The sequence below is a fragment of the Stenotrophomonas sp. GD03777 genome, assembly GCF_029842485.1.
Classification (GTDB): domain Bacteria; phylum Pseudomonadota; class Gammaproteobacteria; order Xanthomonadales; family Xanthomonadaceae; genus Stenotrophomonas; species Stenotrophomonas sepilia.
Genome location: NZ_JAOCGL010000007.1, coordinates 1 through 56637, shown reverse-complemented (window position 1 = coordinate 56637; position 56637 = coordinate 1). Strand labels below are relative to the sequence as shown.

Annotated in this window: 50 protein-coding genes and 1 riboswitch (1 of these 51 only partly in view); of the genes, 24 read left to right on the top strand and 26 right to left on the bottom strand. The window is 66.9% G+C overall.

Going from position 1 to position 56637, the window contains the following annotated elements:
- The 4 genes in view from rsmA to N5E02_RS03390 are tightly spaced (at most 15 nt apart) and all read left to right on the top strand, a layout consistent with a single transcriptional unit that may run on beyond the window.
- Positions 1–393, top strand: partial view of a 16S rRNA (adenine(1518)-N(6)/adenine(1519)-N(6))-dimethyltransferase RsmA gene (gene rsmA, locus N5E02_RS03405; protein ID WP_061478350.1) — the end only. The gene continues 411 nt to the left of window position 1, outside the view; 393 of the gene's 804 nt are visible here — the last part of the coding sequence; the start codon falls outside the window, past its left edge; it ends in the stop codon at positions 391–393.
- Between the two features lie 13 nt (positions 394–406).
- Positions 407–790: a Co2+/Mg2+ efflux protein ApaG gene (gene apaG / locus N5E02_RS03400; RefSeq protein ID WP_008268668.1), complete on the top strand. Its 384-nt coding sequence runs from the start codon at positions 407–409 to the stop codon at positions 788–790.
- 15 nt (positions 791–805) lie between these two features.
- Entirely contained in the window at positions 806–1828 is a 1023-nt protein-coding gene (locus tag N5E02_RS03395; RefSeq protein WP_164093591.1) for a symmetrical bis(5'-nucleosyl)-tetraphosphatase, read from the top strand.
- On the top strand, positions 1825–2472 hold the full coding sequence (locus N5E02_RS03390; RefSeq protein WP_032953945.1) for a DUF1287 domain-containing protein: 648 nt from the start codon (positions 1825–1827) through the stop codon (positions 2470–2472). The genes N5E02_RS03395 and N5E02_RS03390 overlap by 4 nt, the downstream gene beginning before the upstream one ends.
- Before the next feature lie 86 nt (positions 2473–2558).
- Here the strand turns inward: N5E02_RS03390 and N5E02_RS03385 are convergent, their stop codons facing one another.
- The 7 genes from N5E02_RS03385 to N5E02_RS03355 form a co-directional block, all read right to left on the bottom strand.
- Entirely contained in the window at positions 2559–3050 is a 492-nt protein-coding gene (locus N5E02_RS03385; protein WP_053500480.1) for a dihydrofolate reductase, read from the bottom strand.
- Entirely contained in the window at positions 3047–3334 is a 288-nt protein-coding gene (locus N5E02_RS03380) for a hypothetical protein (RefSeq protein WP_065428238.1), read from the bottom strand. Before N5E02_RS03380 ends, N5E02_RS03385 begins: the two co-directional genes overlap by 4 nt.
- A gap of 81 nt (positions 3335–3415) precedes the next feature.
- Complete coding sequence (locus tag N5E02_RS03375; protein ID WP_005415342.1) at positions 3416–4210, bottom strand: thymidylate synthase; 795 nt, start codon at positions 4208–4210, stop codon at positions 3416–3418.
- The gene (gene lgt / locus N5E02_RS03370; RefSeq protein WP_262220275.1) at positions 4207–5094 is read right to left on the bottom strand and encodes a prolipoprotein diacylglyceryl transferase; all 888 of its coding nucleotides are present in this window, start codon (positions 5092–5094) and stop codon (positions 4207–4209) included. The genes N5E02_RS03375 and lgt overlap by 4 nt, the downstream gene beginning before the upstream one ends.
- A 51-nt stretch (positions 5095–5145) precedes the next feature.
- Entirely contained in the window at positions 5146–5640 is a 495-nt protein-coding gene (locus tag N5E02_RS03365; RefSeq protein WP_065186338.1) for a TPM domain-containing protein, read from the bottom strand.
- Positions 5640–6527, bottom strand: coding sequence for a TPM domain-containing protein (locus N5E02_RS03360; protein ID WP_069139523.1), 888 nt, complete (start codon positions 6525–6527; stop codon positions 5640–5642). The genes N5E02_RS03365 and N5E02_RS03360 overlap by 1 nt, the downstream gene beginning before the upstream one ends.
- 3 nt (positions 6528–6530) lie before the next feature.
- Positions 6531–7151: a LemA family protein gene (locus N5E02_RS03355; protein ID WP_069139522.1), complete on the bottom strand. Its 621-nt coding sequence runs from the start codon at positions 7149–7151 to the stop codon at positions 6531–6533.
- A gap of 366 nt (positions 7152–7517) precedes the next feature.
- Between N5E02_RS03355 and N5E02_RS03350 the strand changes: the two genes are divergently transcribed.
- Entirely contained in the window at positions 7518–9494 is a 1977-nt protein-coding gene (locus N5E02_RS03350; protein ID WP_279945828.1) for a hypothetical protein, read from the top strand.
- 107 nt (positions 9495–9601) lie between these two features.
- Here the strand turns inward: N5E02_RS03350 and N5E02_RS03345 are convergent, their stop codons facing one another.
- The 3 genes from N5E02_RS03345 to N5E02_RS03335 form a co-directional block, all read right to left on the bottom strand.
- Complete coding sequence (locus N5E02_RS03345; RefSeq protein WP_279945827.1) at positions 9602–10762, bottom strand: MFS transporter; 1161 nt, start codon at positions 10760–10762, stop codon at positions 9602–9604.
- A 228-nt stretch (positions 10763–10990) separates the two neighbouring features.
- On the bottom strand, positions 10991–11740 hold the full coding sequence (locus N5E02_RS03340; protein WP_005415336.1) for a TerC family protein: 750 nt from the start codon (positions 11738–11740) through the stop codon (positions 10991–10993).
- A 33-nt stretch (positions 11741–11773) separates the two neighbouring features.
- Positions 11774–12169 (bottom strand): diacylglycerol kinase, encoded by a 396-nt coding sequence (locus N5E02_RS03335; protein WP_279945826.1) that lies wholly within the window; start codon positions 12167–12169, stop codon positions 11774–11776.
- A 211-nt stretch (positions 12170–12380) separates the two neighbouring features.
- Between N5E02_RS03335 and N5E02_RS03330 the strand changes: the two genes are divergently transcribed.
- Positions 12381–13082: an SGNH/GDSL hydrolase family protein gene (locus N5E02_RS03330; RefSeq protein ID WP_279945825.1), complete on the top strand. Its 702-nt coding sequence runs from the start codon at positions 12381–12383 to the stop codon at positions 13080–13082.
- 231 nt (positions 13083–13313) lie between these two features.
- On the opposite strand, the gene N5E02_RS03325 is transcribed toward N5E02_RS03330, so the two are convergent.
- The 3 genes from N5E02_RS03325 to N5E02_RS03315 all read right to left on the bottom strand — a co-directional run bounded on the left by N5E02_RS03325 (position 13314) and on the right by N5E02_RS03315 (position 16184).
- Positions 13314–14585 (bottom strand): HAMP domain-containing sensor histidine kinase, encoded by a 1272-nt coding sequence (locus tag N5E02_RS03325; RefSeq protein WP_065178739.1) that lies wholly within the window; start codon positions 14583–14585, stop codon positions 13314–13316.
- Positions 14586–14738: 153 nt separating this feature from the next.
- The gene (locus tag N5E02_RS03320; protein ID WP_002811889.1) at positions 14739–15452 is read right to left on the bottom strand and encodes a response regulator transcription factor; all 714 of its coding nucleotides are present in this window, start codon (positions 15450–15452) and stop codon (positions 14739–14741) included.
- Between the two features lie 87 nt (positions 15453–15539).
- Positions 15540–16184, bottom strand: coding sequence for an arylesterase (locus N5E02_RS03315; RefSeq protein WP_053500077.1), 645 nt, complete (start codon positions 16182–16184; stop codon positions 15540–15542).
- Positions 16185–16259: 75 nt separating this feature from the next.
- On the opposite strand from N5E02_RS03315, the gene N5E02_RS03310 reads away from it, so the two are divergent.
- Together N5E02_RS03310 and N5E02_RS03305 are read left to right on the top strand one after the other, a co-directional pair.
- Positions 16260–16907 (top strand): ATP-binding cassette domain-containing protein, encoded by a 648-nt coding sequence (locus N5E02_RS03310; protein WP_005415330.1) that lies wholly within the window; start codon positions 16260–16262, stop codon positions 16905–16907.
- On the top strand, positions 16904–19420 hold the full coding sequence (locus N5E02_RS03305; RefSeq protein ID WP_171956442.1) for an FtsX-like permease family protein: 2517 nt from the start codon (positions 16904–16906) through the stop codon (positions 19418–19420). The genes N5E02_RS03310 and N5E02_RS03305 overlap by 4 nt, the downstream gene beginning before the upstream one ends.
- A 169-nt stretch (positions 19421–19589) precedes the next feature.
- Here N5E02_RS03305 and N5E02_RS03300 read toward each other — a convergent pair whose 3' ends face one another.
- From N5E02_RS03300 to N5E02_RS03280, 5 genes are all read right to left on the bottom strand, one after another.
- Positions 19590–20516, bottom strand: a complete 927-nt coding sequence (locus tag N5E02_RS03300) for a DUF6607 family protein (protein ID WP_065186809.1) — start codon at positions 20514–20516, stop codon at positions 19590–19592.
- A 72-nt stretch (positions 20517–20588) separates the two neighbouring features.
- Positions 20589–21188 carry a Hemin transport protein gene (locus N5E02_RS03295; RefSeq protein WP_164092979.1) on the bottom strand — a complete coding sequence of 200 codons (600 nt, stop codon included), beginning with the start codon at positions 21186–21188 and terminating at the stop codon, positions 20589–20591.
- Positions 21189–21192: 4 nt separating this feature from the next.
- Positions 21193–23385, bottom strand: a complete 2193-nt coding sequence (locus N5E02_RS03290) for a TonB-dependent hemoglobin/transferrin/lactoferrin family receptor (RefSeq protein WP_279945823.1) — start codon at positions 23383–23385, stop codon at positions 21193–21195.
- Positions 23386–23538: 153 nt separating this feature from the next.
- Positions 23539–23733 carry a hemin uptake protein HemP gene (locus N5E02_RS03285; RefSeq protein ID WP_005412278.1) on the bottom strand — a complete coding sequence of 65 codons (195 nt, stop codon included), beginning with the start codon at positions 23731–23733 and terminating at the stop codon, positions 23539–23541.
- Between the two features lie 267 nt (positions 23734–24000).
- Entirely contained in the window at positions 24001–24972 is a 972-nt protein-coding gene (locus N5E02_RS03280) for an aldo/keto reductase (protein WP_005415323.1), read from the bottom strand.
- A 193-nt stretch (positions 24973–25165) separates the two neighbouring features.
- Here N5E02_RS03280 and N5E02_RS03275 point away from each other — a divergent pair, with 193 nt between their 5' ends.
- The 6 genes from N5E02_RS03275 (at position 25166) to N5E02_RS03250 (ending at position 32038) form a co-directional block, all read left to right on the top strand.
- The gene (locus N5E02_RS03275; RefSeq protein WP_065178743.1) at positions 25166–26464 is read left to right on the top strand and encodes a nucleoside transporter C-terminal domain-containing protein; all 1299 of its coding nucleotides are present in this window, start codon (positions 25166–25168) and stop codon (positions 26462–26464) included.
- 25 nt (positions 26465–26489) lie between these two features.
- Positions 26490–27455 (top strand): ribokinase, encoded by a 966-nt coding sequence (locus N5E02_RS03270; protein WP_065186811.1) that lies wholly within the window; start codon positions 26490–26492, stop codon positions 27453–27455.
- A gap of 149 nt (positions 27456–27604) precedes the next feature.
- The gene (locus N5E02_RS03265; RefSeq protein WP_065178745.1) at positions 27605–28036 is read left to right on the top strand and encodes a hypothetical protein; all 432 of its coding nucleotides are present in this window, start codon (positions 27605–27607) and stop codon (positions 28034–28036) included.
- Positions 28037–28183: 147 nt separating this feature from the next.
- Entirely contained in the window at positions 28184–29179 is a 996-nt protein-coding gene (dusB, locus tag N5E02_RS03260; RefSeq protein ID WP_065186814.1) for a tRNA dihydrouridine synthase DusB, read from the top strand.
- A 63-nt stretch (positions 29180–29242) separates the two neighbouring features.
- Positions 29243–30070 carry a class I SAM-dependent methyltransferase gene (locus tag N5E02_RS03255; protein WP_005415318.1) on the top strand — a complete coding sequence of 276 codons (828 nt, stop codon included), beginning with the start codon at positions 29243–29245 and terminating at the stop codon, positions 30068–30070.
- Positions 30071–30205: 135 nt separating this feature from the next.
- On the top strand, positions 30206–32038 hold the full coding sequence (locus N5E02_RS03250; protein ID WP_279945821.1) for a hypothetical protein: 1833 nt from the start codon (positions 30206–30208) through the stop codon (positions 32036–32038).
- A gap of 118 nt (positions 32039–32156) precedes the next feature.
- On the opposite strand, the gene N5E02_RS03245 is transcribed toward N5E02_RS03250, so the two are convergent.
- From N5E02_RS03245 to N5E02_RS03235, 3 genes are all read right to left on the bottom strand, one after another.
- Positions 32157–33224 (bottom strand): metal-dependent hydrolase, encoded by a 1068-nt coding sequence (locus tag N5E02_RS03245; RefSeq protein WP_065178747.1) that lies wholly within the window; start codon positions 33222–33224, stop codon positions 32157–32159.
- Between the two features lie 119 nt (positions 33225–33343).
- Positions 33344–34144: a UDP-2,3-diacylglucosamine diphosphatase gene (locus tag N5E02_RS03240; RefSeq protein WP_279945820.1), complete on the bottom strand. Its 801-nt coding sequence runs from the start codon at positions 34142–34144 to the stop codon at positions 33344–33346.
- Complete coding sequence (locus N5E02_RS03235) at positions 34141–35856, bottom strand: lysophospholipid acyltransferase family protein (RefSeq protein WP_065178748.1); 1716 nt, start codon at positions 35854–35856, stop codon at positions 34141–34143. Before N5E02_RS03235 ends, N5E02_RS03240 begins: the two co-directional genes overlap by 4 nt.
- A gap of 337 nt (positions 35857–36193) precedes the next feature.
- Between N5E02_RS03235 and metK the strand changes: the two genes are divergently transcribed.
- Together metK and N5E02_RS03225 are read left to right on the top strand one after the other, a co-directional pair.
- The gene (gene metK / locus N5E02_RS03230; protein ID WP_005408103.1) at positions 36194–37405 is read left to right on the top strand and encodes a methionine adenosyltransferase; all 1212 of its coding nucleotides are present in this window, start codon (positions 36194–36196) and stop codon (positions 37403–37405) included.
- A gap of 138 nt (positions 37406–37543) precedes the next feature.
- Entirely contained in the window at positions 37544–38050 is a 507-nt protein-coding gene (locus tag N5E02_RS03225) for an acyl-CoA thioesterase (protein ID WP_005415314.1), read from the top strand.
- Positions 38051–38138: 88 nt separating this feature from the next.
- Here the strand turns inward: N5E02_RS03225 and ppc are convergent, their stop codons facing one another.
- Together ppc and N5E02_RS03215 are read right to left on the bottom strand one after the other, a co-directional pair.
- Positions 38139–40850: a phosphoenolpyruvate carboxylase gene (gene ppc / locus N5E02_RS03220; protein WP_139726741.1), complete on the bottom strand. Its 2712-nt coding sequence runs from the start codon at positions 40848–40850 to the stop codon at positions 38139–38141.
- Between the two features lie 237 nt (positions 40851–41087).
- Complete coding sequence (locus tag N5E02_RS03215) at positions 41088–43604, bottom strand: prolyl oligopeptidase family serine peptidase (protein ID WP_032953936.1); 2517 nt, start codon at positions 43602–43604, stop codon at positions 41088–41090.
- A 120-nt stretch (positions 43605–43724) separates the two neighbouring features.
- Positions 43725–43808: riboswitch (S-adenosyl-L-homocysteine riboswitch) on the top strand.
- A gap of 36 nt (positions 43809–43844) precedes the next feature.
- On the opposite strand from N5E02_RS03215, the gene ahcY reads away from it, so the two are divergent.
- The 5 genes from ahcY to N5E02_RS03190 all read left to right on the top strand — a co-directional run bounded on the left by ahcY (position 43845) and on the right by N5E02_RS03190 (position 48797).
- On the top strand, positions 43845–45290 hold the full coding sequence (ahcY, locus tag N5E02_RS03210) for an adenosylhomocysteinase (RefSeq protein ID WP_005415311.1): 1446 nt from the start codon (positions 43845–43847) through the stop codon (positions 45288–45290).
- Positions 45291–45582: 292 nt separating this feature from the next.
- Entirely contained in the window at positions 45583–46338 is a 756-nt protein-coding gene (locus N5E02_RS03205) for a hypothetical protein (protein WP_235646206.1), read from the top strand.
- Positions 46339–46387: 49 nt separating this feature from the next.
- Complete coding sequence (locus N5E02_RS03200) at positions 46388–47728, top strand: peptidoglycan-binding domain-containing protein (RefSeq protein ID WP_279945819.1); 1341 nt, start codon at positions 46388–46390, stop codon at positions 47726–47728.
- A 110-nt stretch (positions 47729–47838) separates the two neighbouring features.
- Positions 47839–48312 carry a Cys-tRNA(Pro) deacylase gene (gene ybaK, locus N5E02_RS03195; protein ID WP_005415308.1) on the top strand — a complete coding sequence of 158 codons (474 nt, stop codon included), beginning with the start codon at positions 47839–47841 and terminating at the stop codon, positions 48310–48312.
- Positions 48312–48797, top strand: coding sequence for a hypothetical protein (locus tag N5E02_RS03190; RefSeq protein ID WP_279945818.1), 486 nt, complete (start codon positions 48312–48314; stop codon positions 48795–48797). Before ybaK ends, N5E02_RS03190 begins: the two co-directional genes overlap by 1 nt.
- Positions 48798–48872: 75 nt before the next feature.
- On the opposite strand, the gene N5E02_RS03185 is transcribed toward N5E02_RS03190, so the two are convergent.
- Positions 48873–49430: a DUF3228 family protein gene (locus tag N5E02_RS03185; protein WP_053498826.1), complete on the bottom strand. Its 558-nt coding sequence runs from the start codon at positions 49428–49430 to the stop codon at positions 48873–48875.
- A 212-nt stretch (positions 49431–49642) separates the two neighbouring features.
- Here N5E02_RS03185 and N5E02_RS03180 point away from each other — a divergent pair, with 212 nt between their 5' ends.
- The 3 genes from N5E02_RS03180 to N5E02_RS03170 all read left to right on the top strand — a co-directional run bounded on the left by N5E02_RS03180 (position 49643) and on the right by N5E02_RS03170 (position 52635).
- The gene (locus N5E02_RS03180) at positions 49643–51073 is read left to right on the top strand and encodes an amidohydrolase family protein (protein ID WP_271162915.1); all 1431 of its coding nucleotides are present in this window, start codon (positions 49643–49645) and stop codon (positions 51071–51073) included.
- Between the two features lie 109 nt (positions 51074–51182).
- Entirely contained in the window at positions 51183–52010 is an 828-nt protein-coding gene (gene metF, locus N5E02_RS03175; protein WP_005415304.1) for a methylenetetrahydrofolate reductase [NAD(P)H], read from the top strand.
- 40 nt (positions 52011–52050) lie between these two features.
- On the top strand, positions 52051–52635 hold the full coding sequence (locus tag N5E02_RS03170; protein WP_171956445.1) for a DUF4124 domain-containing protein: 585 nt from the start codon (positions 52051–52053) through the stop codon (positions 52633–52635).
- An 85-nt stretch (positions 52636–52720) separates the two neighbouring features.
- Here N5E02_RS03170 and N5E02_RS03165 read toward each other — a convergent pair whose 3' ends face one another.
- Together N5E02_RS03165 and secA are read right to left on the bottom strand one after the other, a co-directional pair.
- A complete protein-coding gene (locus N5E02_RS03165; RefSeq protein WP_171956446.1) occupies positions 52721–53674 on the bottom strand; it encodes a Nudix family hydrolase in 954 nt (317 codons plus the stop codon).
- 101 nt (positions 53675–53775) lie between these two features.
- Positions 53776–56508 carry a preprotein translocase subunit SecA gene (secA, locus tag N5E02_RS03160; protein WP_171956447.1) on the bottom strand — a complete coding sequence of 911 codons (2733 nt, stop codon included), beginning with the start codon at positions 56506–56508 and terminating at the stop codon, positions 53776–53778.
- Positions 56509–56637: the final 129 nt, after the last annotated feature.

Genomic DNA, 56637 nt, shown 5'->3' with positions numbered 1-56637 from the left:
GACATGCACTTCATGCTGCAGAAGGAGGTGGTCGACCGCATGGCCGCCGGCCCCGGCAGCAAGGTGTATGGCCGCCTCAGCGTGATGCTGCAGGCCTACTGCCAGGTGACCTCCCTGTTCGTGGTGCCGCCGGGCGCGTTCCGGCCGCCGCCGAAGGTCGATTCGGCCGTGGTGCGGCTGGTGCCGCGTGACCCGGCCTCGATCAGCATCAACGACCACACGCGCTTCGCCGAGGTGGTCAAGGCCGCCTTCGGGCAGCGCCGCAAGACCCTGCGCAACGCCCTGAACAACGTGGTGTCCGCCGAGCAGTTCATCGCTGCCGGCGTGCGTCCCGATGCCCGCGCCGAACAGCTGGACGTGGCCGAATTCATCGCTTTGGCCAATGCCTCCTGATTACACTGCCGGTATGGAAGACGCTGACGTATATGCCATCTCCGTCGAAGTCGCGCCGCGCTTCCTCGACGATCAATCCGCGCCGGAAGACGGTCGCTTTGCGTTCGCCTACACGATCCGCATCCACAACCAGGGGCGGGTCGCCGCACGCCTGGTCGCACGCCACTGGCGCATCACCGATGCCAATGGCCGTGTCGAGCATGTCGATGGCGACGGGGTGATCGGCGAGCAGCCGCGGCTGCGCCCCGGTGAAGACTTCCGTTACACGTCCGGTGTCATGCTGGGGACCGATCACGGGACCATGCAGGGGCACTACGACATGGTCGCCGACGATGGCACCGAATTTGCCGCGCCGGTCGCACCGTTCGTGCTGGCCGTCCCGCGTACCCTGCACTGACACGGAGGCCGAACGATGAGTGTGTGGGCGATCGGCGACCTGCAGGGCTGCTACGACGTGACCCAGCGGTTGCTGGAGAAGATCCGCTTCGACCCGGCCCAGGACACCCTGTGGTTCTGCGGCGACCTGGTCAACCGTGGCGGCCAGTCGCTGGAAACGCTGCGGCTGGTGCATTCGCTGCGCGAGCACAGCGTGGTGGTGCTGGGCAACCATGATCTTTCGCTGCTGGCCGTCGGTGCACGCACCGAAGAGGAGCAGCGCAAGGTCAACCCGGACCTGCTGCGCATCGTGCAGGCCGAGGACCGCGACGAACTGCTGGACTGGCTGCGCCTGCAGAAGCTGGTGCATGTGGATCGCGAGCTGGGCTGGATGATGGTGCACGCCGGCCTGGCGCCGAAGTGGACCACGCAGATGGCAGAGAAGCACGCCGCCGAAGTCGAGGTGCAGCTGCACGGCGCCGGCTACCGCAAGCTGTTCCGCAACATGTACGGCGACAAGCCAAGCTGGGCGCCGAACCTGTCCGGCTACGACCGTTCGCGTGCGATCATCAACGTGCTCACCCGCATGCGCTACTGCACCCCGCGCGGGCGCATCGGCATCGAGGACAAGGGCACCCCTGGCACGCAGGAACAGGGACTCTACCCCTGGTTCGAAGTACCTGGACGGGTCGAGCGCGACCTCAAGATCGTCTGCGGCCACTGGTCGGCGCTGGGCCTGACCATCACCCAGGGCGTGCACGCCATCGACACCGGCGCAGTCTGGGGCGGCAAGCTGACCGCGATCCAGCTCGATACCGACGAGCTGCGCGTGGTGCAGGTACCGGGCCGTGATGTACCGGCACCCGTACCCCACGCCCGCCCGCCGGCGCGACCGGCGCACGAGCGCTCCGCCGCTGCGGTGCAGGGCAAGGAACAGGGCGGCGGCAACGCCACTGCTGCCAACCCGGGCAACCGTGGTCCGCGCCGTCGTCGCCGTCGAGGTGGTGGCGGTGGAGGCTCCGGTGGACCCCACAACAACGGCGCCGCGCCGCAGGCATGACGCGACGCGGCTGGGCACCATGGAGGGTGCTGCTGCTGACGCTGGCCCTGGCCAGCGGCTGCCAGCCTGCTTCGCCCCCGGCTCCCACCGGCGGCGGAAATGCCGCCCCCACGCCATCGCAGCCGCAGGCCCCTTCACCGCCACTGGTGGCCGCAGCGCGCGCACAGATCGGCGTCACCACCCGTTACGATCCCGCCTACCAGGTCCTGTCCTATCCCGGCGGCGACGTCCCGCTTGATCGCGGCGTGTGCACCGACGTGGTGGTGCGCGCCCTGCGCAGCCAGGGCCTGGACCTGCAGGCGCGCGTGCATGAAGACATGCGCGGCAACTTCAGCGCGTATCCCGCGATCTGGGGCCTGTCACGGCCGGACCGCAACATTGATCATCGACGTGTGCCGAACCTGATGCGCTGGTTCGAACGGCAGGGCTGGCAGCAACCGATCACCGCCCTCGCCACCGACTATGCGGCCGGTGACATCGTGGCCTGGAAGCTCAACGGCAACGGTCTGCTGCATGTCGGCATCGTCTCCGACCGGAGGCTGGCCAATGGCACACCGCTGGTGCTGCACAACATCGCGCGCGGCACGCGTGAAGAGAACCTGCTGTTCCAGCACGCGATCATCGGGCATTACCGGATGCCGTAGGCACCTGCAGAGCCGGGCCATGCTCAGCTACGGGAGGTATCAGGCAACAGCAGCCGAGCATGGCTCGGCTCTACAGAAAACCATCCTCAGCGGCGCACGTAATGCACGAAGCGGAACGCATAGGCGTGGCGGTCATCGGCCGGATGCGGCTCGCTGCTCACTTCCCGCCAGTCCTGCACGGCCACCTCGGGGAAATGGGTGTCGGCGGGGACTTCGGCATCGACCCAGGTCAGGTACAGGTCGCTGGCCTGGTCCAGCAGCTGGTGGAAGATCTCGCCGCCGCCGATGATGCACAGCTCGCTGGCGCCCTCGCCTTCGGCAATCGCCTTCGCCTCGTCCAGCGACGCCACCGCGCGCATGCCCGCGAACGGCACCTGGCCGCTGCGGGTCAGCACCAGGTTGGTGCGCCCCGGCAGTACGCGGCCGATCGACTCGGCCGTCTTGCGCCCCATCAGGATCGGCTTGCCCAGGGTGAGCGCCTTGAAGTGCTTGAAATCATCCGGCAGGTGCCAGGGCATGGCATTGCCCTGGCCGATGCCACGGTTGCGGTCCAGCGCCACGATCATCGAGAGCTTCATTTGTCCGGATACAACTCGTTGAAGATTTTCATCGCCGCGCTACGTCCACCGAGTACTGTCGCAACCGCTGAGCAATAGAGCAGGAACAGTATTGCCGCAGTAGTCGGTTTGAGGTCAGTAATCATGGCCCAAAGGTCCACATCCTTTCCCGCGACCGCCGCATTGGCGACTGCCAGGAGAGGAGTAATTAACACACCAACAGTCAATGCAACGGCCAGGGAGCCGGACATCGACATCAAGCCTTCCGCCAGCTTTTCCCGTGCCTTTCGTGAATGTTTGCTCATTGCTTCTCCACTTGGTGAATCCGAGAAACAATCTGCATCAGTCAGGTCTCACCAGCTGATACGCAGCATGCCAAACATCACTCACACCGCCACCGGCGCCTTGATCGCCGGGTGCGGGTCATAGCCGTCGATGCGGATGTCGTCGAACCGGAAGCCGAACAGGTCGCTCACCTCCGGGTTCAACCACAGCTTCGGCAGCGCGCGCGGTTCACGCGAAAGCTGCTCGCGCGCCTGCTCGAAGTGGTTCGAATACAGGTGCGCGTCGCCCAGCGTATGCACGAAGTCGCCCACGCCCAGGCCCGTGGCCTGCGCCACCATGTGGGTCAGCAGCGCATAGCTGGCGATGTTGAACGGCACGCCGAGGAAGATGTCGCCACTGCGCTGGTACAGCTGGCAGCTGAGCTTGCCGTCCACCACGTAGAACTGGAACAGGTTGTGGCACGGCATCAGCGCCATCTGCGAAAGCTCGCCCACGTTCCAGGCGCTGACCACCAGCCGGCGCGAATCGGGGTTGCGCTTGATCTCGTCCACCAGCCACTGCATCTGGTCGATCTCGCGGCCATCGGCGGTGGCCCAGCTGCGCCACTGCTTGCCGTAGACCGGGCCGAGATCGCCGTTCTCGTCGGCCCACTCGTCCCAGATGCGTACCTGGTTGTCCTTCAGGTAGCCGATGTTGGTATCGCCCTTCAGGAACCACAGCAGCTCGTGGATGATCGAGCGCAGGTGCAGCTTCTTGGTGGTGACCAGCGGGAAACCTTCATTGAGGTCGAAGCGCATCTGCCAGCCGAACACGCTGCGGGTGCCGGTGCCGGTGCGGTCACTCTTCTCCGCGCCATGTTCCAGCACATGCGCGAGCAGATCCAGGTAGGCCTTCATGCCTTGCCCTCCGCAGCCATCACCGGTTGCGGCTGCAGCACCGGCGCGCGGCGCGACATCACCAGCAGCACCAGGCCGAAGGCGATGAGCGGCAGGCTGAGGATCTGGCCACGGGTCAGCCAGTCGAAGGCCACATAGACGCCGTTGTCGGGCATGCGTACGAATTCGACGGCGAAGCGGAACAGGCCGTACATCAGCGCGAACAGGCCGCCGACCAAGTAACGGTGGCGCGGCTTGGCCGACACCGTCCACAGCACCACGAACATCACCAGGCCTTCCAGGAACGCTTCATACAGCTGCGAGGGATGGCGGGCGAACTGGTTCAGCGCGCCGGTGGCGAACTGCGCCTGCAGGGTCGCATGGTCCAACTGGTTCAGCGGCGCCGGCAGGCCCGACGGGAACACCACGCCCCACGTGCCGTCGGTGTACTTGCCCCACAGCTCGGCGCCGATGAAGTTGCCGATGCGACCAAAACCCAGGCCCAGCGGTACCAGCGGCGCCATGAAATCCATGGTGTCGAAGAAGTGCAGCGCGTGCTTGCGCGACCACCACCAGCAGGCACCCAGCACGCCCAGCAGGCCGCCATGGAAACTCATGCCGCCGTCCCACACCTTGAACAGCAGCAGCGGGTTGTGCAGGAAATCGCCCAGCGCGTAGAACAGCATGTAGCCGATGCGGCCGCCCAGCACCACGCCGAGCATGGCGTAGAACAACAGGTCGGAGAAGCCGTTGGCATCGACGCCCGGCAGGCGCCCGGCGGCGATGCGCGTGCGGCCCAGCAGCCAGGCCGCAGTGAAGCCGAGCAGGTACATGATGCCGTACCAGTGCACCTTGATCGGCCCCAGCGAGAGGGCGATGGGGTCGATGTCGTGGAAATAGATCATGGAAGGTGCCTTGCGGTTGAACGCCTATTCTCGGGCCAGTGCCGCCCCGGCTCAACCAAGGATCTGCGGCGAGTTCGGCAACGCGTCATCGTTCGACCGGGTCGAGGCCGGAAAGTGCCCTTCGATCAGGCTGGAGACCTCGTCGATGGCATCCTGCAGCGCTTCCACCGGATTGGAACCACGCAGGCCCTCGCGCAGATGGGTGCAGACCCGCTGCCACTGCGCCGGACTGACCCGGCCATGCAGGCCGCGGTCGGCGACGATCTCGATGGCATGGTCGGCCAGCAGCAGGTAGATCAGCACGCCGTTGTTGTGGGCGGTGTCCCAGGTGCGCAGGCGTGCGAAGGCATGCTCGGCGGCCTGCCTCGGGGTGACCTTGTGCCACAACGCGGCCAGCGGCAGATCGGCCTCCACCGCGAACATCACCTGACCGCCGTGGCGCTGCTCACCGGCCGCGATGGCCTCGGTGATCGCCTGCAGCGTGGCTGGCGGGAACGCGCGACGTACCGACGGCGAACATACATGGCGGAACAGACGTTGGATCATCACCAGCCTCCCGAAGCGCCACCGCCACCGGAACGGCCACCGCCGCCGCCCCAGCCGCCTCCGCCGCCGAATCCACCACCACCGCCGAAGCCGCCTCCCCCGCCCCAGCTGCCACCGCCCCAGCCACCACCGCCGGCAAAGCGCCCCGGATGGCCGGACAGCATCGCCACGATCAGGCCAACCACGCCGGCCAGGCCACTGGCCAGCAGGGTGGAGGTGAACAGGAACGCCGCCACGGCTGCGCCAGCGCCGCCGAGCAGGCCACGCAGCGGGCGCGGCACGCGCGCGAACACGCCGCGCAGGATGCTGCCGGCGAACACACCGATGAACAGCGCCAGAAACCAGGCATCGCCGCCGCCACCCGGCTCGCGCCCACGATGGCCACTGACCGGTGCCGGCAGCGTTTCGCCATCGATCAGCTTGACCAGCACGGCGGTGGCATCCGTGATGCCCCCGGCGTAGTCGCCGGCGCGGAAACGCGGCACCAGGTATTCCTGGATGACCCGGTTGGCGATGGCATCGGGAATCGCGCCTTCCAGGCCGTAACCCGGCTCGATCCGCACGCGCCGGTCGTCCTTGGCCACCACCAGCAGCACGCCGTCATCGACGCCCTTGCGGCCGATCTGCCACTGGTCGAAGACCCGCGTGGTGTACTGCGCGATGTCCTCCGGCTGGGTGGTGGGTACCACCAGCACCTGCAGCTGGCTGCCCTTGCGCTGCTGCAGGTCCAGCGCCTGCTGCACCAGCGCCTGCTTCTGCGCGGCATCCAGCGTGCCGGTGGTGTCGACCACCGGCGAATCCAGCGCCGGAATCGGCGCCAGCTGCTGGGCCTGCGCCGCCAGCGGCAGCCACAGCAGCAGGGCCAGCAGCGCAGTGGCCAGGCGCATCGGTCAGTGGCCCGGCTGCGGTGCCGGCTGCTGCTGCGGCGCGTTGCCGAAATCCACCGCCGGTGCGTTGGAGATCTGCGCCTCGTTCTCCACAGTGAAGTTCGGCTTGGTCTTGTAGCCGAAGATCTTGGCGGTGATCACCTGCGGGAACGAACGGATGTAGGTGTTGTAGTCCTGCACCTGCTGGATGTAACGACCACGCGCAACCGTGATCCGGTTTTCGGTGCCTTCCAGCTGGGCCTGCAGGTCGCGGAAGTTCTGGTCGGACTTCAGCACCGGATAGTTCTCGGTCACCACCAGCAGCCGCGACAGCGCGCTGCCGAGTTCACCCTGGGCCTGCTGGAACTGCTTGAGCGAGGCTTCGTCATCGGCGTTGACGTTGATCTGGCCGACACGCGAGCGGGCGTTGGTGACTTCGGTCAGCACGCGCTCTTCCTGGCTGGCGAAACCTTTGACGGTCTGCACCAGGTTGGGCACCAGGTCGGCGCGGCGCTTGTACTGGTTGAGCACTTCGGACCAGCTGGCCTTGACCGCCTCATCCTTCTGCTGGATGGCGTTGTAGCCGCAGCCGGACAACAGGGAGGCCAGCAGCATCAGGGGCAGGACACGGGTGAACAGGCGCATGGCGGAGGTTCCGGGTGGACTTGGCGCAGAGCATGCCACGACCAGTGTTAACGAGCGTGTGGAAATGAACAGGAATCCGGCAGGGCCAATGGGTCCAGGCCAGCAGGTACCGACGCTAAGGGTCTGGCGCATTACCTGGGCCGGGTCCGCGCGACCACGCAGAGCCTGCGAGCTGCTCTGCCCTTGGCTTCCGCCTTCCGCCGGCGAGCCGTCCCCCCCGGGTAGGGCAAGCGCGGGCCCATTTCGTACTTATTGCATGGCCCAACACAAATTCCGCATCAGATAGTGCGGGGATCTCGCACTCGAACCGCCCGCCCTGCTCAGAGGCAGCAGCCATCGGTCGGGAAATGGACATCGACCTCGATCATGCACAAAATTCTCTCAACAGCGGCGATCATCGCTCTGCTCATGCCAACGGCGTGCGCCCAGCCAACCCCGGATCCCACGCGGGGTGCTCCGACGCCCGCGCCTGTTCTCATCGCGCCAGACGATACCCAAGCCCGGGACATGCTGCTTCACGTCGGGCGTGACAGCTACATGGGCAAGGCCTCCATCGTGTCAGCGTCGACGCAGGCGGTCAGCACAGCGCTACGCGCGCGAAGCTACTTTTCCAGCGCATTCCGCCTGAGGGATGACACTCAACCCATCCTGGGAGACATGGAACGGGAGTGGATCAAGGTCTACGGACACTTCCACCCTGAGAAGAGTGCAATCGCGTTCGCACAGAACCTTGCTGCTATTGATGTGGCGGCATCGGCAGGGGTTATCGCCCCCGAAGAGAAATCGCGCTGGCGTACTCACGTGGAACAGCTGTCTCCATCCGATATTGACCCCACCGGCGCCGCGTTCACTGATCTGACTGTGGATCGGCGGACATTCTCCAGTTCCTACATTGACACCTCGCGACGCAGGTCGGGCGATAAGCACGTTGTTCTGATCGACCTGACGGGTCTGACAGGCGCTCCTTCGCAGACGCTGCTCTGGTATGCAGAACGGCGCCAGGAGCAACGCCGTGTCAAGTGGAAGGCCTTCGCATCCATTCCGGGGGTCGCCGGCGTGCCCTACCCGCATTGGGAGACCGAGATGATCACAGAGAACAGCGCCAGCCAGGAATTCTCAGACCAGGTGCAGGCGCTGGTATCTACGCTCCCAGCGGGCCCTGAAACATCATTGGATGTCATTTCAAATCTGTTCAACCCAAGCGATGAGACGTCGGTTCAGCGCATCGTCCCTCCTCTGCCCGTGGATGGCGCGACGACGATGCTGCGGTGGTTCCCAATCGAGGGGATTCAACCCGGCAACAACTCTGGCCAGATTCGTTCGCTGCCCAAGGATCAGTTCCATGTGACGTCAGGCGCCGACGATTCATACGGTTACGTCGTTGCGAAGAAGAATGAGCGCATCGCGGCTTGGCAGATGGGCGAAGGCCGGCGGGTCATCGAGACAAAGGTCGACCCAAAGGGTGGGTTATGGGCCCTGACCACAATCGAGCCAAGCCTGACTCAACAGATTCTTACGTCCTGTCCTGTGTGGATCAGCGTTGATGGGACCGGGGCGATCCGAAGCGACCGTTGCATGCAGAGCAGTATGGCCCCTCGTTGGCAACTCGATGCAGGTGGCAACTCCTATCTCTACTCGGAGCCTCACATGGCGACGGAGGAGCGCTTCCCCGAGCGGATCATGGACACAGGATCAGGAGACGCCATCGAGATGAAGGCGCTCTGGAAAGACAGAACCAACTTGAGGCGGCGCGTCTTTGGCTACATGCAATCCTGCTCCTCAGGTCCAGCACCGGATCTGGGTGACGGACTTCTCTGGTTCACAAGTTGCGGCCTGGTGGGTGTTGCACCTGCATCAGGCGATGTGGTCAAGAGCTTTCCAATGAGTTCCGGAGGCAGTGGTCGCTTGGTGTTGGGGAGCGCCGCAGGCGACTGGGTCGCCGAAGAGGCTCGTGATCCAACAGACCAGGAGGAAGTGCTTCGCATTCATCGTCTTTCCACCGGGGAAACTGCATTTCAGGTGGAACGAAAAGCCGGTACTCAGGCACTGGCACGCACAGCTCATGGCAGGCTGCTCGCGATGACGGTTACAGGGGCTTCACCGGGCCGTTACGTCGATGTCTGGCGCATGGATTCCGGCAAGCACGTCTCTCGCCTCGCCATTCCAGAAGAAATCGCATTGAATTCCCTTGCATTCAATCGAGCGGGGACGGAACTCTGGGTCCATGCACTTCAACTCGCCGGCAAGCACTCCGGCGTACTTATCTGGGCGGTGCCGGAATCATTGCAGGACGGTGCAGACGACAACTGGAACCCCGACGAGGTCGTGCTGAAAAAACACTAGTCAGTCGGGACTAGCCGCGCAGTCGTCTCTGCAAGGCCGGCAAAGTGAACAGGACCTCGGAGCTTGTGCCGGTGCCGGGACGGGTGCGCCCCGGCACCGCTTCGCTCTCAGCAGGCCTCAGCCACCGCAGTGCGCGGACGCCCCAGCCATGCCAGCAGCAGGCCCGACGCGGCCAGCAGGCCACCGGCCACCGGAATCGCGGCGTAGCCCAGTCCCGAGCTGATCACCGCCCCCCCCAGCGCAGCACCTACCGCATTGCCCAGGTTGAATGCACCCACGTTGATCGACGACGCCAGGCCCGGCGCCTCGCTGGCCACCTGCATCACCCGGATCTGCAGCGGCGGCACGAGGGCGAAGGTCGCCGCACCGAACAGCAGTACACCCAGCGCCGCGGTGGCGTGGCTCATGAAGGCCAGCGGCAGCACGAACATCAGCACCGCCAGGACGGCCAGCAGGATCCGTGTGGCGCCATCGAGCGACCAGTCAGCCATGCGTCCACCGATGCCGTTGCCGAAGGTGAAGCCGATGCCGATCAGGGCCAGCGACATCGCGATGAAGGCATTGGAGGCGCCGGTCAATTCGGTCAGCACCGGTGCGACGTAGGTATAGAGGGTGAACATCGCACCCGCACCAAGCACGGTGGTGGCCATCGCCAGCAGCACCTGCGGCTGCAGGATCGCCTTCAGTTCGCGGCGCATGTCCGGGCGCGGCCCCGGTGCAGATGCCGGCAGCGCGAAACCCAGCGCAGTGATCGCAACCAGGCCCAGCACTGCGGTACCGGCGAAGGACAGGCGCCAGCCCAGCTGCTGCCCCACCCAAGTCGCCAGCGGCACGCCGCCGATGTTGGCGATGGTCAGGCCCATGAACATGGTGGCCACGGCAGCGGCCTGCTTTTCCTTCGGCACCAGGCTCGCAGCGACCACCGCACCGATGCCGAAGAAGGCACCGTGGTTGAGGCTGGTGACCAGGCGCGACAGCAGCAGCATCCCGTAGTTCGGCGCCAGCGCAGACAACAGATTGCCGGCGACGAAGATCGACATCAGCAGCATCAGCGCGGTGCGCTTGCCAAAACGCCCCATCAGCAGGGTCATCACCGGCGCGCCCAGCATCACGCCCACGGCATAGGCGGTGATCAGCATGCCCGCAGTGGGGATGCCAACGCCGACGCCGTCGGCGATGACCGGCAACAGGCCCATCGGGGCAAACTCGGTGGTTCCGATGGCGAAGGCGCCAACGGCAAGCGCCAGCAAGGCGGCTCTGGAATTCATGGGGGGGGTCCTGGGGGCGGGAATCGGGAGTGCGTAGCCTGCGCGCTTTGCTGCGCCGGATTAAGCCTCGCCCCGGGAAAACACTGTTGATCCTGGTTCACAAGTGGAAGCCGGAACGCAGCCACAAGTGCAAAAACCACAATGCCGTTGAAGAACCGACCTCGCCCCCACAACGCAGAACCCCCGGAATGCCGGGGGTTCTGAGGGACTCACACGCCAGTGGCGCGCTTACCAGTTGCCGGCGCCCGGCACGTTGTGCTCGCGGGCGCGGCGGCGCATCAGCAGGTTCAGCCACTCCACCAGCACCGAGAAGCCCATCGCGGCGTAGATGTAGGGCTTGGGCACGTGCACGTCCAGGCCGTCCAGGATCAGCACCGCGCCGATCATCAGGATGAAGGCGAGCGCCAGCATCTTCACGGTCGGGTTGGCATCGATGAAGCGGCCCAGCGGGTTGGCGGCCAGCAGCATCACCATCACCGACAGCAGGATCGCGGCGACCATCACCGGAATGTGGTCGGCGATGCCGACGGCGGTGATCACCGAGTCCAGCGAAAACACGATGTCGATCACCGCGATCTGCGCGATCACGTAGCCGAACACGGCCGAGGCCTTGGTGGTGCTGGGATCTTCATCCTCGCCACCGCTGATCAGTTCCTTGATCTCCATGCAGCCCTTGATGATCAGGAACAGGCCGCCAACGATCAGCACCAGGTCGCGGATGGAGATGCCCATGCCGGCCACGGTGAACAGGTTTGCCGCCATGTGCGCCAGGTAGGCCAGCGATACCAGCAGGCCGATGCGGGTAATGCAGGCCACCGCGATGCCGAGCTTGCGGGCGAACGGGCGGCGCTCTTCCGGCAGCTTGCTGACAGCAATGGAAATGAACACCAGGTTGTCGATGCCGAGCACGATTTCCAGCGCGCTGAGCGTGAACAGGGTCACCCAGGCATTGGGGTCGGCGAGGAACTCAAAGGACATGGAAACTCTTCAAGGCAGTGGGGGAATGGGGTTTCAGCCGTAGTTGCCGGCCAGCGCGTGCGGAACCACGACCAGCGCCCAGCACAGCAACACGTTCATCATCAGCACGAACACCGCCGCCGAGCCCATGTCCTTGGCGCGGCCGGCCAGCTCGTGAATCTCACTGCCGTAGCGTTCGATCACCGCTTCGATGGCCGAGTTGGCCAGCTCCATCGCCAGCACCAGCAGCATCGAGCCGATCAGCAGCGCGCGTTCGAGCGGCGTCTGGCCCAGCCAGATCGCAATCGGCGTCAGCAGGATCAGCAGGTAGACCTCAAGCCGGAACGAGGACTCGTGCAGCCAGGCAGCGCGCAGGCCCTGCCAGGACCAGCGGGCGGCCTGGAAGATGCGGCGCGGGCCGCGCGGCAGGTGGCCGAACTGATCAGCCACGGGTGGAACATCCAGCAACGGGGGCGCGGCGCAGCGACCGCTCAGACGCACGGCAGGGAATCATGGGTGCACAGGAATAGGCAGATGGCGGCCATTTTGCCACAAGGCCGCCAACCGCAGCCCGCGCCGGCCCGCTGAACGGCCTGCCAGGGGCAAGCAACGGCCCGGGCATGCTCCTATGATGGATGCCCCTTGCCTGCTGGAGCGCCTGATGTCCCGTCGCCGTACCTGCCTGTTGATGCTGGGCCTGCTGACTGCCGCACCGCTGGCCCAGGCGCTGAGCCCGGCCGAGTCGCCCCGTGTGCCAGAACAGGTCTCCAACGTGGCCTGGGCCGGCGACATGGCCCGCTTCGCCAGCGCCGACCAGTCCACCCCGCCGCCGCGCGGTGGCATCGAGTTCATCGGCAGCTCCTCGATCCGCTTCTGGGAGAGCCTGGCCACCGACTTCCCTGGCCAGCCAGTGTTCAACCGCGGCTTCGGCGGCTCGGAAGTGCGCGACAGCACCTGGTACGCCGACCGCATCGTGGTGCCGTATGCGCCATGCAAAGTGTTCTTCTACGCGGGCGACAACGACCTCAACAGTGGCCGCAGCGCCGTGCAGGTGCGCGACGACGTGGTTGCCTTCGTGCAGCGCGTGCACCGCGACCTGCCGAAGACCAAGGTGGAGTACCTGTCGATCAAGCCGAGCCCGTCGCGCGCGCACCTGCTGCCGGCGATCAACGAGGCCAACACGCTGATCAAGGCCGCGCTGGCCAAGCTGCCCAACACCGGTTTCACCGACATCTACACGCCGATGCTCGGCGCCAACGGCCAGCCGGATGCGACGCTGTTCCGCGAGGACATGCTGCACATGACCCCGGCCGGCTATGACATCTGGACCAGGGCGCTGGCGCCGAAGGTCAACTGCAACTGAGCAACCCCATCCACGCATGGCGTGGATCTACTGCGGATCGCGGGAAACTGTCGAAGGCGGGGCGGTGTGGGTTTGCAGGACCGTTGGCGCCATGGATGGCGCCATCGAGCCCCCATGGACGGGTTTACGGCGTGTCCTGCAAACCCACACCGCCCCGCCATTCCACGGAATGCCCGCTTCTGATGTTGATGTTGCCTCGGCGGGTGCCGGGCGCAGCCCGGCAAAATCCCTCTACCGGAAGATCACCGTAGCCTCGGTGCCCTTGCCCGGCTCGCTGGCCAGGCTGACCTTCCAGCCGAAGCGGTCGCACAGCCGGCGCACGATCGACAGGCCCAGGCCGGTGCCCTGCGGACGGCTCGGCTCGGCGCGGTAGAACGGTTCAAACGCGCGCGACAGCGCCTCGGCGGACATGCCGATGCCGGTATCGCGCACCACCACCCGGTCATTGAGCACGTGCACGTCGATACGCCCTTCGTCGGTGTAGCTGCAGGCATTGCGCACCAGGTTGCTGACCACCACCTGCAGCACCCGCGGCGGTGCGTGCAGCTGTACCGGGCCGTCGCCGTGCAGGTGCACCGATACGGGCCGGTTGCCCAGCAGCTCGTTGGCGTTGTCCACCTCGTAGCGGACGATGTCGTTGACGTCGAACAGCTCGATCTGCGGTTCGACATCGGCCTCGCGGGCCAGGATCAGGAACGCATCGATCACCGCCTCCATGTCACGGCCTGCACGCTGGATGCGCTGCAGGCTGCGGCGCAGGCGCGGCTGCAGGGTTTCATCGCCAAGGGCCATGTCGCTGGCCACGCGGATGACGGTCAACGGCGTGCGCAGCTCATGGCTGGCATCACGGGTGAAGTTGCGCTCGCGCGCCACGTGCGCGCTGACCCGGTTGGCCAGCGAATGCAGTGCGGCCGCCAGCTGGCGGGTCTCGCCCTGCATGTCCGCCGGCAGCTTGTTCGGCTCCAGATCGGCCGCTTCGGGGTGGCCCGGGTCCCAGCGCGAGACGCGCCGCGCCAGCCAGTTCACCGGCGACACCAGTCGCTTGGAGGCACGGTAGGTGACCCAGCTGGCGCCATACACCGCCAACAGGGTCAGCAGCACCGGCACGATGCCGAACCAGAACGCCAGCATCTCCGCGCGCGAGCGCAGGAACACCAGGTACAGGCGACCGGCAGGGCGCACGTCGACCAGCACCAGCTGGTCGTCCTGGGGCAGCTCGTGGAAGCCAGGCTCCAGGGTGCGCAGGTTGGCCGGCAATGACAGTGCCGACTGCCCGCTTTCCAGCAGGTAGCCGCGGATGTTGTGGGTGTTGGGCGGCGGCTGCACCGGCGACGCCTCGTGCAGCGTCCAGTAATAGGCCGCTTCCTCGCGCAGGGCGGCGCCGACCAGGCTGTGCTTGATCACCAGCGAGACCAGCCAGGCACCGAGCAGGATGCCCAGGCTGGCCAGGACTGCCTGCAGGATGAAGGCGATACGGATCTTGCGCGGCAGGCCGTGCGGCATTGCGGGGTCCCGGTCAGAGCGCTGCGATTATAGGCAGCGCGCTGCGCCGTAGTCGTGCACGGACGCTGACCGGCGGCAGCGCCGGCCGGTCATCCGTGCCCGGTGCGGGGTCGTTGCCCGGCCGGGCCTGATGCTGCACAGGCCGGGCCCCGATCAGGCCATCGGCTGGGCAATATCGGCAATGCGATAGCCGGCGCTCTGCACAGTGTGCAGCAGCGGACGGTCGAACGGCTTGTCGATGATCTTGCGCAGGTTGTACAGATGGCTGCGCAGGGTGTCCGAATCCGGCAGGCCATTGCCCCAGATCTCGCGTTCGATCTCCTGGCGGGTGACCACGCGCGGCGATTCGCGCATCAGGATGGTCAGCAGGCGCAGGCCGATCGGCGACAGCTGCAGCTCGGTACCGGCACGGGTAGCCCGCATGCTGACCGGATCGAGCACCAGGTCGGCGACCTTCAGCACCTCCGAACCGACCTGGCGGCGTTCGCGACGGATCAGCGCGCGCAGGCGGGCTTCCAGCTCCTGGATCGCGAACGGCTTGGTCAGGTAGTCATCGGCACCGAACCCGAGGCCGGTGAGCTTGTCGTCCAGCGTGTCGCGTGCCGTGAGCATCAGCACCGGCGTGGACTTGCGCGCATCGTTGCGCAGGCGACGGCACACTTCGATGCCATCCAGGCGCGGCAACATGAGATCGAGCACCACGACGTCATAGCTGTTCTCCGCCGCGAGGCGGTAGCCATCCAGGCCGTCCTGTGCATAGTCGACTTCGAAGCCGCGACCTTCCAGGTATTCCCCGATCATCTCGGAGATGTTGCGGTTGTCTTCGACCACCAGCACCAAGCCGGAGGTCTCCTTCGTCTGACGCATGTGATTCCCTCTAACTTCAGCTTTGTGAAACATGCCGGATCGACGGTGGACGCGATGTGAAGTTCCGTCAAGAGGTACACAAACGGTTCAGAGCAGCGGCCTGAGCAGCGGCCAGACGTTGTCCAGCACCTTCGGCTGCGCCTGCGCCGTGGGGTGCAGGCCGTCGCCCTGCATCATGCCCGGCTGCAGGGCCACGCCCTCCAGCAGGAACGGCAGCAGCGGCACCTTGTACTGCGTGGCCAGCGCCTTGTAGGCCGCGGCCAGGCGCTGGCGGTAGGCCGGTCCGTAGTTGGGCGGCACGTCGATGCCCAGCAGCAGCACCTTGGCACCGGCCTTCTGGCTGGCCTGCACCATTTTTTCCAGGTTGCCCTGCACCTGCGCCGGGGTCAGCCCGCGCAGCGCGTCATTGCCGCCCAGCGCGATCACCACCACGGTCGGCTTCTCCCTGGCCAGCAGGCCCGGCAGGCGGGTCAGCGCGCCGGCGGTGGTTTCCCCGCTCATGCTGGCGTTGACGATGCGCGCCGGGGTTTTCGACTGCTGCCTGACCCGCTGTTGCAGCAAGCTGACCCAGCCGGCGTCGGCAGGGATATTGTGGGCGGCACTGAGGCTGTCGCCGAGCACCAGCACGGTGCCAGCCGGACCTTTGGCACAGGCCAGCCCCGGCAACAGCAGGAACCCTAGCAGCAGCACCATCATCGCGCCGGCTCGCCGGCTCCATCCCGTCTTGCGCATTGGAGTCTCCTCATCGACAGCCTGTCCCCCCGCAGCGCGCCCGTCGCCATCGCCGTCGACCAGGTCGGCAAATCCGTGCAGGGCCCGGAGGGTGAAGTCCACATACTGGACAACATCACCCTGACCGTCCATGAAGGCACCAGCGCGGCCATCGTCGGCGCCTCCGGTTCGGGCAAGACCACCCTGCTCGGCCTGCTGGCCGGGCTGGACCTGCCCAGTCGGGGCCGCATTGCGCTGTCGGGCCAGGACCTGGGCGACCTCGATGAAGAAGCGCGGGCCCAGCTGCGCGCGCGCGAGGTTGGCTTCGTGTTCCAGAGCTTCCACCTACTGCCGGCGCTGACCGCCGCCGAGAACGTCGCGTTGCCACTGGAACTCGCCGGGCGCGAGGATCGCACGCGGGTCGATGAAGTGCTGGCGCAGGTCGGCCTCTCCCATCGCGCCCGCCACTACCCGCGCCAGCTGTCCGGTGGCGAGCAGCAGCGCGTGGCACTGGCGCGTGCCTTCGTCACCCGGCCGCGCATCCTGTTCGCCGACGAACCGACGGGATCGCTGGACCATGCCACCGGCCAGCACGTCAGCGACCTGCTGTTCGAACTCAACGCCGGCAGCGGCACTACCCTGGTACTGGTCACCCACGACATGCGCCTGGCGCAGCGTTGCCAGTACATCCATCGTATCGACGACGGTCGCCTGCTGCCGGTTGAGCGCGGAGCCCAGGCATGAACGTGCTGCGGCACGCGTGGCGCGCGCTGCGTCGCGAGGCGCTGGCCGGCGACCTGCTCACCGTGTTCGCCGCACTGGTGCTGGGCGTGGCGGTGATGACCGCGGTGGGCACGCTGGTGAACCGGGTCAACCTGGCGCTGACCGGCAGCGCGGCGGAAATGCTCGGTGGCGATCTCGGCATCGCCGGGCGTGATGACCCGCCGCAGGCATTCGCCGACGAGGCACAACGGCGTGGACTGGCCTACACCCGCATCGCCAGCTTCGGCAGCGTGCTGTTCCATGGCGAGGCCAGCCAGATGGCGAGCATCAAGGCGGTGCAGGCGGGCTATCCACTGCGCGGCACGCTGCGGGTACGGGCCACGCCCGGCGGTACGTTGATCACCGATGCCGGCATGCCGCCCAAGGGCCAGGCCTATGCCGACCCACGCCTGCTGCAGGGGCTCGGGCTGAAGGCCGGCGATGATCTCGAGTTCGGCGCCGGCACGCTGCGCATCGCCGGCATCATCGAGGCCGAGCCGGACACCGGTGGCGACCTGCTGACGCTGTCCCCCACCCTGCTGGTCAACCGCGCCGATGTGGAAGGCACGGGACTGCTTGGCCCCGGCAGCCGCATCAACTACCGGCTGATGTTTGCAGGACCGCCCGGGCTGGTCGCGTCCCTGCGTGAGTGGCTGCTGCCACAGGTGAAGGGCCTGCGCCTGCTGAGCGTGGATGACACCCAGCGCGGCGTGCGCCAGGCCTTCGATCTGGCCGGGCGCTTCCTCGGCCTGAGCGCGCTGCTGGCGGTGCTGCTGGCGGGCGTGGCCACCGCATTGGCGGCCAACCGCTTCGCGCTGCGCCGCATCGACCAGGTGGCGATCCTGCGCTGCCTGGGTGCGCGCCAGCGCGACATCCTGCTTGGCCTGGCACTGCAGCTGCTGATGCTGGCGGTGCCGGCCTGTGCGCTCGGCATCGGCCTGGGCATGGCCGCGCAGGAAGGCCTGGTGCAGGTACTGGGCAGCCTGGTGCCGCAGCGCCTGCCGTTGCCCGAGGCGATGCCTGCGCTGACCGGCGCCGGCATCGGCCTGTTGCTGCTGTTCGGCTTCGGCCTGCCACCGCTGCTGCGCCTGCGCGGGGTGCCGCCGATGCGGGTGCTCAACCGTTCCTTCGCTGCCCTGCCGCCGGCGTCACTGCTGGCCTATGTGGCAGCGCTGGCGGCCAGCCTGCTGCTGGCGGTACAAGTCACCGGCGACCTGAAGCTGGCGTTGTGGGTGCTGGGCGGCCTGGCCACGCTGGCACTGGCCGCCGGGGTGGTCGGCTTCGTGCTGCTGCAACTGCTGCGCGGCCTGCAGCACCGCCTGCACGGCCACTGGCGGCTGGGCCTGGCCGCGCTGACCCGGCGCCGGATGCTGGCGGTAATGCAGCTGGTCGGGCTGTCGCTGTCGCTGTGCGCGCTGCTGTTGCTGGCCGTGACCGGCCCCGGCCTGCTGCAGCAATGGCGCGAGCGCCTGCCGGCGGACACGCCCAACTACTTCCTGATCAACATCCAGCCCGAACAGCGCGACAGCGTGCTGGCCACGCTGCGTGGACTGGGCGCCGGTGACGCCAGCATCGAACCGATGGCCACCGGCCGCCTGATCGCGATCAATGGCAAGCCACCGCTGCGCGTGGACCGCGAGCCCGGTCAGGACGGACAAGCGGCACAAGGCGAAGGTCAGCGCGATGACGATGACGAGAACCGGCCACTGAATTTCAGCTGGCGCAGCACGTTCCCGCCGGCCAATACGCTGGTCAATGGCACGTTCTGGAAAACCGACAGCACCGCACCGGAAGCCTCGGTGGAAATCGGCTGGGCCAAACGCTACGGCCTGTACCCCGGCGACCGCATCACCATTGCGGTGGGCGAGCAGGAGCGCGAGTTCACCGTCACCAGCGTGCGCAAGGCGGACTGGAACACCTTCCGGCCGAACTTCTTCGTGTTGCTGAACCCGAATGCGGTGGGCGAAACCCCGCACAACCTGCTGTCGGCCTTCCATCTGCCGGCCGGCAAGGCGGCGGGCCTGGGCGAACTGGTGCGCGCGCAGCCGAACCTGTCGCTGCTGGACGTGGATGCGGTGATTTCGCAGGTGCGCGATGTGATGGAGCGCGTGGCGCAGGCGGTGCAGCTGGTGATGGTGTTCAGCCTGCTGGCCGGCGTGCTGGTGCTGCTGGCCGCGCTGCAGGCCACCGCCGGCGAGCGCCGCTACGACAGCGCGGTACTACGCACCCTGGGTGCGACCCGGCGCCAGCTGCGCGGTGCGGTGCTGGTGGAGTTCGGCGCGCTGGGTACGCTGGCGGCGATGCTGGCGGTGGGCGCAGCGGCTGCCATCGGCGTGGCGGTCTCGCAGAAGGTGTTCGAGCTGCCGTTGCTGCCGCCGTGGCCAGGGCTGCTGATCGGCGGCGTAGTCGGCATCGGTTTGAGCCTGTTGGCGGGTTGGTGGGGTACGCGGGCGATCCTGCATACGCCGCCGGCATTGGCGTTGCGCGAGGCCTGAATCGGTTGCGCCTCCGGACGGCGTGCCGAGCAGGCTCGGCACTTGCCGGTAGATCCACGCCATGCGTGGATGCGGGAAAGCGTGTGCCGAGCAAGCTCGGCACCTGCCAAAAGCACATGACGGCGTTGCCAGTGTTCAAGGAACAAGCACATCCACGCATGGCGTGGATCTACTGCGCCTTTTCCACGTACTTGGCGAAGACCTCGTCGATCTGCGCGTCCTTCACCTGTTTGCCGGACTGGATCTCTTCGGCCTGGGTGAACAGCGGGATGATCATCGCCATGCCATCGAGCTTGGTCTTCAGGTGCACGCCCGGGGCCTGGCCGAGGAAGCCGTCCCAGCGCTGGCGCACTTTGGCCCAGTAGCCGGCGGTGGCCTTCCAGTAGGCGCGGGCCGGGGTGAAGTCGACCTCGGTTGTCTTGACGTAGTCGTTGAAGCCGAACTCGCGGGCGATCTCCACCTGGCTGCCGTCGGCGTTGCGCTGCACCTTGGTATTGAACTGCTCGTGGGTCCAGCCATTGGGCGTGAGCGTGTGGCGGTTGACCACGGCCAGCGCGTTGTAGTCGCTGCGCTTTGTGTATTCACGACGCGGCAGCGGGCGCCAGCTCAGGTCGCTGGTCCAGCTCGGCACGTTGTTGGTGTACGTCCATTTGCCGGTGCCACAGTAGCGCGGTGCATCGCTCACTTCATACACGCACTGGGTCCAGGCGCCCTGGTTCACCGCTGCGGGAATGCGGCGTACCTGCCAGGTCTGGTCGGCGCTGAACTCGAAACGGCTGGGCGCTTCGTAGACCCAGTCCTGGCGCCAGTGCTTGGTGATGTGGCCGCTCTTCTCATCGAGCAACAGGTGCTGCAGCACGATGCGCTGCGGGGTGTCCTCGACCACGATGACCACTTCGCTGCCGCCGCTGCGCATCGCCGGCGCACGCTCGTAGCCGGGCTTGAGCAGCACGGTCTCGTCGAACGCGAAGTCGACGGTGTACTCGCCCTGCATGGCGAGGATGCTGTCGTGGTCGCGGGCGATGTCGGAGGGCTGCGCGCTGGCCACGCCGCTGGCAGCGAGCAACAGCATGACGCTGGCTGTCTGGAACTTCATCGGGTCTTCCTTCGGGGTTGCAGGTTCGTTGAGAGGCCTTCCAGGGCCGGCGGGCGTTCCATCAGGAAAGGATCACAGGCGGATCAGCGGCAGGTCGCCGGGAATACGGGGTGTCGGCCGGCGCGCGGCGTCGGCGCAGCAGCAATCGTCGATCGCCAGCTCGCCTTCGGCACCTTCCAACCGAGCGATGCGACGCGCGGTGGCCGCGCCCAGCGAGGACAGGGTCGACAGGCTGGCTGCCAGCGTGCGGCCCTCGTCCGCGGCATGCAGGCGCAGCGTGCACAGGCGCCAGCGCTGGCCACCAAGATGGCCGGCCAGGCGCCGCCACAGGCGTTCGCCGACACTGCCCTCGCTGTCATGCTCCGGGCCCGGCGGCAGCGCCGCGACCAGCCGGTCCCAGGCCAGGAAATCGCTGTCGGGCAACAGGTACAGCCGCCACACGCAGCGGCCGCGGGCATCGAGGAAACACAGGCTTTCGCGTATGCCCTCGCTGTCCACGCCCTGGCAGGCGTGCACGCGCACCGCCTGGCGCCAGCCACCCAGCTCGTTGCCGTCGGCGTGGTACAGGCACAACAAGGTGCCGAGCGTGGCCAGCTGTGCCGGGGTCGGCCAGGCCGCGCTGCCCTGCACGGCGATGGCGTCATTCCTGCGTGCGGACAAGGCGCGGCTCATGAGGTCACCAGGAAACGGCAAGGCTGGCGGAAAGGGTGCGGCCCGGGCTGGTGTAGCGATCCAGCACGCGGCTGGTCGCAGACAGCGTCGAACCCACGTTGGACCAATCGATGTAGCGCTTGTCGCCCAGGTTGAACACGCCGACGTTGAAGGTCGCGCCCGGGGCGAAGTTCCAGTGCGCCATCAGGTCGGCCACGCCGTAGCCGGCCGGGCGGTACACCGTCGCTGCAGTGACGCGGTCCTTGCGCTTGACGAAGGTACCGGCCAGTTCGACGCCCCAGGCGTCGGTGTCGTACATCAGGCCGACGGTGCCGCGCAGCGGGTCGACCGAATCCAGCGGAGTGTCCTCGGTCTTGTTGTCGCCGCGCGACCAGGCCACCGAGCTGCGCAGCGCCCAGCCCTGCAGCGCCGGGTTGATCTGGCCGAAGTCAACGCCAGCCTTCAGTTCGGCACCGTAGATGCGCGCATCGGCGATGTTGCGCGACTGGAACACCATCAGGCCCTGGGCGTTGGTGCCGACCAGCGACTGCGACTCGATGAAATCCTTGTACTCGTTGTAGTAGCCGCTGACGCTGACGTAGGCGGCCGGTGACAGGAAGCGCAGGCCCAGCTCCATGCCATCACTGGTTTCCGGCTTCAGGTCCGGATTGGGGATGGCGGTGTAACCGAAGGCGAAGTTGGTGAAGCCCAGGTTGACGTCGTTGTACGGCGGCGAGCGGAAACCATGCGAGTAGCCGGCGAACAGCGACCATTCGTCGGTGAAGCGATAGACCACGCCCAGCTTCGGCGAGACGCTGGTCTTGGTCAGCCTGGCCACCGCAACGCCGGGATTGTCGTCGGCGAAGATGCTGTCCACTTCCGGCTTCAGCTCGTAGCGATCCACGCGCACGCCCGGCACCAGCGACAGCTTGCCGCCGGCCATGCGCATTTCATCCTGCGCGTACAGGCCCAGCTCGGTGGTCTTGCTGATCGGGAAATCGCGTACCGGGAAGGCGTCGGGCAGGATGGTGGTGCTGGTCTGGCCATTGGCCAGAACCTGATAGCCGTCGCGCTTCTGGCGGATCTCGGTACGCGCACCTTCGAAGCCGTAGGTCAGCGCGTGTTCGACACTGCCGGTGCTGAACGCCTTGTTGAACTGTGCCTGCAGGCCGTACACGCGCTGGTCGAAGTTGAACTCGCGGTGGCGGCGGCTGCGGTTGGCGCGGTCTTCGTCGGTGATCTGGTTGGTCTCGCTGTGCTGGGTATACAGCTGCCAATGCAGGTTGTCGGCGAAGCCCTTGTCCAGCGCATCCATTTCATGGGCGAACGACACGCGGGTGCGGTTCTGCGTGTCGCGCGCCTTCATGCCGGTGGTGGTGGTGCGGTCGATCGAGGACAGCACGCTGGTATCGGTGTTGTCTTCGTTGCCTTCCACGGTCAGGCGGAAGCGCTGGTCCTCGCTCGGTGCATAGACCAGCTTGGCCAGGCCACTGCGACCGTCGCGGTCCTGCGGGTTGGGCGCGGTACGAGTGTTGTCGAGGCTGCGAACATCGCCCTTGTTACCGGTTTCCTGGCCCTGGCGATGGTTGATGTTGACCATGCCGCTCCAGTGTTCGCCGCCGAACGCGCTGGTCACGCCGCCGAGCAGGCCCTTCCACTCACCGTCGTAGCCGAACTTCAGGCCGACGTAGCTGTCCTTGCCATCCTTCAGGTAATCGGCCGGATCCTTGGTGACGAAGGCCACCACGCCCCCGAGCGCGTCGGAACCGTACAGCGAGCTGGCCGGGCCACGCACGATCTCCACGCGCTTGAGCGTGTCCAGATCGGTGAAGTTGCGGTTGGCGTTGGAAAACGAGCCGATGTTGAAGCTGGTGGGCATGGCGATGCCATCGGTCTGCACGCGCACGCGGTTGCCGTCCAGGCCACGGATGCGGATGCTGCCAAGGCCGAAGCGCGCGGCGCTGCGGCTGACCGACAGGCCCGGCTCGTAGCGCAGCAGATCCTTGATGTCCTGCACCAGGTGCCGGTCCATCTGCTCGCGGTCGATGACATCCACGGTGGCCGCCACGTCACTCACTGCCCGCTCGGTGCGGGTGGCGGTGACCTGCACGCGGTCGAAGTCGCGCGCATCAGGCGCGGCGGTGGCCGCGGCAGCAGCATGGGCGGACAGCGGCAGGGCCATCCAGACGGCGAGGCAAAGGGCGGTAGGGCGGGTCATCGGGTTCGTTCGGTCAGGCAGGGGAACCCCCGGTTACCGGCACACCCGGGAGGTGCACGCGGTAGACCGAGGGGGAGAGAGCGGGCGCGGACGGGTCGCCCACCCTGCCGGCGCTGCCGGCAGGAGGGAGGGAGGCGGGCGACCAGGCCGCGATTACTTGGTCAGGATCAGCTTGTCGTTGCTGGTGTGCCGCAGGCGGTAGAAGCGGTCGCCGTGCTGGATCAGGATTTCACGACGGCCCTTGAGCAGGGCTTCGCTGTCGATGACCTCTTCCGGCGGAACGACACGGACCGGACGATCGCGGAGGGTCAGCGTTTCGGGGCGCAGCAGTACAGGTTGAGCATTCATGAGCATCTGGACTCGTGCGAGGGACGAGTCAAATGATAATGATTCTCAGTTGACAATCAACAACCATTCTCAATTTGATCGATGGGATTAATGATCGAATTCTGCAATTCGATAGATCCCGTCAATCAAATGGCGGCGCAGCCGTGTAGCGTCGACTGTTGGTCGACTGCTGTTGCTCGAAGCAGTCAATCAACAGTCGACTCTACCGTTCCCGTTCCCTCGGCCGAGCCGGCCCGACCGAGGCCCAGGCCCGGTCGGCCCCGGGTTTCAGGCGAAGGCGGCTTCGACCTGCGCCCAGCCAGCCGCATCGACCTGCTCCAGCACCTCCAGCGCCTGCAGGTTCTGCAGCAGCTGGCTGACCCGGCTGGCGCCGAGAATCACGCTGGAGACGTTCGGGTTGCGCAGGCACCAGGCAATCGCCAGCGTGGCGGGGGCGTGGCCCAGCTCACGCGCTGCTTCGCTGAAGCGGCGCACCTGGGCCAGGCGGGCCTCGGCGTCGTCACCCAGCACCAGCGCCTGCAGCCATTCCATGCCCTCGCGGCCCAGCCGCGCATCGGCCGGAATGCCCTGGTCATACTTGCCGGTCAGCAGGCCCGAGGCCAGCGGTGAGAAGATGGTGGTGCCCAGGCCGGCACCGGCATACAGCGGCGCATACTCGACCTCGACGCGTTCGCGGTGCAGCAGGTTGTACTGCGGCTGCTCCATCGACGGGCCCTGCAGGTTGCGTGCTTCGGCGATGTCCAGCGCCTGCTGGATCTGCACCGCCGACCACTCCGAGGTCCCCCAGTAGAGGATCTTGCCCTGCCGCACCAGGGTATCCATGGCATGCACGGTCTCGGCGATCGGCGCGTCCGGATCCGGGCGATGGCAGTAATAAAGGTCCAGGTAGTCCACCCGCAGGCGCTTGAGCGCGGCATGGCAGGCGTCGGTCACATGCTTGCGCGACAGGCCGCGCTGGGTCGGCCGTGGGTCCTTGGCGCTGCCGAAGAACACCTTGCTGGAGACGCAGATGCCATCGCGCGGCAGGCGCAGGTCGGCGATCACATCGCCCATCACCTGTTCGGCGCGGCCGTTGGCATAGCCCTCGGCGTTGTCGAAGAAGTTGACGCCGTGGTCCCAGGCGGCAGCCACCAGGTTGCGGGCCTCGTCGCGCGGGATCTGGTCACCGAAGGTCACCCAGGCGCCGAAGGACAGGGCGGAAATCGGCAGGCCGGTGGAGCCCAGGCGACGGTATTGCATGCGAATCTCCTGCTGCGGGCCCGCATCCGGGCCGGGATCGAGCCCCATTCTACCTGCCGCCGCCGGCCGCAAGCCCTTGCCGTTGCTGGCCTGATCGGTACCGATGGGCGCGCGCACGCTGCTTTTTCTTGCCCCGGCCCCTGCCCTGCACTAGGCTTCCCGTTTTTCGCGACGCCCCAGGGGAGTCACTCACATGGTCGAAGGTTTGGGCAGGATCGGCTTCGGCCTGTTCGGGTTGGCGGTGCTGATCGGCATCACCTGGCTGTTTTCCAACAACAAGCGTGCGGTTGACTGGAAGCTGGTTGCCACCGGTATCACCCTGCAGATCGCCTTCGCGGCGCTGGTGATCCTGGTGCCTGGCGGGCGCGACGTGTTCGATGCGCTGGGCAAGGGCTTCGTCAAGGTCCTGAGCTTCGTCAACGAGGGCTCGGGCTTCATCTTCGGCTCGTTGATGGACACCAAGAACTACGGCTTCATCTTCGCCTTCCAGGTGCTGCCGACCATCATCTTCTTCTCGGCGCTGATGGGGGTCATGTACCACCTCAACGTCATGCAGGCGATCGTGCGCGTGATGGCCTGGTCGATCACCAAGGTGATGCGCGTGTCCGGCGCGGAAACCACCAGCGTCTGCGCCAGCGTCTTCATCGGCCAGACCGAGGCGCCGCTGACCGTGCGCCCGTACATCGCCAGGATGACCCAGTCCGAGCTGCTGACCATGATGATCGGCGGCATGGCGCACATCGCCGGCGGCGTGCTGGCGGCCTACGTGGGCATGCTCGGCGGTGGCGACCCGGTGCAGCAGGCCTTCTACGCCAAGCACCTGCTGGCGGCGAGCATCATGGCCGCACCGGCCACCCTGGTCGTGGCCAAGCTGCTGATTCCGGAAACGGGCACCCCGCTGACCCGCGGCACGGTGAAGATGGAAGTCGAGAAGACCTCCAGCAACATCATCGACGCGGCCGCTGCCGGTGCCGGTGACGGCCTGAAGCTGGCGCTGAACATCGGCGCGATGCTGCTGGCCTTCATCGCCCTGATCGCGCTGCTGAATGCACCGCTCACCTGGTTCGGCGATGTGACCGGCTTGGCCGCTGCCATCGGCAAGCCGACCAACCTGTCGACCATCTTCGGTTACGTGCTGGCCCCGATTGCCTGGGTGATCGGTACCCCGTGGGCTGATGCCACCACCGTCGGTTCGCTGATCGGCCAGAAGGTCGTGATCAACGAGTTCGTGGCCTACACCGAGCTGTCGCAGATCGTGAACGGCCAGGTGGCGGGCGTGAGCCTGTCCGACGAAGGCCGCCTGATCGCCACCTACGCGCTGTGCGGCTTTGCCAACTTCAGCTCGATCGCGATCCAGATCGGCGGCATCGGCGGCCTGGCGCCGGAACGTCGCCACGATCTGGCCAAGTTCGGCCTGCGCGCGGTGTTGGGCGGTACCATTGCCACCTTCATGACGGCGACCATCGCCGGCGTGCTGACGCACTTCAGTTGAACCCCTGGTTGAGAAAAGATTTCCTATGAGCAGCAGTGTCGTTGTCGTCGGTTCCTTCAATGTCGATCACGTGTGGCGGTGCGAGTCGCTGCCGGCACCGGGTGCGACCATTGCCGGCCGCTACAGCACCGGCCCGGGAGGCAAGGGCTTCAACCAGGCCGTGGCCGCCTGCCGCGCCGGCGCCGAGACGCACTTCGTGTGCGCGCTGGGCGATGACGCCGGCGGCGCCACCGCACGTGAACTGGCCGCGCAGGATGGCTTCGGCCTGATTGCCGAAGCCAGCAGCGAGCCGACCGGCACTGCGGGCATCTACGTGGACGCGCGTGGCCGCAACACCATCGTGATCGGCCCGGGCGCCAACGCCGCGCTCAGCACCGACTTCCTGCAACAGCAGCAGGCATTGCTCACCAGCGCCAAGGTGGTGCTGGTGCAGCTGGAATCGCCGGTGCAGACCATCGAAGCGGCGCTGGCCACGGCCCGCGAGGCCGGTGTCACCACCGTGCTCAACACCGCACCGGCCGACGCGCCCTCGACCATCGGCCTGCTCAAGCTGGCCGATGTGATCACCCCGAACGAGACCGAGTTCGCCGCGCTGCTCGGCCGCCATGTCGGTGAGCGCGTGGATGCCAACGATGTCGCCGCGCTGGATGGCGCCAGCCTGCATGCGCTGTGCCGCAAGCTGGTCGGCAACGGTACCGTGGTGGTGACCCTGGGTTCGGTGGGCGTGTTCGTCTCGCATGCCGACGAGAACCTGCGCGGCGATAGCCAGCCGTACTACCGCGTCGGCGCCGAGCAGGTGCAGGCCATCGACACCACCGGTGCCGGTGATGCCTTCAACGGTGCGCTGGCCGCGTCGCTGGCGCAGGTGGCCGACGCCCCGTTCGCCCGCCACGTGCGCTTTGCCAACCAGTTCGCCGGTCGCTCGACCGAGAAGGAAGGCGCTGCAGCGGCAATGCCGCGCTTCACCCCGGCCGACGCCGAAGCCAAGTAATTCCACGCCACGCGTGGATGACAAGGCCCGGGTGTACAGGCACCTGGGCCTTTCTTTTGCCCATTGCCCAGCCCCTGCGACCGCCTGTCGCATTGCCCACATCCTGCCCCTCGCTCACGATCCGCGCAGCTTCCTTGCACGGGCAGGACATGGACGGATTCCCCTGGTTGCTGGTCGCGGCCGCAGGCAGTGCCGCTGCGGCGCTGCTGCATATCGGCTGCATCGCCTTCGGCGCCGCGTGGTACAGATACTTCGGTGCCGGCCAGCGCGTGGTCCGGCTCGCGCATGCGGGGCACTGGTGGCCACCGCTGATGACCGCCGGCATCACTGCCTTGCTGGTGGCCTGGACCCTGTACGCACTGGCCGCCGCGGGCTGGCATTCGCCACTGCCGGCCAGTCGCCTGGTCCTGCCCGCCATCGCTGCCTTGCTGCTGCTGCGCGCCGCGATGGGCTTCGGCCTGGCGCTGTTCCGGCCGGGGTACAACGGCCGGCGCTTCTGGGTGGTCAGTTCGCTGGCCTGCCTGGGCCTGGGGCTGGCCTTCGCCCTGGGTACCCGCCAGGCCTGGCAGAGCCTGGGTTAGCCGGCCACCATCGCCCGCCCTTGGGGGCGACGGAAGCAACCGTCAAGCATCTGCTGATGCCGGTACGGCATGAGGTCGGTGCCGATCGGCCTGAACCGGACCGTACCCGACACGGCCGTACCGCCGCCCGCGCCCTACAATGGGCGCATGCAGATCGGCCCGTACACCATCGCCCCCAACGTCGTGCTGGCGCCCATGGCCGGCGTCACTGACAAGCCCTTCCGCCTGCTGTGCAAACGGCTGGGCGCGGGCCTGGCCGCCTCGGAAATGACCATCAGCGACCCGCGCTTCTGGAACACGCGCAAGTCGATCCACCGCATGGACCATGAGGGCGAGCCGGCGCCGATCAGCGTGCAGATCGCCGGTACCGAGCCGCAGCAGCTGGCCGAGGCGGCGCGCTACAACGTCGACCACGGCGCGCAGATCATCGACATCAACATGGGCTGCCCGGCCAAGAAGGTGTGCAACGCCTGGGCCGGCTCGGCGCTGATGCGCGACGAGCAGTTGGTGGCGCGCATCCTCGAAGCCGTGGTCAACGCGGTGGACGTGCCGGTCACGCTGAAGATCCGCACCGGTTGGGACTGTGACCACCGCAATGGCCCGCTGATCGCGCGCATCGCCGAGGACAGCGGTATCGCTGCACTGGCCGTGCACGGCCGCACCCGCGACCAGCATTACACCGGCCAGGCCGAGTACGCCACCATCGGTGAGATCAAGGCCGCCCTGCGCATTCCGGTGATCGCCAACGGCGATATCGATTCGCCGCAGAAGGCTGCCCACGTTTTGAAGGAAACTGGCGTGGACGCGGTGATGATCGGCCGTTCCGCACAGGGCCGGCCGTGGATCTTCCGCGAAGTGGCGCATTACCTGGCCACCGGGCAGGAACTGCCGCCACCGTCGCTGGCCGAAGTGCGCGACATCCTGCTTGGCCACCTGCACGCACTGCATGCCTTCTATGGCGAACCGCAGGGCGTGCGCATCGCGCGCAAGCACCTGGGCTGGTATGCCAAGGACCGGCCGGAGAACGCCGCCTTCCGTGCGGTGGTCAACCGTGCCGAAGACCCGCAGAGCCAGATCGCGCTGACCACCGAGTACTTCGACCGCTTGATTGCCGGGGAACCGGCGCTGCCTTCAGCGGCCTGACCGCACTGCCGCGTCACAACGTCGAGCCTGCTCGACCGAATTGAACTCCCAGAGCCCGCCTCCATGACCCCGCCGATCTCCTCTCCGACCTACCTGCACGGGTTTTCCGGCACCGAACAGCAGCGCCTGATGACCCAGGCGCGCCTGCTGGAGTCGAGCATCTTCGGCCAGATCGACTACAGCGGCGCGCGGCGCCTGCTGGAAGTCGGCAGCGGCGTGGGTGCGCAGACCGAGATCCTGCTGCGCCGCTTCCCCGAGCTGCACGTGACCGGCGTGGACCTGAGCGAGACCCAGCTGGCCACCGCGCGCGAGAACCTGGCGCGCACCCCTTGGTGCAGCGACCGTTACACCCTGCAACAGGCCGATGCCGGCGAACTGCCGTTCGAGGCGCGCAGCTTCGATTCGGCCTTCCTGTGCTGGGTGCTGGAACACGTTCCGTCACCGGCACGCGTGTTGAGTGAAGTGCGCCGCGTGCTGGCGCCGGGTTCACCGGTCTACATCACCGAGGTGATGAATGCCTCGTTCCTGCTTGATCCGTACTCGCCGCACATCTGGCGCTACTGGATGGCCTTCAACGACTTCCAGTACGACCACGGTGGCGACCCGTTCGTCGGCGCCAAGCTGGGCAACCTGTTGCTGGCCGGCGGCTTCCGCGACGTGCATACCGAGATCAAGACCATCCACCTGGACAACCGCGAGCCTGCCCGTCGCAAGACCATGATCGCGTTCTGGGAGCAGCTGCTGCTGTCGGCGGCCGACCAGCTGCTGCAGGCCGGCTCGGTGGACGAGGAAACCGTGGAAGGCATGCGCCGCGAGTTCCGGCTGGTGCAGAACGACCCGAATGCGGTGTTCTTCTACTCGTTCGTGCAGGGCCGTGCGACGGTGTATTGAGCTCAGCCTCGCAGTGGCCAGGTCAACCCGCTAGAATTCCTCAACCTGTCCCGGAAGGATGCGCTCTGTGCCCATGCTGCCAGCCGAATGCGGGGCGGAATGCATGCCGCGCCGGGACACTTGATCTGTGAGCGCATGATGACCGACAGCGGACGACTGCCATTTCCTCGCCAAGATGCAGGTCTGCTGGGCGGATTGAGTCCAAACCAGGCAAGGCTCTTCCTGGGCCTCATTGCCGCGTTCTGCATTGTGTATGTCGCACTTGCTTTGACTCCTTCGTCCTACTCGCTGGCATTCGAGCGATTGGGTCTGGAACCACTGCAACCGCTGCTCGGCACCGCCCGCTCCATCCGCTCGGATGAGTGGATGGTGTACACCCCCTATGTCCAGATCGCCGTTGCCAACGATTTTGGCCAGGTCAACGCGCATTCGCCGTATCACGAGTCGCTGCGTACCTTCCAGGCGCTTCCGCTGCTGGACTGGGGCCTCCTGTTCAAGCCCTACCACTGGGCCTTCTTTGTTCTGCCTCCGGCAAACGCGTATTCGTTCTTCTTCGCTTTCATGGCCGTGGCGTTCTTGTCCGGCTGGACCACGTTCCTGCGCCAACTGCAATTGCCACTGTTGCCAGCGCTGCTGATCGCCAGCACCTTGTTCTTTTCGCCATTCGTGCAAGTCTGGTGGTCCAGCAACGCGGGGGCATTTGCACTTGCCCCTTGGGTCGCGGTCGCCTGGCTGGGCATCGGCAACCGCTGGCTGCGCATCATGGCCGGCGCCTATGCACTCTCTGCCTGGCTGGTGGCAGCAACCTACCCCCCGTTCACCATCGGCTCGCTGCTGACCATGGGCCTGCTGGTGCTGGCCTTTCGCCGCGAAACGTTGTCATTTCCCCGGCTGCTCGATGCAGTCGCAGCGGGTCTGCTTTCGCTGGCAGTGTTCTTCGGCTATTTCCACGAGATCATCCAGGTCGCCCGCGATACCGTCTACCCTGGGCAGCGTGCGAGCGCCGGCGGTGGCGTAAGCCTGATTACCCTGCTTGCACATCTGTTTCCCAACCTGATGACTTACAAATTCGCACCGTTGCCGTCCTTCAGGACTTCCAACGAATGCGAGATCGCGGTGCTGGGCAGCCTGTTGCCGCTGTTTACGCTTGTACTGGCCGATGGGGTTCGGTTCCGCAGTTGGGCGCGCAGCAACCGTCGTGCACTGTGGATCCTGGCCGCCGGCCTGCTGATGGTCGCCTGCTGGATGTTCCTGCCGGTTCCAGTGCTGATCGGCAAGCTCACCGGCCTGTCGCTGGTACCACCGATCCGAGCCTTGCTTGCCTTCGGCCTGCTGCTCAACATCGGCTGCGCCATTATCCTGGTGCGGTGTGGTGTGCTCATTCAACCCAGGCGTGTGCTACTGCTGGCAGGCCTGCTGGCCCTCGGCAGCGCGGCAAAGTACCTGTTCGGGGATGATGGTTTCCACCAACTGTACAGCAGCTACGACACAGTTCCGTACCTCTGCCTGGCCGCACTCGCCATCGTTGCCAGCCGCCCCCGGTGCTCGAAGCATGCGCCCACCCTGGTATTGGCCACCGCAGCATTGGCCAATCTGCTCGGCAACGGCCTGTTCAATCCTGTGCAGCCGGCGGGGCCAATCTTCTCGATCGACCGCCAGGCAGTGCTGCAGGCACAGCAGGCGCGCGGCGCGCGGAGCAACGCCGACGGGGCACTGGTGGCCACAGGGAGCTTTGGTGGCCTGTTGCCCGGGGCCGGCATCCCTGCGGTCAACCACGTGCTGTATCTGCCGCAGATGAAGTATTTCCGGAGGTACTTCCCGACCATGCCGGACAGTGATTTCAACTTCACCTTCAACCGCTACCACCACGTCTCGGTGAATCCCAACAGCGAGGCACCCCGCCTGATACAGGCAGATCTGGTGGAAGTTCCGGCGAAAGCGATGCTGGCTTCGCCAGCCAAACCCTGAGCATCTGCCGCAACCACGAACCACGGCGCACCTCTGGGAGGCGCGTTGAAGCATGGACAGCATCGCGAACGGCGCGGATCCATCGGGTCGCAGATGGTCACGCCATGCTTGACTGCGGTCACTGCACCGCGGGGTTGTCACCCGCCCCGGTCTGCCCTGCCGACGCATGCCAGATCCGCTGCCACATCGCCGCCAGCCGGCGACTTGCGTCGGCGCGCGCGGCCGGGCTGCTGTAGTCCGCCCGCACCTGCTCGGGCACGATCGCCCGCCATTGCCCGTCCGCCTGCTCGGCGACGACGAAGTTGAAGGTGTAGTCCGGTTCCAGCCCCATGCGCAGATCGCTCAGCACAAGCCTTCCGTCCACGACCTGCGCACGCATGAAGCCACGGTTGAACCATTGCAGCTGCTGCACCGCCGGGATGGCCCGCGCTTCGCGCAAGGCCTGCACGTTGGACGCATGGCCTTCGAACCGCATCGGCCCATGGTCGGCCACCAGTGAGCGATCACCCACCACGTAGCCATTGGGCGTCATCGCTACCACCCGCCACAGCAGCGTATTGAACGGCATCGGCACCGAGAAGCGCGGCGCGTCACCCAGGCCCATCGCCGCCAGGCTCTGCTGGGCGGCCCGATCGACCTGCGCCTTGGCGATCAGCCCCCAGCCCAGGTAGCCACTGCTGAACAGCAACGCCGCGCCCAGCACCTTGCCCGCCCAGGGCCGCGCACGACCAAACCAGGCCAGCACGCAGCCCAGCAGCAGCCACACCGTGTAGCCAGGGTCGATGATGAAGACGCTGGAGCCCATGGTTGGGTGTGGCCGCAGCGGCCACCACAACTGGGTACCGTAGACGGTGAACGCATCCAGCACGGGATGGGTAACCAGCGCCAGCTGGATCGCCCAGAACCAGCGCAGCGGTGACTGCGCGACGCGACCATTGCCGAAGCGCTTGAACAACCACCAGATCAGTGCGGCCACCCAGGGCAGCACCAGCAGCGAATGGCTGAAGCTGCGGTGTTCGGTCATGTTCGCCACCGGGTCGGCCGCAGTGAAGCCAAGCCACAGGGCGTCGAGGTCCGGCAGGGTGCCGAGCGCGGCACCGGCCAGCAGGGCCGCGCGGCGATGGCCGGGCGGAGCGATGGCAGCAGCGACGGCGCCACCGAGCACGATCTGGGTCAATGAATCCATGGGCCGATGCTAGCGGCTTGCGCGCGGTGTATGTAGAGCCGAGCCCATGCTCTGCTGCTCTTCGTTGCGCGCAACGACAGCCGAGCATGGACTCGGCTCTACAGCGGGACACACGCGGGCTATGCCGCCTGCGACAACCGCGCGCCCGGCAGCTCCACCAGCGTCTGGCCGTTGTGGTCCAGCAGGCGCAGCGCGCCGTCGTGGTCTTCGACCAGCGCGGTCAGGCTTTCCACCCAATCCCCATCGTTGGCATAGACCAGGCCATCGCGTTCGACCAGCGCGGCGCGGTGGATATGCCCGCAGACGATGCCGTCCAGGCCGCGCCGGCGCACGTCGTCCAGGCCGGCCTGCACGAAACGCTCGATGTAGCGTTCAGCCGCACCACTGCGCTTCTTCAGGAACTCCGATAGCGACCAGTAGCGCATGCCAAGCTGGCGGCGCACCGCGTTCAATGCCTGGTTGCCGGTGAGGATGCGGTAATACAGCCAGTCACCGAACTTTTCCTGCAGGCCGCCAAAGTGGGTCACGCCGTCGTAGTCGTCGCCGTGCGCGACCAGCAGCCGGCGGCCATCGGCGGTCACGTGGATGGCGCGGCGGCGCACCTGCATCGCCGGCAGCATCAGCCCGCACACCTGGCGCAGCGATGCATCGTGGTTGCCGGGGATGTAGATGATCTCGGTGCCAGCGCGACGCAATGCGTGCAGCGCCTGGATGACCTCGCTGTGCGACTGCCGCCAGTTGGCACGGCGGTGCGCCATCCACCACAGGTCGATGATGTCGCCGACCAGGTACAGCCGTTCACAGCGCAGCTGCGAGAGAAAGCGCGCCAGCTCGGTGGCATGGCAGTGACGTGATCCCAGGTGCACGTCGGAGACGAACACTGCGCGCCGGTGCGGCGACAGGTTCGCCAGCGTGTTCATGCCGGCGTCCCCGCGTCGCGCAGGTAACGTTTGCGCTTGTTCGGCCGGATCGCACACAGATCCACCTCGATCAGGCCGTCGATCGAATCGCTGAAGTCCGGATCCACCCCGAAGGCGAGGAAGCGCGCGCCGCCCGGTTCGCACAGATCGGTGTACTGGCGATACAGCGTGGGTACGCCGGTACCGAGTGCAGCCAGGTTGGCCTTGAGCACGTCGAACGCGGCGCCTGCATCCAGCTCACCGAAACTGGGCGGTGCGGCGAAGTACTGGAACGGCCGGTTCGATTCGGCCATGCCGGCGGTGCCGCTGTAATAGCGCTGGTAGTACGCCACCAGCTGCTCGCGCGCATCGCGCGGCAGCGCCGCACTGATCGACACCGCGCCGAACAGGTAGCGGATCCCCGGCCGGCACTGCAGGTAGGCACCGATGCCCTGCCACAGGTAATCCAGGCTGCGGCTGCCCCAGTAGTCGGGCACCACGAAGCTGCGGCCCAGTTCCAGGCCTTCGGCGATGTGGCTGATGGCGTCGTCGGAATAGCGGAACAACGACGCACTGTAGAGGCCGGACAGGCCGTGCCGGGCCAACGCGTGGGCACCACGCATGATCCGGTACGCGCCAGCGATGCGCTGCGCGGCGGCGTCCCAGATCACGATGTGCTCGTACTGCGGGTCGTAGTTGTCGAGGTCACGGCTGCGGCCGGTGCCCTCACCCACCTGGCGGAAGGTCAGTTCGCGCAGGCGGCCCAGTTCCAGCAGCAGTGGCGAATCGGCAGTGCAGGTGGCCAGCAGGATCTGCTTGCCGTCGGCGGTCTGGCCCAGCTGGGTGGCGGCTGCGATGCCAGCGGCGACCTGCGAAGGTGGCACCGGAGCGGCCAGCGGCTCAGGGCCTGCGCAGGCAGCGGCATTGCCGGCCGCGCCATTGCGGCCCAGCGCATAGAGTGCGCGGCGTACCGCCAGCAGTTGGGCACCCGGATCGCCGCCGTCGCCCAGCCGCATCGGCTCGCCGATGCTCAGCCGCAGTGGGCGGCCACGACGAGTGAACATCTCGCGCGCCAGCAGCGCGGTACCGGCCGGCTTGAACAGGGTCGAGGCGCCATAGAACAGTGCCGAGTTGCGCGCTTCCACCCGCACCGGCAGCACCGGCGCGCCGGCCGCGCGGGCAAAGCGGACAAATCCCCGCTGCCAGCGGCCATCGCGGATGCCGCGCAGCGACAGGCGCGAGACCTCGCCAGCCGGGAACACGATCACGCACTGCTCGGCGGCCAACGCCTGCTCCACCGCATGCAGGCTGCCGCGCTGCGCCTTGCCGCCCAGGATGCGCACCGGCAACAGCAGATCCTGCAGCGGCGCGATCGCCCCCAGAAGGTCGTTGGCCACGATCCGCACATCGCGGCGGATACGGCCGACCGCGTCCAGCAAGGCCAATGCGTCCAGAGCCCCGGAAGGGTGGTTGGCGACGATCAGCAGGCGGCCGGTGGCCGGAATCTTCGCCAGCGCGGCCGGATCCACCTGGTACTGGCCGCCGATGAACTCCAGGCCGGCGGCGACGAAACCGAAGCCGCGCAGGCCTGAGCTGCGCTGCAGGAAGGCTTCGATCTGGTCCAGGCGCGACCAGCGGCCGACGCTGCGCAGCAACGGCCGCGCCAATTGGCCGCGACGGCCATGGAACCAATCGGGGAAACGTTGCTGGAGACGCTGTTCGAGTTCCTGCATGGCGGATCCACTGATGCCCGGCGGCCGGATTGGCCGACAGCCTGCACCCGGCAGGCGGCAGCCAGATGGCGGTTTCGGGGCAGAACGATGACGGCCGGCCCCCTTGACGGCCGGGTCGCGGCCTGCGCGGTCGGGGGTTGGGCAGCCCCGTCTGTTGTTGTCACGCTGGTGGAACACTGGGCCTCGAGGCTGGCCCCCAATCCCGTCGTGACGGCCCCTGCCGGGCCTACGCGGGCTTAACCACCGGCAACCGGTACCGGTTCACAATGCACAGGCGGCGCACCCCGTGTATCATGCGCGCCCATCTTTCCATCCGAATCAAGGGATATTACGCCTGATGTCCAGCTATCTCTTCACCTCCGAGTCGGTCTCCGAAGGCCATCCGGACAAGGTTGCCGACCAGATCTCCGATGCGGTGCTGGACGCGATCCTGACCCAGGACCAGCGCGCCCGCGTGGCCTGCGAGACCATGGTCAAGACCGGCGTTGCCATCGTGGCCGGTGAAATCACCACCAGCGCCTGGATCGACCTGGAAGCGCTGACCCGCAAGGTCATCACGGACATCGGCTACGACAGCTCCGACGTCGGCTTCGACGGCGCCACCTGCGGCGTGCTGAACCTGATCGGCAAGCAGTCGCCGCACATCGCCCAGGGCGTGGACCGCAAGAAGCCGGAAGAAATGGGCGCTGGCGACCAGGGCCTGATGTTCGGCTATGCCACCAACGAGACCGACAGCTACATGCCGGCCGCGATCCACCTGTCGCACCGCCTGGTCGAGCAGCAGGCCAAGATCCGCAAGAAGAAGAACTCGCCGCTGTCGTGGCTGCGCCCGGACGCCAAGAGCCAGGTCACCCTGCGCTATGAAAACGGCGTGGTCTCGGCCATCGACGCCGTGGTCCTGTCGACCCAGCACGCCCCGGGCATCAAGCAGAAGGACCTCATCGAGGCCGTCCGCGAAGAGATCATCAAGCCGGTGCTGCCGGCCAAGTGGCTGCACAAGGGCACCAAGTTCCACATCAACCCGACCGGCAAGTTCGAGATCGGCGGCCCGGTGGGCGACTGCGGCCTGACCGGCCGCAAGATCATCGTCGACACCTACGGCGGCTGGGCCCGTCACGGCGGTGGCGCGTTCTCCGGCAAGGACCCGTCCAAGGTCGACCGTTCGGCCGCCTACGCGGCCCGCTACGTCGCCAAGAACGTGGTTGCCGCCGGCCTGGCCGACCGTTGCGAAGTGCAGGTCTCCTACGCCATCGGCGTGGCTGAGCCGACCTCGATCTCGGTCACCACCTTCGGCACCGGCAAGATCAGCGACGACAAGATCGAGAAGCTGATCCGCAAGCACTTCGACCTGCGCCCGTACGGCATCATCAAGATGCTGGACCTGATCCACCCGATGTACCAGCAGACCGCGGCCTATGGCCACTTCGGCCGCAAGCCGAAGGAGTTCAGCTACCTCAACGGCGAAGGCGAGACCGTCAACGCCACGGCCTTCTCCTGGGAGAAGACCGACCGCGCCGCCGCCCTGCGCGCCGATGCGAAGCTGAAGTAAGCAACACGAAGGGCCGCGCAAGCGGCCCTTCTGCTTCTGGTAGAGCCGGCCGCTGGCCGGCTTTTTCATGGCCTCCGGAAACAACCGCGTGGTTGCCGGCCAGCGTCCGGCACGACCGGTTGCCGATACAATCGCCGCATGTCGACCGAACTGAAAACCCACCAGCTGTCCATGACCGTGCTGATGTCACCGGAAATGGCCAATTTCTCCGGCAAGGTCCATGGTGGCGCCATCCTGCGCCTGCTTGACCAGGTGGCCTACGCCTGCGCCAGCCGCTATGCCGGCAGCTACGTGGTCACCCTGTCGGTGGACCAGGTGATGTTCCGCCAGCCCATCGCGGTGGGCGAGCTGGTCACCTTCCTGGCCTCGGTGAACTACACCGGCACCTCATCGATGGAGATCGGCATCAAGGTGGTGGCTGAGGACATCCTCAAGCGCAGCGTGCGCCACGCCAACAGCTGCTTCTTCACGATGGTCGCAGTGGATGAAGAAGGCCGGCCGACGCCTGTCCCGCCCTTGCAGCCGGCAACGTCCGACGAAAAGCGCCGCCAGGCCGCAGCACAGATCCGCCGCCAGCTGCGCCAGGAAATGGAACAGCGCCACCTGGAACTGCTGGCGTCGAACCCGCCGTCGCCGGAAGAATGAGGTAGTGCCGGCCGCTGGCCGGCAACCTCGCGCGTGCTGCCAAACATCATGAGGTTGCCGGCCAGCGGCCGGCACTACCAACGCCAGGTCACCCTGTGTTCTGCACGCCCTGCGAAACGCCGTTCACGCACGCCACCAGCGCGCGCAGCAGATCGTCATCCTCGCGCCCGCTGGCCCGCCAGCGCTGCAGCAGTTCCACCTGCAGCACGCTGATCGGATCGACGTAGGGATTGCGCAGGCGGATCGACAGCGCCAGCCGCGCGTCGTGGTCCAGCAGCGTCTTCTGGTCCATCAACGCCAGCAGCCAGCGCCGGGTGAGCTCCAGTTCGCGCTGCACCTGCGGGAAGAAGCGCCCATGCAGTTCACCCGACAACAGCGAGAACTGCTCGGCGATGGTGATATCGCCCTTGGACAGCACCATCGCGATGTCATCCAGGAAGGTACGGAAGAACGGCCAGTCCCGCGCCATATCGCGCAGGGTCTGTTCGTGGCCGGCATCGACCGCGGCCTGCAGGCCACTGCCCACGCCGTACCAGCCGGGAATCACCGCACGCGCCTGGCTCCAGGCGAACACCCAGGGAATCGCACGCAGGTTGCCCAGCGCTGCGTCCTGGCCGAGCCGGCGCGACGGCCGCGAGCCCAGCGTCATCCGCTCGATCACGTCGATCGGCGTGGCGGTACGGAAATAATCCATGAAACCGGCCTGGCCAACGAACCCGCGATACACCTCGCTGCTGGCCGCAGCCACCGCATCCATCACCGGCCGCCACGCATCCTCGCGCGGTTCGGCGGCACGCGGGCGCAGGCTGGCGCGCAGCACTGCACCGGTAGCCTGCTCCAGCGAGCGCAGGGCCAGCGCGCGGATGCCGTACTTGCGATGGATCACCTCGCCCTGCTCGGTCACCCGCAGGCGGCCATCGATGCTGCCGCGTGGCGACGCATCCACGGCGTGGGTGGTCTTGCCACCACCACGGCTGATCGAGCCGCCCCGGCCATGGAAGAAGGTCAGGCGGATGCCGGCCTCGGCCGCCACCTCCAGCAGTTCCACCTGCGCGCGCTGAAGGCCCCAACGCGAAGCAGCAATGCCACCATCCTTGCTGCTGTCCGAATAGCCCAGCATCACCATCTGAACATCATCGCGTGCACGCAGGTGCGCGCGGTACACCGGATCCTCCAGCAGGTCGCGCAGCGTGGCGGTGCCGCGCTTGAGGTCGTCCACAGTTTCAAACAGCGGCGCGATATCGAGCGGCACGCCGCCATCGGCATCGACCAGGCCACCACGCCGCGCCAGCGCCAGCACCGCCAGCACGTCGCTGCGGTCGTGCGCCATCGAAATGATGTAACTGCCCAGTGCATCGCCGCCATGCCGCGCACGGGCATCGGCCAATGCAGCGAACACGGCGTCCAGCCGCCGGTTGCCTTCGTCGTCGCCTTTCGGCAACGGCACCTCGCCACTGGCATGCGGTGCCAGCAGGCGCGCGCGGCCCAAGGCATCCAGGCCCTCCCACGCCGGGTCGCCGCCCAGCACCGCCGCCAGCGCGCGCGCATGCACGCTCGATTCCTGACGCACGTCCAACCGCGCCAGATGGAAGCCGAACGTCTTCACCCGCCACAACAGCCGCTGCACGGCGAAGCCGCCAGCGTGCTCGCCGCGATTGGCGCGCAAACTGTCGAGGATCAGCTGCAGGTCGTCGATCAGTTCATCCGGGCCGGCGTAAGCGCCCTCGCCGTCTTCCAGCGTGGCCTGCAGGCGCGCGCGCATGCGATCGTTGAGCAGGCGGTAGGGCATGTCGGCATGGCGCGGGCGCGACTGTACCTGCGGCAGCAGCTGCTGGTAGTGCGCCACGCGCGCCTGCAGCGCATCGCTCACGCCCACCCGCTCGGTGGACTGGCTGAGCAGGCTGGCCAGCTGCAGCAGTTCCTTCTGATAGCGCGCCAGTACCGCCTGCCGCTGCGCATCCAGCGTAGTGCGGATGGTGTGGGCATCCACGTTCGGATTGCCGTCCATGTCCCCGCCCACCCACGTACCGAAGCGCAGCAGGCGCGGCAGTGGCAGCTCTTCCCCATAGGTATCGCGCAGCGCCTGCTGCAGCGATTCGTACAGCACCGGAATCACGCGGTACAGCACCTGCACCAGATAGAAGCCGACGTGCTCGCGCTCGTCATCGACGGTGGGCCGCACCGGCGAGGAATCAGTGGTCTGCCACGACGCGGTCAGCGCCATGCGGAAGCGCGCAGCATCGGCGGCCGCTTCCCCCGGCGTGCGCTGGCCGTCGAGGTTGTCGACCAGGCTGGCCACCATCAGCTGCTCTTTCTCCAGCAGCGCACGGCGCACCGCTTCGGTCGGGTGCGCGGTAAACACCGGTTCGATGTCGATGCGCGGCAGCCACTGCGCCAGCTCGTCCAGGCCCACGCCCTGCGCCTTCAGGTGCTGCAGCGCATCCTGCAGGCCGTCGGGCTGCGCCCCTGCGGTACCGGCACGCTGGTAGTCACGGCGGCGGCGGATGCGATGCACGCGCTCGGCAATGTTGACCACCTGGAAGTAGGTGCTGAAGGCCCGCACCATGGTCTCGGCCTGCTGCGGCGTGCGCCCGGCCAGCCCTTCGGCCAGCTCCGACAGCGGCGCCTGGTTCTCGCGACGGGCGATGGCGCGGGTGCGCACGTCCTCGACCTCGTCGAGGAAGGCCGCCGATACCTGCTCGACCAGCAGGTCACCGACCAGTGCGCCGAGCCGGCGCACGTCATCGCGAAGCGGAAGATCGGGGGAAGCAAACTCGATGCTGCTGCGGTACTCGTTCATCGGCGACGCACAGGCCTCGGTCAACGGATCCAGACCCCAAGCCTAAACCAGAACGGGCAGCGTGCTGCGATGCAAAAATGGTTTCATCTGCACGCATCCCTGGCGGACGCAGCCGAGCATGGGCTCGGCTCTACAAGCGTCGTGGCGCGCGACACCGTGTAGCGCCCGAGCCCACGCTCGGGCGGCGGCGCAGCCGCACAGGCGGCCCCTGTTACAGGGGCCGCCCTCATGCAGGTATCAGCGCTTCTTCTTCGCCTTGCCCTGCTCGGCCGGGCCGATGGTCTGCTCCAGCCAGCGCTCGCTTTCGGCCAGCATGGTCATGATCGATTCGCGTGCCCGGTAAGCATGCGATTCGTTGGGCAGCATCACCAGCCGCGCGGTGCCACCCAGGCCCTTCACCGCGGCGAACATGCGCTCGCTCTGGATCGGGAACGTGCCGGAGTTGTTGTCGTCCACGCCGTGGATGAACAGGATCGGATCCTTGATCCTGTCGGCGTAATTGAACGGCGCCATCTTCTGGTAGACGTCCTGCGCCTGCCAGTAGTTGCGCTCCTCGGCCTGGAAACCGAACGGAGTAAGCGTGCGGTTGTATGCACCGCTGCGCGCGATGCCGGCCTTGAACAGGCGGGTGTGTGCCAGCAGGTTGGCCGTCATGAACGCACCATAGGAGTGGCCACCGATGGCGATGTGATCGCGATCGGTCACGCCTCGGCGCACCACTTCATCCACCGCCGCCTGCGCATTGGCCACCAGCTGTTCGATGTAGGTGTCGTTCGGCTCCTTGTCACCCTCGCCGATGATCGGCATCGACGGGCTGGCCAGCACCACATAGCCCTTGGCCAGGAACGCCTGCGGGCCCCAGTAGCTGACCGCGTTGAAGCGGTACGGCGAATCGGTCACCTGGCTGGCCGCGGCCGCGCTCTTGAACTCGCCCGGGTAGGCCCACATCAGCAGCGGGCGCGGGCCGTCGCGCTTGGGATCGTAGCCCGGCGGCAGCAGCAGTGTCGCGGTCAGGTCGACGCCATCCTTGCGCTGGTAACGGATCTGCTCCTTCTGCACGCCCTTCAGCTGCGGCAGCGGATGGGCGAAACGGGTCAGCGCGCGCGGTGCGGCACCGGCATCGGCCAGCGACTGCACGTAGAAGTTGGCCGGTTCGTCCGGGCTCTCGCGGCTCAGCAGCAGCGAATTGCCCTGGTTGTCCAGCAATGCCACCGGCAGCGAATAGCTCGGCGCCTGCGAATGGAACAGGCGCGTCGCCTTGCCCGTGGCGATGTCGAAGCGGTCCACGAACGGGCGGTCGCCTTCCGGCGAAGCGCCGGCACCGGCCAGGTACAGGCTGCTGCCTTCCGGGCTGGTCTGCAGCAGCGAGCGACCACGTTCATCGCTGGCCAGCAGCGGCCGCCCCGGATCGGCATAACGGTCCTGCGCGTCACGATCCCACAGCAGGCGCGGCTCGGCACCGGCGTTGTCCGGGGCGATCAGCCAGGTCCTGGTCCTGCGGGTCTTCCACCACGACTCGGTCAGCAGGGCCAGGTCGCCACGGCCCCAGTTGATGCCGCTCAGGCGGCTGCCAAGCTGGGCCAGGGTCACCGGCGGCTTGTCGAACGGCGCAGCCTGCATCAGCACCGCATCGCGCACCTTGGCTTCCCGGTTCGGATCACCACCGTCCTGCGCTTCGGCCCAGACCAGGGTGGCATCGGCATCACCGCGCCAGCTGATGTCGCGCACGCCGGTCACTTCGGCATCGTTGCCGGTCGGCAGGCCTTCCACCAGCGGGCGCACCGCCACGGTATGCACCAGCTTGCCGGTGGCACGCTCGATCACTTCAATGCGGCGCGGAAAACTGCTTACCGGCACCACGTAGGAGTACGGACGCTGCACCGGCTGGCGCAGCACGAAGCGGCCGTCAGGCGACACCGAGAAGCCCATGAAGATGCCGGCCGCACCGATCGCGCGGGTACTGCCATCCAGGCCGACTTCCATCGGCTGGGTAGTCGCGTAGTAATCGAACTGGCGAGCGTCGGCTTCGTTCTTCAGCAGGTCCTGATAGGTACGGATCGACACTACGCCGCCGCCCTGGCTGGTCTGCTGCACGGCAGGGCCGGTCGGGACGCCGTCGGCGGCCGGGGCCGGCCCCAGGTTGGCCGGGCGGGTGAACACCACCAGCCCGCGGCTGTCCGGCAGCCACTGGTAGCCGCTGCCGATCACCGTGTTCAAGCCGGCAACCAGGCGGCGGGCGCTGCCACCGGCCACATCCACCAGCCACAGTTCATTGGCGCCGCTGGCGGCGTCGACCTGGTTGAAGGCCAGCCACTTCTGGTCCGGCGACCACATCACACTGGCGATCGACAGCGTGGCCGGCAGGCCACTGATCTGCCGCTCCTTGCCATCGGCCACGTTCATCAGCCACAGCTTCTCACCGAAGCTGAAGCGGCTGTCGGAGAACGTGCGCGGGTTGATGCGCAGGCCGGCCAGCTTCAGTTCCGGCTGCGCCACCACCTGGATCGACGGCAGCGACGGCATCTGCATCATCGCGGCCACGTCGCGGCGCGGCGACAGGAACAGCGACGGCGCGCGCGGGGCGTCGACCACTGCCTGCAGTGCGGCCGATGGCAGTTCGTAGCCATTGACGCCCTGCGCCTGCGCCGGAGCTGGCTGCGAGGCGGCCGCCCAGGCCAGCGGGGCCACCGCCAGCAGCCCCATCGACAGGACCAGGCCGGTCCAGCGCCGTGTGCGGCGCGCGTGCATGCTCATCGTTCCACCTGTGTGATGCGTGAAAACTCCGACCTTAACAGGCCGTGCACGTGGCCCCATCTGCCGATGGTTGGGTCATGCCGATGTCACGCTGGGGCCGCGATATAATGGGGGTTCTCCCCTGCCGAGGGGCGCTGCGACCGGATCCCACGAGGCCCGGCCAGGCTCGGTAAGGTGGCTTTGTAACAACGGCGCCCGGCTAGATGCGAGCATCCGCTCGCCCACAACCGGAGCACACGAATGAACGCTGTTGCCAAGACCTTCTCCACCGAAGGTGATTACAAGATCCGCGATATCACGCTGGCCGACTGGGGCCGCAAGGAACTGGACATCGCCGAGCACGAAATGCCGGGCCTGATGTCGATCCGCCGCAAGTACCAGGCCGAGCTGCCGCTGAAGGGCGTGCGCGTGACCGGCTCGCTGCACATGACCATCCAGACCGCAGTGCTGATCGAGACCCTGAAGGACATCGGCGCCGATGTGCGCTGGGCCTCGTGCAACATCTTCTCGACCCAGGACCACGCGGCTGCCGCCATCGCCGCCACCGGCACCCCGGTGTTCGCCTGGAAGGGCGAGACCCTGGAAGAGTACTGGGACTGCACCCTGGACGCGCTGACCTTCACCCTGGCCGACGGCACCCTGACCGGCCCGGAACTGGTGGTCGACGACGGCGGTGACGTGACCCTCCTGATCCACAAGGGCTACGAGCTGGAAAACGGCAGCGACTGGGTCAACACCGCGTCCGCCTCGCACGAAGAACAGGTCATCAAGAACCTGCTCAAGCGCGTGGCCAAGGAGCGCCCGGGTTACTGGGGCCGCGTGGTCAAGGACTGGAAGGGCGTTTCCGAAGAGACCACCACCGGCGTGCACCGCCTGTACCAGCTGGCCCAGGCCGGCACCCTGCTGATCCCAGCGATCAACGTCAACGACTCGGTCACCAAGAGCAAGTTCGACAACCTGTACGGCTGCCGCGAGTCGCTGGCCGACGGCCTGAAGCGCGCGATGGACGTGATGCTGGCCGGCAAGGTGGCCGTGGTCTGCGGCTACGGCGACGTCGGCAAGGGCTGCGCGGCCTCGCTGCGTGCCTACGGCGCGCGCGTGATCGTCACCGAGATCGACCCGATCTGCGCCCTGCAGGCGGCGATGGAAGGCTATGAAGTCAACACCATCGAATCGACCCTGGGCCGTGCCGACCTGTACGTCACCACCACCGGCAACCGCGACATCATCCGCATCGAGCACCTGAGCGCGATGAAGGACCAGGCCATCGTCTGCAACATCGGCCACTTCGACAACGAGATCCAGGTCGACGCACTGGTGTCCTACCCGGGCATCAAGCACGTCAACATCAAGCCGCAGGTGGACAAGTACATCTTCCCGAACGGCAACGCGATCTTCCTGCTGGCCGAAGGCCGCCTGGTGAACCTGGGCTGCGCCACCGGCCACCCGAGCTTCGTGATGTCCAACAGCTTCGCCAACCAGACCCTGGCACAGATCGACCTGTGGGCGAACAAGGACAGCTACGAGAAGAAGGTCTACCTGCTGCCGAAGAAGCTGGACGAAGAAGTGGCCCGCCTGCATCTGGAGAAGATCGGCGTGAAGCTGACCACCCTGACCCAGGACCAGGCCGACTACATCGGCGTGCCGGTGGAAGGCCCGTTCAAGCCGGACCACTACCGCTACTGATGCCTATGGGGTGCCGGCCAGCGGCCGGCACTACCGGCGTACGCGGGGTCGGATCCCTTTCCGCATGAAAGGGCTCTGACCCCGGCAACGGATGCAGACAGGACGGGCGCCTTCGGGCGCCCGTTCTGCGTTGCGGCACCCGGCAACTGATCCGCGCACCCTGTCACGGAGCACTAAGAAGCTGCTTGCTAGGCTTTACGCCCGCGTGGGCTGCCAACGGCAGGCCATGCGCCGGGACGCAGAAACCAAAGGACAGGACATGCCGCGCAACCGTGAACGACTGAACCGGGCCATGAAGCCCCTGATGACCCTGTGCTGGGTGGCCCTGCTGGCCGCCTGCACCCCACCTGCCGGCGACGCCGGCGCTACGGCTCCGGCTGCGGCCAGCGGACAGGCCAGCCCCGCAGGCAAGGCCGCCGACGCGCCCGCCACGGTTGCCGACACAAGCGCTGGTTGCGCCGATGCAGCGTCGCCGGCACAGACCCTGGTCTGCAAGGACCCGACCCTGACCGGCCTGGATGCGGACATGGGCAAGGCGGTCACTGCCGCACAGGCCACGCTCGATGCAGCAGGGCAGAGCAAGCTGCACGCCGAACAGCAGCGCTGGCAGGAGCACACCCGCGACCTGTGCACCGATGCACAGTGCCTGCGGCAGGTGTACGCCGATCGCCTCAACGTGCTGTCCGCTACGCGTGACGGCCTGGTCGATCAGGATGCATGCGAAGCCCCTGACGGCCAGCAGCAGTGCGTGGACCTGCTGGTGTTGCGCGATCCCAACAGCCAGCTGGCTAACTTCAACGCGCTGCTGGGTGAGAACGGCCAGGAAGGCCGCCTGCTGGGCTGCACGGCCGCCACGAACATGGGCGGCGGCGCCAACGCCCTGCTCGCAGCCAACTGCACCCAGGAAACCTCCGCCGGCAGGCGCACCGTACAGCTGTGCAGCAACCAGATGGTTGGCCAGTTCGCCCTCGAACCGGCGCCGGCTGCTTACGGCACCCAGGCTATCCGCCAGCTGCTCGGCTTCACCCAGCAGCACTGCGCCGGCTGACAATCGCCGGGCACGCCCGGCGCTTTTCTCTCATTGAAGGACGATGACCATGGCAACGGATTCCACCCTTACGCGCGAACAGCTGTCCACGCTGTTCCTCAACACCGAGCTGGGCGGCGACACCCGCCACCTGGACCACTTCTCATACGCACAGAAGGGCGCAAGCACCTATTCGTTCGGGCTGGTGCAGTTCGATGTCGGCGGCAATCCGCAGGCCAGGCGCTTCCTGCGCGACAACGGCTTCACCGATGGTGACATCGCACTGTTGTCCCAGCAGGGCGGATTGAGCACCCAGCAGCTGGCGGCGCTCGACGCCAAGTTGCAGGCCATTCCGCAGGCCAGGATGGACGAGCTCACCAACGCCAAGCTGGACAGCGCCATCGAGCGTGTCGATCAGGCCATCGCCAAGGTGCGTGCAACCAATCCGGCCGCGGCCGATGCCATCGCCGCCAACCCGGAGTTGCAGTTGGCCATGGCGGACTATGACAACCAGTTCGGCAGCATGGGCCCGCAGTTCATCAGCTATCTGGCCGGCAATGCGGAAAAGCTGCAGGGCGGCACGGTCCAGGCCGGCAATCCGCCGACGCGCGGCGACGTGCAGAACTTCGTCGATGCCACCAAATACGGCATCCAGTCGCAGGCCGCCGTAGCCAGCCGCGATGAGCGCTTCGACCGGGCCATGGTCCAGATCGGCATCACCCCCACCCATGCTCCCTCGCACGGGTCACCGGGCACGCCTGCGGGCAACGGCGTGCTGGTCAACGGCAGCAAGGGAGATGAGGTGCAGGCCATGCAGCAGAAGCTGTCCGACCTGGGCTATCTGGGCAAGGACGGCAAGCCGCTGGTGGCCGATGGCGATTTCGGCCCCGGCACCCTGGAAGCGGTCAAGCAGTTCCAGCGGGATCACCACCTCACCGTAGACGGCAAGGCTGGCGGCACTACCCTGGCCGCACTGGATGCGGCTACGCAGCAGCGCGCACCGGCTGCCGAACCGACCATGGCCTCCCCGGGCCACGCCGACAACCCGCGTTACCAGCAGGTCGTGGAAAAGCTGGAAGCACTGGAAGAACAGCGGCGCCAGGGCGGCCTGTCGCCGCTGTTCAATGACCGCAGCCAGCTCGAGAACGCCGCAGGCCAGGTGGCTTACGAGGCAAAGTTGGCCGGCATGAGCCAGGTCGATACTGTGCTGGCGCGGCCGGACAACCAGGGCATGTTCGCGGTGCAGGGCCAGCTCGGCGATCCCGCCATGCATCGCACCTACGTGGACCTGTCGCAGGCGGTGAACCACAATCTGCAGGACAGCACGCGGCAGAGCCAGGCCCTGGACAACGAACTGTCGCAGCGACAGACCCAGGAACAGATGCAGACGCAGCAGTCGATGTCGCGCTGATGCTGGATGCAGCCGATCGCAGCCGGGACGGGCGCCTTCGGGCGCCCGTTCTGCGTTGACGCGCGAGTCTCGGTCAAGGCAACGCCCCTGCCCCGCGCTAGGATGCGTCCATGACCCCGGCCATCAACCTGCTCAAGCGCGAGAAGATCGCCCACACCGTGCGCAGCTATGTGCACGACGCCCACGCCGAATCGTATGGCGGCGAAGCCGTCGACAAGCTCGGCCTCGACCCGGCCCAGGTCTTCAAGACCCTGCTGGCAAGCACTGAAGCACATGAACTGCTGGTGGCGATCGTGCCGGTGGCCGGCCACCTGGACCTGAAGGCGCTGGCCGAAGCGGCCGGCTGCAAGAAGTGCGAGATGGCCGCCGCCGACGCCGCGCAGCGTGCGACCGGTTACCTGGTCGGCGGCATCAGCCCGCTGGGGCAGAAGAAGCGCCTGCGCACGTTCCTGGATGCCAGCGCGCAGGTGTTGCCCACGCTGCACGTCAGCGCCGGCCGCCGTGGCCTGGAAGTGGAACTGGCGCCGGCCGACCTGCTGCGCCTGACCGCCGGCCACTACGCTGCCATCGGCAAGGCACGCTGATGCGCTGGCCGTGGTCTGCGGCGCAGCCGCCCAGGCTGGAAGACGCGCAGGCCGATGTGCTGCTGCAGGACCTGCTGTCGCGCGACGCGACGCGCATCACCGACGCCGCCCGCATCGTCGCACGACTGTTCAGTGCACCGTCGCTGGACGCATTGGCCGCGCATGTGGACCTGATTGAACGCAGCTGCCACGGCATCACCCTCGGCGGCATGCTGATCAGCAACCAGGCGCATCTGGAGGCGGCCCTGAAACGGCTGCGTCACTGGCAGGCGCACGCAGGCTGCCTGTGCGCGCTCAATCCCGGCTACCCGTTCTTCGATCCGCGCCGCCTGATTGAACAAGGGCAGATGCAGCTGCTCGCGTTGCAGGAGGCCGAGGATGGTTGGGGCGATTGCCACAACGTTGCCTGCATGCACTGCGGCCAGCATTGGCAGGCCATCGACCGCGAGTACCACTACCCGTGGTGGGAATGGAAAGCTGCCTGAAGGCCAGGCAGCCAAGCATGGCGTGGCTCTACTGCGGTCCGTACACTCACGCGATGCGTGGATGACCAATATCGCTCACGGCCGCCAGTTCGCGTTGCTCTCCCAGAACTCGACAGAACGCCGGTAGGCCTCGCGGTCCAACGGCACGCCGGAACCGCCCTCTTCCACGCCCAGCGCATTGCGCATCATCGTGATCGGCGCCATCGGCACCTCTTCCGGCTCGGCGGTATAGATACAGCCGACGATGCCCCAGTCGGCCTCGATCGGCGAGCCTTCCTTCGCCAGCTGCTCGGCGCTGTACAGGATCACCACCAGATAGTTCGCACGCGGCGACTCCACGCCCTCGAACCAGCGCACCAGCACCGGCAGTTCGTCGCGATTGCGTGCCTCGTAACCACTGCGCAGCAGATGGCGGTTGGCCTCGGTGATCGGCACGGTCAGGCAGCGCGTGCTGGTCCAGTTCTCGTAGACGAACAGTTTGCAGAACGGCGCATAGCCGTCCAGTACCTTCATCGGCGCGTGCGCGTTGAGGTGCGCTTCGAACTGTTCGGCAGTGCAGTCCTGGATCGTGTTGCCACGCGGTACGCGCGGGAACAGGCGGGGACGGGCGAAATCGGTGAGAACGATGGACATGGCGCGGCGTGATCAGGGAATCCGCTGCACAGGGTACCTGCCCACGCGGCATGGAGGGCGGGATGCCGATGGTCACTGGCATCGGCACCCATGTTGGCGCACCCTGCAGGCGACCCCATGCAAGGATTGCCGGTTCATGGATGCACTACCCCGCTCCGCCCGTCGTCGCCGCTGGCCGCGCGTGCTGGCCGTGCTCCTGCTGGCCCCCCCTGTTGTTCACCGCCGCCCTGCTCTGGCCGCTGTCTGCACCACCGCTGCCCCACCCCGGCAACAGTCACGTGATCGTCAACGCACGCGTGGTGGACATCGCCCGCGGCCAGGCCAGCGAACCCACCACGGTGACCGTGCGCAACGGCACCATCACCGCCATCGGTGAAGACCCGCCGGAGACCACGTTGCCGGTTCTCGATGCGGGCGGACGCTGGCTGCTGCCCGGTTTCTGGGACATGCACACCCATGCACTGCAGCTGTCACCGCAACTGCAGTTTCCGTTGATGCTGGCCAACGGCATCACCGGTACCCGCGACATGATGGACTGCCCACAGGCCACCGATCCGCTGATCGCCTGCGTGGCCGACAAGCGCCGCTGGACCGCGCAGGCCATTGCCGGGCAGCAGGTTGCACCGCGCTTCGTACAGATCGCCAGCTTCTATTTTGAAGACCCGGCGCTGACGCCGGATGCAGCGGGCGAACGTGCACACGCGTACCGCGCACGCGGCGTCGATGCGTTCAAGGTCTACAACCGCCTTCGCGCCGAGACCTACCAGCGGCTGGCCAGCGAAGCGCGGCAGCTGCATCTGCCCCTGGTCGGACACCTGCCCAGGGCGGTCCCGCTGGAAGCCGCATTGCACGCGGGCCAGCGCAGCTTCGAGCACGGCCATCTGTTCGTGCGCCATTGCGTGGACAGTGCCGCCGCCTGGCGCGAAGGCTCGCTCGATGACGGGAACCCGACCGCGCTCGCCGAAGCCATGGTGGGTGACTACCAGCCCGCCCTCTGCGCCCAGGCGTTCGACCTGATGCAGGCCAGCGGTGCGGCGTTCGTACCGACCCATGTCACCCGCGAAGAGGATGCACGCGCGCGCGATCCGGCGTTCGTCGACGACCCGCGCCTGGCCTACCTGGATCCGCTCTCGCGCTGGGCATGGCGCGACGATCTGAAGGCCACCGTGGCGCGCTATCCCGGCGCGCGCGGCGAACAGGCGCTGAAGGCCTACTTCACCCATGGCCTGGCGCTCACCGGCGCCGCCCATCGGGCTGGCGTGACCGTACTGGTCGGCACCGATACCGGACTGGGTGGACTGCGTTACCACGACGAACTGCAGTGGCTGCGGCAGGCGGGGCTGAGCCAGGCCGACGTGCTGCGTGCGGCCACGCTGCAGGCCGCGCGTCATCTGCAGCTGCAGGCATCGCATGGCAGCGTCGAGGTCGGCCGGGCCGCCGACCTGGTGTTGCTCGATGGCGATCCGCTGCTGGACACCGGCAACACGCGCCGCATCCACGCCGTGCTGTTGGCCGGGCACTTGTACGACCGCCCGCGCCTGGACGCACTGTGGGCGTACGCCCGTGCACAGGCACGCTCGCCGGCGGTGATGGCGCGCCTGCTGTGGGGCTTCATCACCAGCCCGGTCAGCGCTGAGCTGTAGCAGCCTGTCCCGCGCGAGCGCCCGGCAGCGGCCACGCTTCCACATATTCGCGCACATCCATCTTGATGAAGCGATATACTGATCCACACCCGCCGCCGCCGCCCGTGCCATGACTGCCATCAGCTTCGAGTTCTATCCGCCCAAGACCGACGAGCAGCGCAGCCAGCTCGATCGCGCCGCAGCCAAGCTGAAGGACTACGGCCCCGAGTACGTGTCCTGTACCTTCGGCGCTGGTGGCTCGACGCTGAGCTATACCTCCGAGACCGTGCGCCATCTCAACCAGCACCATGGCTTCGAGGCCGCACCGCATCTGTCGTGTGTCGGCGGCACCCGCCAGGAAATCCGCGAACTGCTCAAGCTGTATCGCGCCATCGGCTGCCATCGCCTGGTCGCGCTGCGCGGCGACCTGCCCTCCGGCATGGGCTTCCCCGGCGACATGCGCTATGCCGCCGAGCTGATCGAGTTCATCCGCGCCGAACACGGCGATGCGTTCCGCATCGAGGTAGGTGCCTACCCGGAGACCCACCCACAGGCCTCCGATGCATTGGCCGACCTGAAGCACTTCAAGGCCAAGATCGATGCCGGCGCCGACGCGGCGATCACCCAGTATTTCTACAACCCGGATGCGTACTTCCACTTCGTCGATGCCGTGCGCCGGCTCGGCGTACAGGTACCGATCACGCCCGGCATCATGCCGATCGCCAACTTCAGCCAGCTGCGCCGTTTCTCCGAGCAGTGCGGTGCGGAGATCCCGCGCTGGATCAGCCGCAAGATGCAGGCCTATGGCGATGACGCCGAATCGGTGCGGGCGTTCGGTACCGAAGTGGTCGCCAGGCTGTGCCAGCGCCTGGTCGAGGGCGGCGCGCCGGGCCTGCACTTCTACACCCTGAACCTGGCCAAGCCGACCACGTCGGTGCTGAAGCTGCTGCACGGCTGAAAGCACGCCATGCCACCGCGATCGGCGCTACCCTGCGTCGATGAACCGGCTTTCCTTCCTGCTGTTGCTGCTGTCATTGTGCTCGGCATCGAGCGTTGTCCATGCGCAGTCCACGCGCTTGAACCGCTGCACCGATGCGCAGGGCCAGAGCGTGTATACCGACCGGCCCTGCGACAGCGTCGGCGCCCGATCACGATTGCCACCGCCCGCGCCCACCGGCAGCACCCTGCGGCGAGACACCCTGGGGGCGCGCTGCCCACGGCGCCTTAGCGAGCTGGTGGACGCGCTGCGCATCGGCATCCTCAGCAACGATGTGAACCGGTTGTCGTCGCTGTACCTGTGGGGCGCGGTCTCCGATGCCGGTGCGCAGCGCATCCTCGGTCAACTGGAATCGCTGGCGCGGCGGCCGCTGGTAGACGTGGTACCGGTGTATCCAGGACAGGGCCAGGACGCAGTGACTGACGAGGGTCAGGGCCCTGCTGCGCAGGGATCCGCCCCTGAGCCGACGGATGTTCGCCATCCGGTCGGACTGCGTCTGGAGCAGACCCTGCCAGGCAGCGTGGCGCGTGCCTCGACGGTGGTGGGATTACGGCGGCAGTACGGGTGTTTCTGGATCACGTTGTGATCGCAGGCATCCATCCACGCATGGCGTGGATCTACTGCCTCCCTTCCACGCCAGCACCGGGCGATGCCCGGCGACCGACGCGGCTTTACGCCGGCCACAACCCGCCAATCGCAGCGATACCCTGCCCACCGTGGCGACGGGCTTCGGCGATATGGCCGGCAACCATCCCACCCAACGCGTAGATCGGCAGCGACACCTGCGCGCGCAGCGCGGCGAAGGCCTCCCAGCCCAGCGGCACTGCCCCGGGGTGGCTGGCCGTGGCCTGCACCGGGCCGAGCACCACGAAGTCGCAGCCCAGCCGCTGCGCCGCCTGCAGCTGCTCCAGGTCGTGGCAGGACGCGGCGACAAGCTGCCCTTCCGGCAAGGGCCGTTCCTGCAGGTCCTGCAGCTGCTCGCTGCCCAGGTGCACACCCACGCCCAGTGCGCGTGCCAGCGCGACATCGCGGTTGACCAGCCATTGCACGCCGCGACGATGCGCGCGCACGGCCTGTTCGATCATTGCCTGCCGTTGCGGGTGTTCCGGTGGCAGGCGCAGCTGGATGCGCTGCTGGCCCGCCGCGACCGCGCGCTGCAGGCAGTCATGCCAGTGCTGCACGTCGCTGGCATCGTCAGCCGGCGCCGGCGTGATCAGGTAGCGGTCCGGTTGGCGCAGTGCGGCCACCACCGGCAGGTCGGCCGGCGGCATCGAATAGCGGCCCAGCTTGTCCTGCGCCACCCAGGTGATCGCCTGGCCTTCGCGGCCGCGCGGGGTGCCCTTCCAGCTGCGCACATGGCGCACTTCCAGGGTCAGGTGCTTGTCCGGATAGCGCTGCGGCACGTCCATCAGCCAGGGCCCGACATCGGCCTCGATGCCCAGCTCTTCGCGCAGTTCACGCGCCAGCGCCTGTTCGGAGGTCTCGCCGGATTCGCGCTTGCCGCCGGGGAACTCCCACAGGCCGGCCATGTCGCGGTTCTCGGTACGGCGGTTGAGCAGCACGCGGCCACGGGCGTCGGTGATGACGGCGGCCACGACGTGGATCGATCGGGTGGGGGAAGGCATGGGGGAAGCATGCCCAGAACAGTGCGGCCGGCGCAATCACGGATCCGGTGCAACTCCCCCGCAACAAACGAAAAGCCCCGCTTTCGCGGGGCTCTTCGGGATCAGCTCAGCTGGCCGTGGCAGTGCTTGTACTTCTTGCCACTGCCGCACGGGCACGGATCGTTGCGGCCGATCTTCGGCTCGTCGCGCTGCATCTGCGCGACGCCCTGCTGCGCAGCCTGCACCTGCGCGGCTTCCTCGTCGGCACTGTAGCCGCCCGCATCCTGGTGCTGGAACTGCGACTGGCTCAGGCGAGCCTGCGCCTGCTGCCGCTCGGCGGCCTCCAGGGCCTGCACTTCCTCGTCGCTGCGGATACGCACGCGGGCCAGCAGGGTCACCACTTCGCGCTTGACGTTCTCCAGCATGTCCGAGAACAGCTCGAAGGCTTCCTTCTTGTATTCCTGCTTGGGCTGTTTCTGCGCGTAACCACGCAGGTAGATGCCCTGGCGCAGGTAATCCATGCGCGCCAGGTGCTCCTTCCAGCTCTGGTCCAGCACGGTCAGCATCACGTGCTTCTCCAGCGCGCGCATGGTCTCTTCGCCCAGGCTGGCTTCCTTCTCGGCGAAGTGCTGGTTGACGCGCTCCTGGACCTTGCTGGCGATGGCCTCGGCGTCCAGTTCCTCATGCTGCTTGACCAGGTCGGTCAGCGACATCTGCAGGCCGAAGTCCGACTCCAGGGTCGCTTCCAGGCCACGCAGGTCCCACTGCTCGTCGATCGAGTTCGGCGGCACGAAGCGCGCAACGATGTCGAAGATCACGTCGTCACGGATGCCGTCGACGTTGTCCTTCACCGATTCGGCGTCCAGCAGCTCGTCGCGCTGGGCGTAGATCACCTTGCGCTGATCGTTGTTGACGTCGTCGAAGTCCAGCAGGTTCTTGCGGATGTCGAAGTTGTGGGCCTCGACCTTGCGCTGCGCCTTTTCGATCTGGCGGCTGACCAGGCGGTCCTCGATGACGTCGTCTTCCTTCATGCCCATCATGCGCATGGCCTTCTGCACCCAGTCGGAGGCGAAGATGCGCATCAGGTTGTCTTCCAGCGACAGGTAGAAACGGGACGAACCCGGGTCACCCTGGCGGCCCGAACGGCCACGCAGCTGGTTGTCGATACGACGCGATTCGTGGCGCTCGGTGCCGACGATGTGCAGGCCGCCGGCCGCCTTTACTGCCTCGTGGCGCTTCTGCCATTCGGCCTTGACCGCCGCCTTCTGCTCGTCGGTCGCGTCCTCGCCCAGGGCGTGGATCTCGGCTTCCAGCGAACCGCCCAGCACGATGTCGGTACCACGGCCGGCCATGTTGGTGGCGATGGTCACCGCGCCCGGACGGCCGGCGTTGGCGACGATGGTGGCTTCGCGGTCATGCTGCTTGGCGTTGAGCACTTCGTGCTTCACGCCGGCCTTGCTCAGGTGCTCGGACAGCATTTCCGAGGTTTCGATCGAGGTGGTACCCACCAGCACCGGCTGGCCGCGCTTGGCGCACTCTTCGATGTCGGCCAGCACCGCATTGAACTTGCCCTTGCGGTTGAGGAACACCTGGTCCGGGCTGTCCTTGCGGATGGTCGGGCGGTTGGTCGGGATCACCACCACTTCCAGGCCATAGATGCTCTGGAACTCGAACGCTTCGGTATCGGCCGTACCGGTCATGCCGGACAGCTTCTTGTACATGCGGAACAGGTTCTGGAAGGTGATGCTCGCCAGCGTCTGGTTCTCGCGCTGCACCGGCACGCCTTCCTTCGCTTCCACCGCCTGGTGCAGGCCATCGGACCAGCGGCGGCCGGCCAGGGTACGGCCGGTGAATTCGTCGACGATGACCACTTCGCCATCGCGCACGATGTAGTCAACGTCACGCTGGTAGATCGCGTGCGCGCGCAGGGCGGCGTTGAGGTGGTGCACCACGGTCAGGTTCTGCGCCGCGTACAGGCCTTCGGTCTCGCCATCGAGGATGCCGGCCTCGACCAGCAGCTGCTCGGCATGCTCCATGCCCGCTTCGGACAGGTGCACCTGCTTGCCCTTCTCGTCGACCCAGAAATCGCCTTCGCCGTCTTCCGCTTCCTGCTTGACCAGGTGCGGCACGACACGGTTGACGCGGATGTACAGCTCCGGGGAATCATCGGCCGGACCGGAGATGATCAGCGGGGTGCGCGCTTCGTCGATCAGGATGGAGTCGACTTCGTCGACGATGGCGTAGTGCAGGCCACGCTGGTAGCGGTCGGCCTTGGACAGCGCCATGTTGTCGCGCAGGTAGTCGAAACCGAATTCGTTGTTGGTGCCGTAGGTGATGTCCGCAGCGTAGGCTTCGCGCTTGTCGCTGTGCGGCATGCCCGGGTACACCACGCCCACGCTCAGGCCCAGCCAGTTGTACAGCTTGCCCATCTGCGCGGCGTCGCGGCGGGCCAGGTAGTCGTTCACGGTGACCACGTGCACGCCCTTGCCTTCCAGCGCGTTGAGGTACACCGGCAGGGTCGCCACCAGGGTCTTGCCTTCACCGGTGCGCATTTCTGCGATCTTGCCCAGGTGAAGCACCATGCCGCCGATCAGCTGCACGTCGTAGTGGCGCATGCCCAGCACGCGGCGACCGGCTTCGCGGCAGACCGCGAACGCTTCCGGCAGCACCTTGTCCAGGGCTTCACCGCCAGCAATGCGCTGCTTGAACTCCGGCGTCTTGGCCTGAAGCTGCTCGTCGGACAGCTTCTCGATCTCCGGCTCCAGCGCATTGATCTTGGCGACGATGCGGTTGAGCTGGCGCAGCTGTCGTTCGTTACGACTGCCAAATACGCGGGTAAGCAGGCTGTTGATCATTGAAGGAACCGGGTTGGATGGACACGACGCCCGGCCTCCCCCTGGGGATCCGTCCGCCGCAAACGAAACAGGGCGCCTGGCGCCCTGTCGATGGCAACACCCATTGTAGCTTGGGACGGCCGCAAGGGG

Excerpts from the sequence above, each read along its gene's own strand:
- N5E02_RS03360 (WP_069139523.1), bottom strand. The coding sequence starts at position 6,527 with ATGCGCCTGGCCACTGCGCTGCTGGCCCTGCTGCTGTGGCTGCCGCTG.
- N5E02_RS03390 (WP_032953945.1), top strand. The coding sequence starts at position 1,825 with ATGACGCGACGCGGCTGGGCACCATGGAGGGTGCTGCTGCTGACGCTG.
- N5E02_RS03330 (WP_279945825.1), top strand. The coding sequence starts at position 12,381 with ATGTCCCGTCGCCGTACCTGCCTGTTGATGCTGGGCCTGCTGACTGCC.
- apaG (WP_008268668.1), top strand. The coding sequence starts at position 407 with ATGGAAGACGCTGACGTATATGCCATCTCCGTCGAAGTCGCGCCGCGC.
- secA (WP_171956447.1), bottom strand. The coding sequence starts at position 56,508 with ATGATCAACAGCCTGCTTACCCGCGTATTTGGCAGTCGTAACGAACGA.
- N5E02_RS03365 (WP_065186338.1), bottom strand. The coding sequence starts at position 5,640 with ATGATCCAACGTCTGTTCCGCCATGTATGTTCGCCGTCGGTACGTCGC.
- N5E02_RS03395 (WP_164093591.1), top strand. The coding sequence starts at position 806 with ATGAGTGTGTGGGCGATCGGCGACCTGCAGGGCTGCTACGACGTGACC.
- N5E02_RS03240 (WP_279945820.1), bottom strand. The coding sequence starts at position 34,144 with ATGAACACGCTGGCGAACCTGTCGCCGCACCGGCGCGCAGTGTTCGTC.
- N5E02_RS03295 (WP_164092979.1), bottom strand. The coding sequence starts at position 21,188 with ATGAGCCGCGCCTTGTCCGCACGCAGGAATGACGCCATCGCCGTGCAG.
- N5E02_RS03270 (WP_065186811.1), top strand. The coding sequence starts at position 26,490 with ATGAGCAGCAGTGTCGTTGTCGTCGGTTCCTTCAATGTCGATCACGTG.
- N5E02_RS03320 (WP_002811889.1), bottom strand. The coding sequence starts at position 15,452 with ATGCGTCAGACGAAGGAGACCTCCGGCTTGGTGCTGGTGGTCGAAGAC.
- N5E02_RS03250 (WP_279945821.1), top strand. The coding sequence starts at position 30,206 with ATGATGACCGACAGCGGACGACTGCCATTTCCTCGCCAAGATGCAGGT.
- ybaK (WP_005415308.1), top strand. The coding sequence starts at position 47,839 with ATGACCCCGGCCATCAACCTGCTCAAGCGCGAGAAGATCGCCCACACC.
- N5E02_RS03375 (WP_005415342.1), bottom strand. The coding sequence starts at position 4,210 with ATGAAGGCCTACCTGGATCTGCTCGCGCATGTGCTGGAACATGGCGCG.
- N5E02_RS03290 (WP_279945823.1), bottom strand. The coding sequence starts at position 23,385 with ATGACCCGCCCTACCGCCCTTTGCCTCGCCGTCTGGATGGCCCTGCCG.
- N5E02_RS03235 (WP_065178748.1), bottom strand. The coding sequence starts at position 35,856 with ATGCAGGAACTCGAACAGCGTCTCCAGCAACGTTTCCCCGATTGGTTC.
- N5E02_RS03340 (WP_005415336.1), bottom strand. The coding sequence starts at position 11,740 with ATGTCCTTTGAGTTCCTCGCCGACCCCAATGCCTGGGTGACCCTGTTC.
- N5E02_RS03325 (WP_065178739.1), bottom strand. The coding sequence starts at position 14,585 with ATGCCGCACGGCCTGCCGCGCAAGATCCGTATCGCCTTCATCCTGCAG.
- N5E02_RS03170 (WP_171956445.1), top strand. The coding sequence starts at position 52,051 with ATGAACCGGCTTTCCTTCCTGCTGTTGCTGCTGTCATTGTGCTCGGCA.
- N5E02_RS03305 (WP_171956442.1), top strand. The coding sequence starts at position 16,904 with ATGAACGTGCTGCGGCACGCGTGGCGCGCGCTGCGTCGCGAGGCGCTG.
- N5E02_RS03345 (WP_279945827.1), bottom strand. The coding sequence starts at position 10,762 with ATGAATTCCAGAGCCGCCTTGCTGGCGCTTGCCGTTGGCGCCTTCGCC.
- N5E02_RS03300 (WP_065186809.1), bottom strand. The coding sequence starts at position 20,516 with ATGAAGTTCCAGACAGCCAGCGTCATGCTGTTGCTCGCTGCCAGCGGC.
- lgt (WP_262220275.1), bottom strand. The coding sequence starts at position 5,094 with ATGATCTATTTCCACGACATCGACCCCATCGCCCTCTCGCTGGGGCCG.
- N5E02_RS03215 (WP_032953936.1), bottom strand. The coding sequence starts at position 43,604 with ATGAGCATGCACGCGCGCCGCACACGGCGCTGGACCGGCCTGGTCCTG.
- N5E02_RS03285 (WP_005412278.1), bottom strand. The coding sequence starts at position 23,733 with ATGAATGCTCAACCTGTACTGCTGCGCCCCGAAACGCTGACCCTCCGC.
- N5E02_RS03245 (WP_065178747.1), bottom strand. The coding sequence starts at position 33,224 with ATGGATTCATTGACCCAGATCGTGCTCGGTGGCGCCGTCGCTGCTGCC.
- N5E02_RS03355 (WP_069139522.1), bottom strand. The coding sequence starts at position 7,151 with ATGCGCCTGTTCACCCGTGTCCTGCCCCTGATGCTGCTGGCCTCCCTG.
- dusB (WP_065186814.1), top strand. The coding sequence starts at position 28,184 with ATGCAGATCGGCCCGTACACCATCGCCCCCAACGTCGTGCTGGCGCCC.
- ppc (WP_139726741.1), bottom strand. The coding sequence starts at position 40,850 with ATGAACGAGTACCGCAGCAGCATCGAGTTTGCTTCCCCCGATCTTCCG.
- N5E02_RS03385 (WP_053500480.1), bottom strand. The coding sequence starts at position 3,050 with ATGAAGCTCTCGATGATCGTGGCGCTGGACCGCAACCGTGGCATCGGC.
- N5E02_RS03185 (WP_053498826.1), bottom strand. The coding sequence starts at position 49,430 with ATGTCCATCGTTCTCACCGATTTCGCCCGTCCCCGCCTGTTCCCGCGC.
- N5E02_RS03165 (WP_171956446.1), bottom strand. The coding sequence starts at position 53,674 with ATGCCTTCCCCCACCCGATCGATCCACGTCGTGGCCGCCGTCATCACC.
- N5E02_RS03205 (WP_235646206.1), top strand. The coding sequence starts at position 45,583 with ATGAAGCCCCTGATGACCCTGTGCTGGGTGGCCCTGCTGGCCGCCTGC.
- metK (WP_005408103.1), top strand. The coding sequence starts at position 36,194 with ATGTCCAGCTATCTCTTCACCTCCGAGTCGGTCTCCGAAGGCCATCCG.
- N5E02_RS03200 (WP_279945819.1), top strand. The coding sequence starts at position 46,388 with ATGGCAACGGATTCCACCCTTACGCGCGAACAGCTGTCCACGCTGTTC.
- N5E02_RS03280 (WP_005415323.1), bottom strand. The coding sequence starts at position 24,972 with ATGCAATACCGTCGCCTGGGCTCCACCGGCCTGCCGATTTCCGCCCTG.
- N5E02_RS03255 (WP_005415318.1), top strand. The coding sequence starts at position 29,243 with ATGACCCCGCCGATCTCCTCTCCGACCTACCTGCACGGGTTTTCCGGC.
- N5E02_RS03380 (WP_065428238.1), bottom strand. The coding sequence starts at position 3,334 with ATGAGCAAACATTCACGAAAGGCACGGGAAAAGCTGGCGGAAGGCTTG.
- N5E02_RS03225 (WP_005415314.1), top strand. The coding sequence starts at position 37,544 with ATGTCGACCGAACTGAAAACCCACCAGCTGTCCATGACCGTGCTGATG.
- N5E02_RS03265 (WP_065178745.1), top strand. The coding sequence starts at position 27,605 with ATGGACGGATTCCCCTGGTTGCTGGTCGCGGCCGCAGGCAGTGCCGCT.
- N5E02_RS03315 (WP_053500077.1), bottom strand. The coding sequence starts at position 16,184 with ATGCGCAAGACGGGATGGAGCCGGCGAGCCGGCGCGATGATGGTGCTG.
- N5E02_RS03275 (WP_065178743.1), top strand. The coding sequence starts at position 25,166 with ATGGTCGAAGGTTTGGGCAGGATCGGCTTCGGCCTGTTCGGGTTGGCG.
- N5E02_RS03190 (WP_279945818.1), top strand. The coding sequence starts at position 48,312 with ATGCGCTGGCCGTGGTCTGCGGCGCAGCCGCCCAGGCTGGAAGACGCG.
- metF (WP_005415304.1), top strand. The coding sequence starts at position 51,183 with ATGACTGCCATCAGCTTCGAGTTCTATCCGCCCAAGACCGACGAGCAG.
- ahcY (WP_005415311.1), top strand. The coding sequence starts at position 43,845 with ATGAACGCTGTTGCCAAGACCTTCTCCACCGAAGGTGATTACAAGATC.
- N5E02_RS03350 (WP_279945828.1), top strand. The coding sequence starts at position 7,518 with ATGCACAAAATTCTCTCAACAGCGGCGATCATCGCTCTGCTCATGCCA.